The sequence below is a fragment of the Paenibacillus sp. 8b26 genome (assembly GCF_050626875.1).
Classification (GTDB): Bacteria; Bacillota; Bacilli; order Paenibacillales; family Paenibacillaceae; genus Paenibacillus.
Genome location: NZ_CP192445.1, coordinates 4,242,542 through 4,300,212, shown reverse-complemented (window position 1 = coordinate 4,300,212; position 57,671 = coordinate 4,242,542). Strand labels below are relative to the sequence as shown.

At 47.9% G+C, this 57,671-nt stretch carries 51 protein-coding genes, 1 pseudogene and 1 riboswitch (2 of these 53 running past the window's edge); of the genes and pseudogenes, 13 read left to right on the top strand and 39 right to left on the bottom strand.

Features of this window, described 5'->3' with window-relative positions:
- Both ACQ4MX_RS19900 and isdG read left to right on the top strand, forming a co-directional pair.
- On the top strand, positions 1-467 hold the 3' portion of the coding sequence (locus tag ACQ4MX_RS19900; RefSeq protein ID WP_431086930.1) for an ABC transporter ATP-binding protein. Its footprint begins 325 nt before the window's first position; the window shows 467 of its 792 coding nt (coding positions 326-792); its start codon lies off the left edge, out of view; the stop codon is at positions 465-467.
- 1 nt (position 468) lies between these two features.
- Positions 469-825, top strand: coding sequence for a heme oxygenase (gene isdG, locus ACQ4MX_RS19895; protein ID WP_431086928.1), 357 nt, complete (start codon positions 469-471; stop codon positions 823-825).
- Positions 826-937: 112 nt separating this feature from the next.
- Here isdG and ACQ4MX_RS19890 read toward each other — a convergent pair whose 3' ends face one another.
- From ACQ4MX_RS19890 to ACQ4MX_RS19875, 4 genes are all read right to left on the bottom strand, one after another.
- On the bottom strand, positions 938-1,948 hold the full coding sequence (locus tag ACQ4MX_RS19890) for an MBL fold metallo-hydrolase (protein ID WP_431086926.1): 1,011 nt from the start codon (positions 1,946-1,948) through the stop codon (positions 938-940).
- A gap of 193 nt (positions 1,949-2,141) precedes the next feature.
- Complete coding sequence (gene cydS, locus ACQ4MX_RS19885) at positions 2,142-2,252, bottom strand: cytochrome bd oxidase small subunit CydS (protein ID WP_007432143.1); 111 nt, start codon at positions 2,250-2,252, stop codon at positions 2,142-2,144.
- Between the two features lie 6 nt (positions 2,253-2,258).
- A complete protein-coding gene (locus ACQ4MX_RS19880) occupies positions 2,259-3,290 on the bottom strand; it encodes a cytochrome d ubiquinol oxidase subunit II (RefSeq protein WP_431086924.1) in 1,032 nt (343 codons plus the stop codon).
- Positions 3,287-4,633: a cytochrome ubiquinol oxidase subunit I gene (locus ACQ4MX_RS19875; RefSeq protein ID WP_431086921.1), complete on the bottom strand. Its 1,347-nt coding sequence runs from the start codon at positions 4,631-4,633 to the stop codon at positions 3,287-3,289. Before ACQ4MX_RS19875 ends, ACQ4MX_RS19880 begins: the two co-directional genes overlap by 4 nt.
- Before the next feature lie 465 nt (positions 4,634-5,098).
- Between ACQ4MX_RS19875 and ACQ4MX_RS19870 the strand changes: the two genes are divergently transcribed.
- Complete coding sequence (locus ACQ4MX_RS19870; RefSeq protein ID WP_431086919.1) at positions 5,099-6,232, top strand: virulence factor; 1,134 nt, start codon at positions 5,099-5,101, stop codon at positions 6,230-6,232.
- A 122-nt stretch (positions 6,233-6,354) separates the two neighbouring features.
- Positions 6,355-6,557: riboswitch (Lysine riboswitch) on the top strand.
- Between the two features lie 134 nt (positions 6,558-6,691).
- Positions 6,692-8,158 carry an amino acid permease gene (locus tag ACQ4MX_RS19865; protein ID WP_431086917.1) on the top strand — a complete coding sequence of 489 codons (1,467 nt, stop codon included), beginning with the start codon at positions 6,692-6,694 and terminating at the stop codon, positions 8,156-8,158.
- 123 nt (positions 8,159-8,281) lie between these two features.
- Here the strand turns inward: ACQ4MX_RS19865 and ACQ4MX_RS19860 are convergent, their stop codons facing one another.
- Together ACQ4MX_RS19860 and ACQ4MX_RS19855 are read right to left on the bottom strand one after the other, a co-directional pair.
- Positions 8,282-9,622, bottom strand: coding sequence for an MFS transporter (locus tag ACQ4MX_RS19860; RefSeq protein WP_431086915.1), 1,341 nt, complete (start codon positions 9,620-9,622; stop codon positions 8,282-8,284).
- Between the two features lie 52 nt (positions 9,623-9,674).
- On the bottom strand, positions 9,675-10,802 hold the full coding sequence (locus ACQ4MX_RS19855; protein WP_431086912.1) for a transglutaminase domain-containing protein: 1,128 nt from the start codon (positions 10,800-10,802) through the stop codon (positions 9,675-9,677).
- Between the two features lie 280 nt (positions 10,803-11,082).
- Here ACQ4MX_RS19855 and ACQ4MX_RS19850 point away from each other — a divergent pair, with 280 nt between their 5' ends.
- From ACQ4MX_RS19850 to ACQ4MX_RS19840, 3 genes are read left to right on the top strand one after another with little or no spacing between them, the layout of a single operon-like run.
- Entirely contained in the window at positions 11,083-11,328 is a 246-nt protein-coding gene (locus tag ACQ4MX_RS19850) for a FeoA family protein (protein WP_431086910.1), read from the top strand.
- Complete coding sequence (gene feoB / locus ACQ4MX_RS19845) at positions 11,319-13,328, top strand: ferrous iron transport protein B (protein ID WP_431086907.1); 2,010 nt, start codon at positions 11,319-11,321, stop codon at positions 13,326-13,328. The genes ACQ4MX_RS19850 and feoB overlap by 10 nt, the downstream gene beginning before the upstream one ends.
- Positions 13,329-13,364: 36 nt before the next feature.
- Positions 13,365-13,547 (top strand): FeoB-associated Cys-rich membrane protein, encoded by a 183-nt coding sequence (locus ACQ4MX_RS19840; RefSeq protein ID WP_431086905.1) that lies wholly within the window; start codon positions 13,365-13,367, stop codon positions 13,545-13,547.
- A 138-nt stretch (positions 13,548-13,685) separates the two neighbouring features.
- Here ACQ4MX_RS19840 and ACQ4MX_RS19835 read toward each other — a convergent pair whose 3' ends face one another.
- The 7 genes from ACQ4MX_RS19835 to xylA form a co-directional block, all read right to left on the bottom strand.
- Complete coding sequence (locus ACQ4MX_RS19835; protein WP_431086903.1) at positions 13,686-14,390, bottom strand: GntR family transcriptional regulator; 705 nt, start codon at positions 14,388-14,390, stop codon at positions 13,686-13,688.
- Positions 14,391-14,559: 169 nt separating this feature from the next.
- The gene (locus tag ACQ4MX_RS19830) at positions 14,560-15,876 is read right to left on the bottom strand and encodes a PTS sugar transporter subunit IIC (RefSeq protein WP_431086902.1); all 1,317 of its coding nucleotides are present in this window, start codon (positions 15,874-15,876) and stop codon (positions 14,560-14,562) included.
- Between the two features lie 164 nt (positions 15,877-16,040).
- Positions 16,041-17,450 carry a GH1 family beta-glucosidase gene (locus ACQ4MX_RS19825; protein WP_431086900.1) on the bottom strand — a complete coding sequence of 470 codons (1,410 nt, stop codon included), beginning with the start codon at positions 17,448-17,450 and terminating at the stop codon, positions 16,041-16,043.
- A gap of 17 nt (positions 17,451-17,467) precedes the next feature.
- A complete protein-coding gene (locus ACQ4MX_RS19820) occupies positions 17,468-17,776 on the bottom strand; it encodes a PTS sugar transporter subunit IIB (protein ID WP_431086898.1) in 309 nt (102 codons plus the stop codon).
- Positions 17,769-18,128, bottom strand: coding sequence for a PTS lactose/cellobiose transporter subunit IIA (locus tag ACQ4MX_RS19815; protein ID WP_431086896.1), 360 nt, complete (start codon positions 18,126-18,128; stop codon positions 17,769-17,771). The genes ACQ4MX_RS19820 and ACQ4MX_RS19815 overlap by 8 nt, the downstream gene beginning before the upstream one ends.
- 303 nt (positions 18,129-18,431) lie before the next feature.
- Positions 18,432-19,955 (bottom strand): xylulokinase, encoded by a 1,524-nt coding sequence (gene xylB / locus ACQ4MX_RS19810; protein WP_431086893.1) that lies wholly within the window; start codon positions 19,953-19,955, stop codon positions 18,432-18,434.
- Positions 19,956-20,012: 57 nt separating this feature from the next.
- Positions 20,013-21,329 carry a xylose isomerase gene (gene xylA / locus ACQ4MX_RS19805; RefSeq protein ID WP_431086890.1) on the bottom strand — a complete coding sequence of 439 codons (1,317 nt, stop codon included), beginning with the start codon at positions 21,327-21,329 and terminating at the stop codon, positions 20,013-20,015.
- Between the two features lie 159 nt (positions 21,330-21,488).
- Between xylA and ACQ4MX_RS19800 the strand changes: the two genes are divergently transcribed.
- Positions 21,489-22,667 (top strand): ROK family protein, encoded by a 1,179-nt coding sequence (locus tag ACQ4MX_RS19800; protein WP_431086887.1) that lies wholly within the window; start codon positions 21,489-21,491, stop codon positions 22,665-22,667.
- Positions 22,668-22,715: 48 nt separating this feature from the next.
- Here the strand turns inward: ACQ4MX_RS19800 and ACQ4MX_RS19795 are convergent, their stop codons facing one another.
- From ACQ4MX_RS19795 to trxB, 5 genes are all read right to left on the bottom strand, one after another.
- Positions 22,716-24,173: a glycoside hydrolase family 1 protein gene (locus tag ACQ4MX_RS19795; protein WP_431086885.1), complete on the bottom strand. Its 1,458-nt coding sequence runs from the start codon at positions 24,171-24,173 to the stop codon at positions 22,716-22,718.
- A 16-nt stretch (positions 24,174-24,189) separates the two neighbouring features.
- Complete coding sequence (gene licT / locus ACQ4MX_RS19790) at positions 24,190-25,026, bottom strand: BglG family transcription antiterminator LicT (RefSeq protein ID WP_431086883.1); 837 nt, start codon at positions 25,024-25,026, stop codon at positions 24,190-24,192.
- A 50-nt stretch (positions 25,027-25,076) separates the two neighbouring features.
- On the bottom strand, positions 25,077-26,960 hold the full coding sequence (locus tag ACQ4MX_RS19785) for a beta-glucoside-specific PTS transporter subunit IIABC (RefSeq protein WP_431086881.1): 1,884 nt from the start codon (positions 26,958-26,960) through the stop codon (positions 25,077-25,079).
- Between the two features lie 423 nt (positions 26,961-27,383).
- A complete protein-coding gene (locus ACQ4MX_RS19780) occupies positions 27,384-27,614 on the bottom strand; it encodes a glutaredoxin family protein (protein WP_431086878.1) in 231 nt (76 codons plus the stop codon).
- Positions 27,615-27,675: 61 nt separating this feature from the next.
- On the bottom strand, positions 27,676-28,617 hold the full coding sequence (gene trxB / locus ACQ4MX_RS19775; RefSeq protein WP_431086876.1) for a thioredoxin-disulfide reductase: 942 nt from the start codon (positions 28,615-28,617) through the stop codon (positions 27,676-27,678).
- Positions 28,618-28,898: 281 nt separating this feature from the next.
- Here trxB and ACQ4MX_RS19770 point away from each other — a divergent pair, with 281 nt between their 5' ends.
- A complete protein-coding gene (locus ACQ4MX_RS19770) occupies positions 28,899-29,630 on the top strand; it encodes a ZIP family metal transporter (protein WP_431086874.1) in 732 nt (243 codons plus the stop codon).
- 77 nt (positions 29,631-29,707) lie between these two features.
- Here ACQ4MX_RS19770 and ACQ4MX_RS19765 read toward each other — a convergent pair whose 3' ends face one another.
- Together ACQ4MX_RS19765 and ACQ4MX_RS19760 are read right to left on the bottom strand one after the other, a co-directional pair.
- The gene (locus ACQ4MX_RS19765; RefSeq protein ID WP_431086873.1) at positions 29,708-30,157 is read right to left on the bottom strand and encodes a hypothetical protein; all 450 of its coding nucleotides are present in this window, start codon (positions 30,155-30,157) and stop codon (positions 29,708-29,710) included.
- Positions 30,158-30,167: 10 nt separating this feature from the next.
- Positions 30,168-30,722 carry an NAD(P)H-dependent oxidoreductase gene (locus ACQ4MX_RS19760; RefSeq protein ID WP_431086870.1) on the bottom strand — a complete coding sequence of 185 codons (555 nt, stop codon included), beginning with the start codon at positions 30,720-30,722 and terminating at the stop codon, positions 30,168-30,170.
- 132 nt (positions 30,723-30,854) lie between these two features.
- Between ACQ4MX_RS19760 and ACQ4MX_RS19755 the strand changes: the two genes are divergently transcribed.
- The 3 genes and pseudogenes from ACQ4MX_RS19755 to ACQ4MX_RS19745 form a co-directional block, all read left to right on the top strand.
- A complete protein-coding gene (locus tag ACQ4MX_RS19755) occupies positions 30,855-31,490 on the top strand; it encodes an HlyD family efflux transporter periplasmic adaptor subunit (RefSeq protein WP_431086868.1) in 636 nt (211 codons plus the stop codon).
- Between the two features lie 9 nt (positions 31,491-31,499).
- Positions 31,500-33,023, top strand: a complete 1,524-nt coding sequence (locus ACQ4MX_RS19750) for a DHA2 family efflux MFS transporter permease subunit (protein WP_431086866.1) — start codon at positions 31,500-31,502, stop codon at positions 33,021-33,023.
- Between the two features lie 393 nt (positions 33,024-33,416).
- Positions 33,417-33,611: pseudogene (locus ACQ4MX_RS19745) on the top strand (winged helix-turn-helix domain-containing protein); the annotation flags it as partial.
- On the opposite strand, the gene ACQ4MX_RS19740 reads toward ACQ4MX_RS19745, so the two are convergent.
- Together ACQ4MX_RS19740 and ACQ4MX_RS19735 are read right to left on the bottom strand one after the other, a co-directional pair.
- Positions 33,605-33,814, bottom strand: a complete 210-nt coding sequence (locus ACQ4MX_RS19740; RefSeq protein WP_431091370.1) for a pentapeptide repeat-containing protein — start codon at positions 33,812-33,814, stop codon at positions 33,605-33,607. The pseudogene ACQ4MX_RS19745 and the gene ACQ4MX_RS19740 overlap by 7 nt on opposite strands.
- A 79-nt stretch (positions 33,815-33,893) precedes the next feature.
- Entirely contained in the window at positions 33,894-34,316 is a 423-nt protein-coding gene (locus ACQ4MX_RS19735; RefSeq protein WP_431086863.1) for a MerR family transcriptional regulator, read from the bottom strand.
- A gap of 171 nt (positions 34,317-34,487) precedes the next feature.
- Here ACQ4MX_RS19735 and ACQ4MX_RS19730 point away from each other — a divergent pair, with 171 nt between their 5' ends.
- Positions 34,488-35,609 (top strand): NADH-dependent flavin oxidoreductase, encoded by a 1,122-nt coding sequence (locus ACQ4MX_RS19730; protein WP_431086861.1) that lies wholly within the window; start codon positions 34,488-34,490, stop codon positions 35,607-35,609.
- 256 nt (positions 35,610-35,865) lie between these two features.
- Here ACQ4MX_RS19730 and ACQ4MX_RS19725 read toward each other — a convergent pair whose 3' ends face one another.
- The 17 genes from ACQ4MX_RS19725 to cydC all read right to left on the bottom strand — a co-directional run.
- On the bottom strand, positions 35,866-37,848 hold the full coding sequence (locus ACQ4MX_RS19725; RefSeq protein ID WP_431091369.1) for a heavy metal translocating P-type ATPase: 1,983 nt from the start codon (positions 37,846-37,848) through the stop codon (positions 35,866-35,868).
- Between the two features lie 321 nt (positions 37,849-38,169).
- The gene (locus tag ACQ4MX_RS19720; RefSeq protein WP_431086859.1) at positions 38,170-39,627 is read right to left on the bottom strand and encodes a PEP-utilizing protein; all 1,458 of its coding nucleotides are present in this window, start codon (positions 39,625-39,627) and stop codon (positions 38,170-38,172) included.
- Positions 39,628-39,900: 273 nt separating this feature from the next.
- Positions 39,901-42,315, bottom strand: a complete 2,415-nt coding sequence (locus ACQ4MX_RS19715) for a heavy metal translocating P-type ATPase (protein WP_431086857.1) — start codon at positions 42,313-42,315, stop codon at positions 39,901-39,903.
- Between the two features lie 188 nt (positions 42,316-42,503).
- On the bottom strand, positions 42,504-42,872 hold the full coding sequence (locus ACQ4MX_RS19710) for an ArsR/SmtB family transcription factor (RefSeq protein WP_014278144.1): 369 nt from the start codon (positions 42,870-42,872) through the stop codon (positions 42,504-42,506).
- Between the two features lie 160 nt (positions 42,873-43,032).
- The gene (locus ACQ4MX_RS19705; protein WP_431086854.1) at positions 43,033-44,157 is read right to left on the bottom strand and encodes an NADH:flavin oxidoreductase; all 1,125 of its coding nucleotides are present in this window, start codon (positions 44,155-44,157) and stop codon (positions 43,033-43,035) included.
- A 178-nt stretch (positions 44,158-44,335) separates the two neighbouring features.
- Entirely contained in the window at positions 44,336-44,671 is a 336-nt protein-coding gene (gene cyoD, locus ACQ4MX_RS19700) for a cytochrome o ubiquinol oxidase subunit IV (protein ID WP_134912595.1), read from the bottom strand.
- A complete protein-coding gene (gene cyoC / locus ACQ4MX_RS19695) occupies positions 44,672-45,280 on the bottom strand; it encodes a cytochrome o ubiquinol oxidase subunit III (protein ID WP_044644505.1) in 609 nt (202 codons plus the stop codon).
- Positions 45,280-47,256 (bottom strand): cbb3-type cytochrome c oxidase subunit I, encoded by a 1,977-nt coding sequence (locus ACQ4MX_RS19690; protein WP_431086850.1) that lies wholly within the window; start codon positions 47,254-47,256, stop codon positions 45,280-45,282. The genes cyoC and ACQ4MX_RS19690 overlap by 1 nt, the downstream gene beginning before the upstream one ends.
- A gap of 25 nt (positions 47,257-47,281) precedes the next feature.
- On the bottom strand, positions 47,282-48,265 hold the full coding sequence (gene cyoA, locus ACQ4MX_RS19685; RefSeq protein WP_134912589.1) for a ubiquinol oxidase subunit II: 984 nt from the start codon (positions 48,263-48,265) through the stop codon (positions 47,282-47,284).
- 344 nt (positions 48,266-48,609) lie between these two features.
- The gene (locus ACQ4MX_RS19680) at positions 48,610-48,858 is read right to left on the bottom strand and encodes a hypothetical protein (protein WP_134912587.1); all 249 of its coding nucleotides are present in this window, start codon (positions 48,856-48,858) and stop codon (positions 48,610-48,612) included.
- A 217-nt stretch (positions 48,859-49,075) separates the two neighbouring features.
- Complete coding sequence (locus tag ACQ4MX_RS19675) at positions 49,076-50,422, bottom strand: GH1 family beta-glucosidase (RefSeq protein WP_431086847.1); 1,347 nt, start codon at positions 50,420-50,422, stop codon at positions 49,076-49,078.
- Positions 50,419-52,908 carry a glycoside hydrolase family 95 protein gene (locus ACQ4MX_RS19670; protein WP_431086845.1) on the bottom strand — a complete coding sequence of 830 codons (2,490 nt, stop codon included), beginning with the start codon at positions 52,906-52,908 and terminating at the stop codon, positions 50,419-50,421. Before ACQ4MX_RS19670 ends, ACQ4MX_RS19675 begins: the two co-directional genes overlap by 4 nt.
- 116 nt (positions 52,909-53,024) lie before the next feature.
- Positions 53,025-54,719 carry an ABC transporter substrate-binding protein gene (locus ACQ4MX_RS19665; protein ID WP_431086842.1) on the bottom strand — a complete coding sequence of 565 codons (1,695 nt, stop codon included), beginning with the start codon at positions 54,717-54,719 and terminating at the stop codon, positions 53,025-53,027.
- A gap of 74 nt (positions 54,720-54,793) precedes the next feature.
- Positions 54,794-55,696 carry a carbohydrate ABC transporter permease gene (locus ACQ4MX_RS19660; RefSeq protein ID WP_025721946.1) on the bottom strand — a complete coding sequence of 301 codons (903 nt, stop codon included), beginning with the start codon at positions 55,694-55,696 and terminating at the stop codon, positions 54,794-54,796.
- 15 nt (positions 55,697-55,711) lie between these two features.
- A complete protein-coding gene (locus ACQ4MX_RS19655) occupies positions 55,712-56,725 on the bottom strand; it encodes an ABC transporter permease (protein ID WP_431086839.1) in 1,014 nt (337 codons plus the stop codon).
- Positions 56,726-57,120: 395 nt separating this feature from the next.
- Positions 57,121-57,537, bottom strand: a complete 417-nt coding sequence (locus ACQ4MX_RS19650) for a cupredoxin domain-containing protein (RefSeq protein WP_431086838.1) — start codon at positions 57,535-57,537, stop codon at positions 57,121-57,123.
- A 129-nt stretch (positions 57,538-57,666) separates the two neighbouring features.
- A protein-coding gene (gene cydC, locus ACQ4MX_RS19645) for a thiol reductant ABC exporter subunit CydC (RefSeq protein WP_431086836.1) crosses the window boundary here: on the bottom strand, positions 57,667-57,671 show its 3' portion. It continues 1,816 nt past the right edge of the window; the window shows 5 of its 1,821 coding nt (coding positions 1,817-1,821); its start codon lies beyond the right edge, outside the window; its stop codon occupies positions 57,667-57,669.

Sequence of the window (57,671 nt, the reverse complement as noted above, 5' to 3'; positions counted from 1 at the left end):
GGACACGGCATACCGGACAGGATCAGTATATTGTGGACCATGTCATAGAAATCACAGGCATGAAGCCCTATGCGGATCGGATGTTCCATACTCTATCGGGAGGTGAACAACAAAAAGCGCGAATTGCAATGGCTTTGGCCCAACAAACGGGTATTCTTTTGCTCGATGAACCTACCACTTTTCTGGATATCGCTCATCAATTTGAGGTTATGGATATGCTGAGGCGTATCAATCACGAGTCCGGCTTGACGATTGTTATGGTACTGCATGATTTGCAGCAAGCTGCGGCCTATTGTCATCATATGATTGCGCTTAAAAGGGGACGAATCGCCATTGCCGGCGAACCCCGTCAGATTTTGACGTCTGCTTTTCTTCGCGACATTTATGAAATGAACGCTACGATCAAATTTGAGGATGGCTATCCGGTCATTATACCGACCATACCACATCATTCAGGAGGAATTTAATATGGTTATCGTTACAAATACATCTAAAATCACCCCGGGCAATGCCCATTTGCTCATCGAACGCTTTAACAAAGAAGGTAAAGTGGAGAAAATGGAAGGCTTCCTCGGTCTGGAAGTACTGCTCACTGAAAACACAAAAGATTATGATGAAGTAACGATCAGCACACGCTGGAAGGAAAAAGAGAACTTCCAAGGCTGGACCAAAAGCGAAGCTTTCCGTGAATCACACAGCCACCGCCAAATTCCGGACTATATTTTAGATAATAAAATCACGTTCTATGAAGTCAAAATCGTGCGTCATCCCATTAGCAACGCCGACTCCGATTCCTTTCTGGAGAACGATACCGAAGCGGTTTAATCCTGTAACACAGCGACAGACTTGTCTGCCTGCACCTTTTCACCCATTCAAAACAACCATAAAAAGCGACTCCGCAGACCATTGTCCGCAGAGTCGCTTTTTATGTGAAGCCTCAGATTGTAGTTGAACAGCGGCTTTGAATTTTCAGCGTCTCACCGTGTCCCAGTATATGAATGCGCTCCTTGGCGATGCCCAAGCGTTCACGCTCCGCTTCGAGACGATCCAGCGCCTCTCTCGGCGTATCATCCGCCAGCTTAAAAGCTCCGTAATGCATCGGGATCATCTGATCCGCACCACAATCCACAAACCCTTGCAATGCCTCCTCCGGTGTCACATGCTGCGAGGTCATGAACCATTCTGGCTCATACGCACCAATTGGCATAAAGGTCAGGTCAATGTCAAAGCGCTCGCCAACCTCCTTAAAGCCGCGGAAATACCCGGTATCTCCTACAAAGTACAACGTCGGTGCAACTGCTGTATCTGAATTAGAATGAGTATGCGATTCTGTGACAGACGTGGCAGAGCCAATCACCTGCTGCTCACTTTGCAGCACGTATCCACCCCAATGCGAAGTATTCGTATCAAACGGCGTACGCCGCGTCCAATGCTGGGCCGGAACAAATGTGAATCGCACCCCGCCTACCGTAAAGTGATCCCACCATTTCAGCTCATGGCAGTTACGGAAGCCTTTGCGGACCATTTTCGACTTTAACCCCGAAGGTACGAGCATCAGCGTATCTGCACGGTACAATTTGCGCAACGATTCCATATGCAAATGATCATAATGCGAATGAGACAGCAGAATGATGTCCAACGGCGGTACATCCTGAATGCGGATGCCGGGCGGAGCCAGTCTTTTGTCGAAAGCCATACGCTCAGCCCACACCGGATCCGTAACGATGTTCAGTCCGAGATACTGAATGAAAAAGGTAGAATGCCCTACCCAGGTCGCCGTCGTCGTTTCCCGGTTACTGTGCAGAAACTCCAGCTCCGGGGGATGGTTCGGAACAACGAACGTATAATCCTTCGTTTTGCTGCGGCGCTCCTGCCGCCACTGTCTGAATTGCTTGAGTGTTTTATCGGTGTTGACATGATCCATGTTGTTAAAACGAACTTTGGGCATGATGTAACTCCTCCCCTGACGGACCCGTTCTCCAAAGAGATCGAAACGGATTAATTCATTTATATATTACACGCGAGTGTGAACATCAAATGATGCAACATGCTGGTGTATGTAAAGTATAATTCAATCCGCCTTTTACATGCAAAAATGGACCCTCCCCATCAATCAGGAAGGGCCATCTCAGATGTTGCTGTCAGTCCTGTGGATTTTTAAAGCGTGCCGAGTATATAAACAGAAACACAATCGCCACCACAATAATAATAGGCGACTCATACATGATCGTAAAATGCTCGAAAGCAGCCATTTGTACTCACCCTTTCTTCCCCGCTTGTCCTCGCACATAATCCGCATCGAACAGGAACAGTCTCAAGATCAGGATCAGTGACGGGATCAGCACCAGCAGCCCCGCACTAAACGCCGTAATCAATGCATATGCCATAACGGAGTTCGTAAAGCTGTGATGCACATTAATGTAGGGATACAAAACATACGGCAGATGCGAGCGACCATAGCCATACCAGGCAAATGCAAATTGCAGCATAACCAGAATAAATGAGGTTCCGAGATGACGACGACGCCATACCAGATAAACAGCTCCGACAAAGCAGACGAAGGAGGCGACAAACATCCAGGCCATGTTCAGCATATTGGCAAAGTGGTCTGGATTTTGTTTGTTAATCTGAAAAAATGCGAGCAGACTCGCCACAATCGTAGGACCACTCCAGAATAGCGCGTACCCGCGCACGATTTCAAAAGCGACCTTGTCCCCTGCCCTTTTGGCATAAAAGGACAAAAACATCGCCGAGATATACAGCACACTCACCAGCGCCAGGAGAATAACCGCCCACGTATAGGAGTTGCTTATTAACTCACCCCATCGCAGATGAACACCTGTGCTGTCTTCCACAATAATGCCGCCTTCCGAAATGGCGAGAACCGTCGACAGCGCCGCCGGGATCAGCAGCCCTGTCGCACCGTACAATGCCATGTAGACGATATTATTTGTACCGGAATGTCCATACGTATTGTACGCATAATACACCCCGCGGATCGCGAGAAGCACAATTGCAATACTGCCGGGAACGAGCAGCGCTGTGCCGTAGTAATAAGCCGCATCCGGGAAGAAACCATTCAGTCCTACCACGAAAAAAATGAGAAATACGTTCGTTACCTCCCACACCGGCGATAAATACCGTTGAATAATGTTGTGGATTTTGTTCTGGTGACCTGTCAGCACACTGTAAAAGCTGAAAAAGCCTGCGCCAAAATCAATAGATGCCACAATCAAATAACCGAACAGGAAGGTCCACAAAATGGCGATACCGACAATTTCATAGCTCACTTCCCTTCAGCCCCTTCCATACCCAGCTGCCTTATCTCTTCCACCGCATCCTTATTGCGGAATAGCTTGCTGAGTACCTTAATGGCCGAGAAACACAGCACCAGATACAAAATAACAAACAACACCAGCATCCACCCGACACTCGTAGAAGTGGTTGCTGCTTCGGACACCTTCATATATCCGCGTAAAATCCACGGCTGTCTACCGACCTCTGCAAACATCCATCCGAGCTCAATAGCTACCATCGCCATCGGCCCTACCAGAATGAGCGCCAACAGTAGCCATCTGGGGTACGGTTTGCGACCTGGCAAACGCTTGCGGATCAGATATAACAGCGGAATGACGAGAATCAGCACCCCTGTGGTGATTTTGAGGTCAAACATATAATGGATAGACAGTGGCGGACGCTGATCTACGGGATAATCATTTAAGCCCTTGACCTCCGTACTGGGCAGGTTCCCTGCCAACACACTAAGTGCATAAGGCACTTTCAGCGCATATTTGATTTCACCGTTCTTATCCATATATCCGCCATATACGAAGGGCGCGTGCGTCATCGTATCAAAATGCCATTCGGCGGCTGCCAGCTTCTCTGGCTGATATTTGGCCAGAAATTTACCGGATGCGTCTCCAATCATCACTGTACTGATGGCAAACACAATGGTACAGGTGGCAGTCAGCTTCAGTGCCTTTTTGAAATAAGGGTGATTGCGTCCCCGCAGCATGCTGTAAGCAGCCAGTCCCATCAGCACCCCAGCGCTCAATGTATACGAAGAAGCCAGTACATGAGAAACTTTGGTCGGGGTGGCCGGATTTAGCATGGCCTGGATGGGATGAATATCAGTCATGACTCCATTTTTGAGTGTAAAACCTTGAGGTTGGTTCATGAACGAGTTCACAGTCGTAATAAAAACCGCTGATGCAGATGAGGCAATCGCTACCGGGATGAGCAGCATCAGGTGAAAATATTTGCTTTTAAACCGATCCCAGGTATACAAGTAGATGCCCAGGAATATAGCTTCGATGAAAAAAGCAAACGTCTCCAAAAACAGGGGCAGCGCAATCGCTTGTCCAGCCACCCGCATAAAGGTGGGCCAAAGCAAGCTGAGCTGCAGACCAATCGCAGTGCCTGTAACGACACCTACGGCAACAGTGATGACAAACCCTCGCGCCCACCGTCGGGCCAGCAGTGTATAATGCGGATCACCAGTTCGCAGCCCGCGCCATTCCGCGAGTGCAATCATCAAAGGTACACCAACACCGATAGATGCAAATACAATATGAACAAACAGGGTAATTCCGGTCAACATCCGGCTTAGCAATACGGGGTCCAGTGAAGACAAATGGTACTCACTCCTTCATTTCACATTTTAAATAGAAAGCACCTGCATGCATTCCTTCGGATTACGATCTAGGGGGTCAGGCGGGCTATGCTTTTAATGACTGCGTACAGCATAATAGCCGCTATCACAATACACACAATAATGAGCGTCCTTTCCTGCTTGCGGAACATGGGAACGCCTCCTTTACTCGTCGTTTGGAGCATGGGGAGAACATATCTCTTAGTCTAGCTAAATTTTGTTATTTTTAACCATTCTGCCGCTATAAATTTGGCAGGATTCCATTTGGATATTGCCATGTGCAGTCGAATCGTTCTGGGTAGCTACTTTTTAGCCTCATTAGTGTGAGATTTATCATTGTGTTTTCATCAAAATGACGAACTCCCTCTTTGGAGACATTCATAGAATGAGGTACAATACAGATAAGCTATATATGGAGAACTTTTGAATAGGAGGCTGTACCGCGCTATGAAAATAACATCTATCGAGCCAACTCCCAGTCCGAACACCATGATGCTGCATCTGGATGAGCGGCTGGAAGCGGGCATTCGCAGAACATATACACGGGCTAATGAACGCTCCGCTCCCCCCTTTATCCGGCGTATGCTGGGCATTGAAGGAGTTAAAAGCGTGTTTCACACGACGGATTTTGTAGCCCTTGATCGCAAAGGAAACGCAGATTGGTCCACCATTCTGGGTCAGGTTCGCGACCAGCTAGGCGAGGAAGGTGCAGACGCCAATTGGGACTTGCCAGAGGAAACCTCCGGGGAAGCATTTGGTGAGGCACAGGTATTTGTGCAATTTTTCCGGGGCATTCCGATGCAAATCCGGGTCAAAGCGGGCCAGCAGGAGGAACGGATTTCCTTGTCCGACCGTTTCGTGCAGGCCGTAACCCGGGTAGCCAGTGCGACGCTGATCAAGGAGCGCAAGCTGAGCGATTACGGCGTCCGCTATGGAGAACTGCCGGATATCGCGCGCGAGGTGGAGCAGGAGCTGGAGGCAGCCTTCCCGCAGGAGCGGCTGGAGCAGATTATCCAGCAGGCGATTGCCCACGGCGCGGACAACAGCGAATTCGTGGAGGAACGCCGCGAATGGAGCGATGCCGAGCTGGAGCAGGCCCTACAGCACAAGGATTGGCGTACCCGCTACGCCGCGCTGGATCGGCTGGAGCCGACGCCCGAGCATTTGCCACTCATCCGCCAAGCGCTGCATGACGACAAAATGCAGCTACGGCGGCTGGGGATCGTCTATTTGGGTGATCTGCGCACACCGGAGGCGATGGAGCTGCTGTCCGAGGCGCTACGCGATCCTTCAGCGGCCGTACGCCGTACGGCGGGCGATACGCTGTCGGATATCGGCGACCCGGCAGCTACCGGAGCTATGATCGGAGCCTTGTCAGATAACAGCAAGCTGGTTCGCTGGCGGGCTGCCCGTTTTTTGTACGAGGTCGGCACCGAGGACGCGCGTGACGCGCTGGAGAAAGCTGTAGATGACCCCGAATTCGAGGTCAGTCTACAGGCCAAAATGGCGCTGGAGCGCATTGAATCAGGCGAACAAGCCGCAGGGACGGTTTGGCAGCAGATGGCCAAGCGCAACTCTTGATTTATGATTTTACGAATGGACCTTCAAAAAATTGTCGATTGTCAGAAGATGTACAGGTACGCTATACTTTAGTTTGCTATACAATAACATATCATGTCATACACCTCATCAAACCTGTTTTATGATGAGGTAGAGGTCGCGGATGTAATCAGTACACCGGAGGAGACGCCAAGAGCCGTCTGTGATTCCTGTGGAAAGGTGCACCCGCCGAAGTATGCGGAGCTGACTCTTTGTAAATACTCCGAATGCTGGGGCTGCTAACCGAAAGGAGCAGAACTGTCACGCGATGTCCTAACACAGACACGTGTGTTGAGCTATCTTGTTATAGAAGAAGGTATGGTGCGGAATGCATAGACAAGGCCGCAGGCGTATTCCCTGCGGTCTTTTGACGTTTGTAATCCCCCTCCTTCTGGCTCTTGCCCTGACATGAAATACCATTTCATGAAGGAGTGTTTGAACGTGCAACACAAAGCATCACCTGCCGCAACCTTGCGGAAAAGTCTCAAAGCCCGACATATGACGATGATCGCCCTCGGGGGTTCCATCGGAACGGGCCTGTTCCTCGCCAGTGGAGGCGCGGTTGCAGAAGCCGGTCCCGGAGGCGCCCTGTTGGCTTATGCAGCGGTCGGCCTCATGGTTTACTTCCTGATGACCAGCCTCGGCGAACTGGCTACGTTTATGCCTGAATCCGGCTCTTTTAATACCTACGCAGGTCGCTTCGTCGATCCGGCTTTTGGTTTCGCCATGGGCTGGAACTTCTGGTACAACTGGGCCGTGACAATTGCCGCCGAATTGGCAGCAGCGACCGTACTGATCAAATACTGGTTTCCCGAAAGTCACTCCGCCTGGTGGAGTTTGTTATTTCTAGCCGTGATCTTCGCGCTGAACGCGCTGACGGTCAAAGGTTACGGTGAATCCGAATACTGGTTCGCGATGATTAAAATTGTGACCGTGGTTATCTTTCTCGCCGTTGGTGTGCTGATGATCTTCGGCATTATGGGAGGTCCAGCGATTGGCTTCGCTAACTTCACTGTGGGGGATGCCCCGTTCCACGGCGGATTTTTCGCCGTATTGGGCGTGTTCATGGCCGCAGGCTTTTCCTTTCAGGGAACGGAGCTGATCGGGGTAGCCGCCGGAGAGAGTGAAAATCCGCGTGAAAATGTGCCGCGCGCCATCCGTCAAATCTTTTGGCGCATCCTGTTCTTTTATATTCTGGCGATTCTCGTCATTGGATTGATTATTCCGTACACCAATCCGAATTTGCTGCGGGGAGATATCAGTGACATCGGGGTCAGCCCGTTCACACTGGTATTTGAAAAAGCGGGGCTTGCGATTGCCGCCTCCGTTATGAACGCCGTCATTTTGACTTCCGTATTGTCGGCAGGTAATTCCGGGATGTACGCGGCAACACGTGTACTGTACGCTTTGGCACGGGAAGGTAAAGCCCCCCGTTTCCTCGGACATATCAATCGACGCGGCATTCCTATGAATGCACTGCTGATCACAACCGCTGTCGGTATGCTGGCATTCCTCGCCTCCCTGTATGGGGACGGTGTGGTCTACAACTGGCTCCTGAATGCTTCCGGGATGTGCGGATTTATTACATGGGTTGGTATTGCTGTCAGCCATTATCGTTTCCGCCGTGCCTTTACAGCACAGGGTCGCAGTCTGAGTGAGCTTCCGTACAAAGCCCGCTGGTTCCCGTTTGGTCCCTTGTTTGCCTTCGCACTGTGTATCATCGTGATTATCGGGCAAGGTGCCGATGCCTTTACCGGGCAAGCCATTGACTGGAAAACAATGATCGCTACGTACATGAGTGTGCCGCTGTTCCTTCTTCTGTGGCTCGGCTACAAATGGATCAAGCGTACCAAAATCGTTCCACTAAACGAGTGTGATTTGGACCCGGATGCGTCTTCCGGTAAATAAACAATAGCAAAAAAGCCCGTCTCCGGGCATATACAGGTGGAAATGCGGATGAACGGTCCTATGGATCAGATCAGGTTCATCCGCATCTTCTCCCTGATATGTGGAGACGGGCTTTTTTTTCTGTTATTCGGAAGAAGAAGCAACCGGAGCTGTCAAAGACATAGACAAGGCACGACGGCTAAAGATGCCATAAATCACAGCAATCAGCGTCAGCAGTGCAGAAAACAAGTACAAATTAACGATGCCCAGATGATCTGCAATCCAGCCCATCAGCAATAGCGAGATGCAAAACGTCATGCTCGTCAGCGTAGCCTGTGCGGACAGCACCTTGGGTAAATCGTGCACAGATACGCTCATTTGCATCATCGTGCGGCGGGATACGACGGACATTTCCGCAGGCAATCCCATCAACAGCACGATAAGCAGCGTCAACGGCGGTAATGTGTTAAGCGCATACCAAGCGGTCAGCAGTCCGTAGCAAGCCATCCCTGCCAGCATTGCGGGCAGCAATCTGCGCTGCAAATACTTGACACAAGCGAGAACAATGATCCCACCGCCAATCGCGCCTGCAAAATACGCCGCATTAATGTACCCCCACCATGCCTCGCTTTTGTGCAACACCTGCTGAGCGAAGGCAAGCGTGAAAGCTCCTACCCAAACCGAACCACCCAGCAGGTCGATCATATCCATAAAAATAAGAGCCTTGAGCCTTCGGCTGGCTCCGATAAGACTCCAGCCTTCACGCAGTATTTCCTTTTTGCGCTTGGGAGGTAACGCCGGGCTCTCCGACTCCGGGCCATACAGTGTATCTTCCAACTGTGCGGGGGAGGTTGAAGCCAGTACGTCTCCGCTTTGCACCCAAGTTCCGGGTTGCAGTAAATAATGGGCTTTGCCCTCTAGCGGATCACGGATTAAGCTGGTAAAGATCAGGGCCACCAAATATAGCCCACAAGCCACCAGCAGTGTTTTTTCCGAGCCCATCATGGCTACCAGTACACCGCTAAGCCCCCATCCAGCCAATTGCACGGTCTGATCACTGACCGATACGAGACTGTTTGCCCGCATCAGCCCTTCCCCGGACGCAAGGCGCGGAATCAGTGCATTACGTGCAGGTGTGGTCCAGCCGTCCAGAAAGGACATCGCTGCTACCAGTGTAAACACAAGCACCCATACCGGGCTCGTGCCCGCTGACCACAAATGCCCCAGCAGGAGCGCAAAGAAAGCCAGTTGACCAAACTGGGAAACGAACAGAATAAATGGAAGCTGGAACCGGGCCAGGATCAGCGGCGCTAAAAAGCCGCTGATCATCTGTGCGCCCATTCGCAACAACGGAACGAGAACCGAGGAAAAGATCGAGTCTGTTTCATGAAACACCAGAGAAACCAGCGCCATGATATAAAGAATATCTGCCGCATTCGACATCGTCTGCGTGCCGAGCAGATAAGTAAAGGAACGCTTATGCATATGAATAAAATACTCCCTTATGAATGTAGCTTTTTCTATTGCAGCAAAATGATCAGGTCCATTTCAGGGTTACACGGAGATTTCCGGTGCTGCCTAAATCCGTGATCTGATAAGAGATGGTTTTTAACCCGAGTTGATACAACGATTGTAAATCTTCTTTGAGACTTCGCTCTGTCCCCTGATAGCCAAAGGTAAGCGTGGCCCCGCCCTTATTCATCTCTTTGCGAACCTGCTCCTTGATTTCGGAGGATGATTTAACCAGACCCTTGCCGTCTTGCAGCGGATATTCCAGGTTATTGTATAGCTTTTGATACACAGCAGCCTTGGAGCCTCCTGCCGCTATCAACCCCGACAATGTTTGTCGATACGATGCGTTCGCCTGTGGGTACTGTTTAACCCAGGAGTGATCCCTGCGCATTTCGGCATCAGTCAATAGATAATACGAAGTGCTTACCTCGTTGCCACGATCCGGGGTCGGATCATCCCATGTCGTATCCATGTGATACCAATGTCCATCCAGCAAAACAAGATTCCATGCATGCAACTGGCCACCTGCTCTTCCCTCCACAATCCGGTTGGTAATCCCAGAGCGTTCCAGCATTTTGTAGGCCAGCAACGAATAGCCCTGACACACCGTGCTTCCGGTTTTCAGGCCATCGTATGCCGTGTACTTTTGCTGCGTTTCATCATATTTCAAACGAACCACGATCCAGTCATGAATGGCCTTCACCTTCTCATGATCCGTCATCCCCTTCGTAATGATGTCCCCCAACACAGCTTTAACCGTGCTGTCCACATATGCGGTTTGTTCCTTCGTCTCCCGATAACTCAGACGGATCGTAACCTCGGCGGACGTGGTTGTGCCTGTATAGCTGAATGCGTAGCTTTTGATCGTATAATTCACATACGGATCACTCTCCATCGCCTGTTTGATGGCTGTCTGTAGCTGCTGCTTAAGACCGTTCACCCGCCCTTGATATGTAAAGGTCAGCGTTTCACTCCGCGTAGCCATGGCCTGTAATAGCTTATTCTGAAGCTGCTGTGACGATACGGATGGAGCTGGCTTGACCGACGCAGCATATACGTTGTTCCCCCACTCCACAGCATGCGGCAGTAACGCAGCCAGTACTGCACCTGCCACCAGGCATTTTATAAGCCTAACCCCGATTTTTCTGTTCATACAGAGCGTTCCTGCCCTTCTTAGCATAGTTGTAAACAGCTCTATCTTACCATAAAAGCAGCTAACCCAAGCACTCTAGTTTTGTCGGTTACAGACGAGTATGGGCCCAATCAGAGGCAGGTTGCGACACCATACCCGCCTTTATAACAGACGTGACAGCAGGCACATATGTCATTCACAGAGAATTTTATCACAGCAGTCTGACACTCCTTATGATATGTTACTGGCATCGGAACTAAATGATATTGATTCTCATTCTACATTAGAAAGGCTGAGCACCATGCCAGAATGTATCTCGCTCCTTCGTACTCCACCGGGTCAACCCGTGAGGTTGCAATCTCTTGCCTCTCTTCACCCCTCATTGCGCCGACGCTTAACGGACATGGGTATTGACGAAGGTTCCATTATACGGTTAAAAAAAATCAGTCTGTTGGGCGGCCCCATTGTTATTGAATGCAACGGCCAACTGGTCGGCCTCCGTCAAAGTCAAGTAAAACAACTGGAGGTCGTTCCTTCATGGACATGATCGCTCTATTCGGTAATCCCAACACGGGGAAAACCTCATTATTCAACAAGCTGACTCGTACGTATGCAGAGGTAGGGAACTGGTCCGGGGTTACGGTGGAAAAGAAAACAGGCCTGCTGCGCGATAAGTCTGCCGTTTTGGTGGATTTGCCAGGTGCCTATTCCTTGCTTCCACTTTCGCTGGATGAAGGTATCGCTACCCGTTATTTGCTGGAAGAACCGCCTGCGGCTCTGATTAACATCGTGGATGCCTCTCAGCTCCAGCGCAATCTGTACCTGACTGTACAACTGCTGGAATATGGCCGTCCGCTCGTACTTGGCTTAAACATGACCGACGTAGCCGATGCCACAGGCCTTCTAGTGAACAAGGAATTGCTGGCTGATCAATTGAACGTTCCCATCATTCCCATGGTGGCACGCACGGGCAGCGGCAGTAAGCAAATGCTCGCATCACTTCGAGAGGTACGACGTGCGCCAAATTCCTTCCAGTTGGATTACGGCCCTGCCGTCGAGGCTGCTATTACAGATATTTGCAGTTTGCTGACGAATACACTTGTGCCAAGCCCTCGGTGGGCAGCTCTACAGTGTCTGGAAAACAATCCTGTCGTTATGGAATGGATGACGAATAAGGTACAGCGTGAAAAAGTAACTGAACGGATCCAGCGTTGCGAGAAAGAACTTCTCCGTGAAGGCTATTCGGCTACTCCCGCTCAGCATATCCGTTCTGTACGTACAGCGTGGATCGCTGATCTGTGTACAAAGGCGCTCGACACGTCCAAACTCAAGCCGCACAGTCTGACAGACAGGCTGGACGCACTGCTAACACATCGGTATTTGGGGATTCCCATCTTTTTGTTGCTGATGTACGCTACCTTCAAGTTCACCTTCGATTGGGCGGGTACTGTTCTTTCAGATATGCTGGACGGATTTTTTTCAGGGACACTAAGCAGTTGGATTACTGAATTGCTCGTTTACTTGAACGCGTCCGCTTTTACGCAGAGTCTTATCGTGGACGGTATCGTGGCAGGAGTTGGGGGCGTGCTCGTTTTTCTGCCTCAAATCGCTATTTTGTTCCTGATTATTTCGCTGATTGAAGACTCCGGGTATATGGCACGGGTTACGATATTAATGGACCGTCTCATGCAAGCTGTCGGCTTGAACGGGAAAAGCTTCATTCCCTTCATTATCGGCTTTGGCTGTAATGTTCCGGCGATTATGGCGGCACGTACGATTGAACAGCCCAGAGAGCGCCTCATTACGACGTTGCTGGTACCCTTTATGTCATGTTCGGCCCGCCTGCCGGTATATGCATTGTTTGCGGGGGTGTTTTTCCCAACACATGCGGCAAGCATTATTATGCTGATGTACGTGCTAGGAATCACCGTGTCGCTCATACTAGCCAAAATTTTTTCCAAAGTATCCATTCTGTCGGGTGAGCCTTCCCTCTTCATCGTAGAGCTTCCCCCTTATCGTGTGCCGCAAGCTCTTACCCTTTTTCGCAGCACGTGGGAAAAGGTCAAGGGCTTCGTACGCAAAGCTGGAACCATTATTCTCGCAGGGTCCGTTGGTATTTGGCTCTTGTCCAATTTCGGCCCACAGGGGTTCGGCGCAGAAATGAATGACAGCCTGCTTGCCACTGTTGGAGGATGGTTCGCCCCCATACTGGCCCCTCTCGGCTTCGGTACCTGGCAAGCAGGCGCATCCCTGCTCACAGGCTTTATGGCCAAGGAGGTTGTGGTATCGACGATGAATATTATTTACCACGTTCCGGACATGCAGGGACTAGAAATGCAAGTAAGGCATGCCTTTACGCCGTTAGCCTCTTTTAGCTTCATGGTGTTCATTCTGTTGTATGTGCCGTGTCTGGCTACGGTAGCGGTCATTCGTAAAGAAACCCTTTCGTGGCGCTGGACCGCATTTTCGGTGATCTATCCTTTGACCGTTGCGTATATTATAGCCGTTGTGATCTATCAGTGTGGCAGATTATTAGGTTGGGGTTAAGTTAGAGCCTTATGAAAATAGAAGGAAGTGGATTGCATGATCAATATCATCATTTTACTGGTGATTCTCGGTTATAGCGCGTGGGTGTTAGTGCGCTTTTTGCGAAAAAGCCGCCAAGGCGCCTGTGCGGGATGCTCCTCGAGCAAATCGTGCTCGGGCTGTGCCGGAAGTGCTCTGGATGAACAACATAGAAAGACGACTACTATACACAAAGGCTAGTCATAACATTTGGGTAGACAAAAAAACTTGGCAACTACTTCCTACTACATTACAGGGGAAAGTTGCCAAGTTTTTTTCTGGACTTTAGCTTCCATTAAGCTGTCTAGTTTAGTGTTGACAATACAGGTTCCACTTCATTTATTTGGTAGTTAATGACAGCAACTTGATTTTATCATAGCGATATTTTTCCCGTGAAGTGCTGAATACCACACCCGTATTTAAGAACACCTTATTTTCTACGATTAATGTAGGATCACCGGGTTGCAGGTCGAGCAGCGATGCATCATAATCATCTAGTTTCTCACTCGAAATAACCTTATCTGTGAATCCAACGTTAAGCTTCAGATCTTGCGAGATATAATTGTAGATGGAGTGGTTACAAATTTCTTTGTCCAGATACAAGATAATGTCCTTGTTAAAATAAGATTCCTCGATGACAAACGGCATTCCATTAAGGTTCCTTACCCGTTTAACATAGTATACCTTTGTGTTCACGGCACATTTCAATTGCTCCGCGAGCTCGTCATCTGCTTCAAGCAAGTCCAACTGTAGCAGGGTACTGGTTAGCTCATCTTGTGCAAATTCTCTGGTTAAGCCAAGCATATTTTTGATGGATATGCAGCCCGGTCTGGAGAATTCCCTGAGAAAAATTCCGCTGCCCTGAACCTGATAAATGTACCCGTCCTCCGCCAGAATATCGATAGCTCTGCGAATGGTATTGCGACTGACATCGAACTTCTTCATCAGTTCCTCTTCGGTAGGTAATTTGGTATTAGGTGCATATTTGCCGTCCAAAATTTCTTGCTCCATCTGCTCTACAACCATTTTATATTTTAAAATCATATTATGCGTTACCTTCCCTCAGCGCCGATCTTTGATTACAACGATATCTATCTTCATTCATTGAGTTTTAGATGAGGCTATCCCTACATATAGTATAGATTTTAAAAACTATTGTAAAGATAACCCCATCCCTCTATTGAAGTTAGATTAGGAATCCTTATAAATCAAGTTACACAGCTTGCTCCGTCGTAGGTTGTTCTTGCGCCACACTAACCTTATCCAGCATCTTAACAAACGGATAATAGACGACTACGGCAACGATGAGAATAGCGAGTTGTAGTACGACACCTTGCCAGCCAGACAGAATGAATCCGGAAATGAACGGCGGAGTTGTCCATGGGACCTGAACGGCGTTGAACGGTGCGACAAAACCTGTAAGTACGGAGAAATAAGTCATCAGTGTAGCTAACACCGGAACCGTTACAAACGGGATCAGCATCAACGGGTTGAACACAATTGGAAGGCCGAAGATCATGGGTTCATTGATGTTGAAGAGACCCGGTACAAGCGACATCTTGGATAACTGCTTGACCTGTTGCGATCTGGCTACAAATAAAGCTGCAAAAATGAAGCCCAAGGTTATGCCGGCTCCACCGAATTTTGCATAAATATCGACGACTTGCACCGTAACAATCTTGGCATTTTCCCCCACTGTTAGGGCTTGACCTGCATCTAGAACGGCCTGATTAGCCAGAGCATTGGAGGTCAGGATGGGAGCCATAATGCCCATTACGATATTCGGACCATGTAATCCAAACCACCAGAAGATGGAGATGAGCGCCATGATTACAATGATACCTGGTAATGTGTCGGATAGATTTTGCATAGGAATTTGTAGGACTTGATAGATAATCTCGGTCATGGATACACCTTGAAGCTGATCACAAATGATGTACATAATCATAGATAACAGCATAATAGCGAAGCCGGGAATGAGAGCGGAGAATGCATTGGATACACCAGTAGGTACGCTTTCCGGCAGTTTAATGCGAATGTTTCTCTTCATGAACCATGAATAAATGGCTCCTACAGCTAGGCCTACCAGAATGGAAGTAATCATGCCTTGACCGCCTGTCCAAGTCTTCGGAATGACGCCGCCAATCTTATCACCAGCCTCACTGAGTACGAAGGAGTTTGTAACAATCAGGAAAGAGATAATGCCGATGATTCCGGCAGGAACCGCTTCGATATTATTACTCTTCACATAAGAGTAAGCGATACCAAAAACACCAATTAAAGCAATAATGTCGAAGGTAGCTCCTGTGACCTGATTCAGGGGTGCTGCCCAGTCCGGTCCGAAGAATCCGGCCATGATCTCATTCCAGTTGCTGATAGGCAAGTTGGCAATCAACATGAAGATGGAACCGATCAGGGTAAGCGGCATGGTGAGTACGAAGCCGTCTTTAAGTGCAATAATAGCTTTGAAATTTGAAAATTTAGCGAATGCAGGCATTAGCTTCTCGAAAAGTCTTTCGAGTCTGTTCATATAGTATTCCTCCGATATGATGTACTAAGATAAGCTGATCATGCGACCTATAATAAGAATCCTGCATCCATGGTAAGAGCATCTCTCCGAATCCCCAATCCATAGAATACCCTTACATAAAGATGCAAGAACATTGATATGCTTGCATGAGAGGGAAAAGAGCTTTATAGCTCTTCTCCCCGTGTTGCAATGATGTGTTTGTACCAATGAAAGGACAGTTTCTTGCGCCGTTTCAGATTATTCTTATGGTCTACATAGATGAATCCATATTGTTTCTTGTAGCCGTTGAGCCAACTTAGCAGGTCAATTACGGACCATGCATAATAACCTTTGAGGTTAATGCCTTCCTGGATCGCGAGCTTGACGGCTCTTAGATGCTCCTCGATATATTTAATTCGCGGCACATCGACGATCTCACCATCGATGATAGGATCTTCATCACCCAGTCCGTTCTCCGTAATGTAAAGCTTCACATCTCCGTAACGACCCTTGATCATCCGAAGACCCTGCAGAAATCCTTCAGCCGAAATCTCCCAGCCCCATTTGGTATATACCTTGTCATCCATCACGACTGTCCGGTAATAGCCATCGAAGGAAGGGTTACCGGGCCTGCCTGTGGACTTATCGCGATCCATCGCTATGGACTCAGCGGGTTCATCCATCTTGGTTACACGTGCAGGCTGGTAATAGTTAAGTCCGATGAAATCGTTGTTGCCGGCCATTTCTCTGAGCAGAGCAAGTTCCTCTTCATTCCAGTCAGGAGTCAGCCCTTTTTCTCGCAGAGCGTCAATCACGTATGTGGGATATTCCCCCTTCAGAATGGGATCGTAATACCAGAAGGTCTGATAGTTGTTTGCATGAAACGCCGCTTGCTGGTTTTCTTCCTTCTCATCTACACCGTAGGCGGGATTGAACACATGCGTAATGCCGATCTCGCCGTATTGCTTCAAACTTTTATACATCTGTATCGCTCTGGCATGAGCCACGAATACGTGATGTGTCGCCTGAAAATATTTCTTCGCATCATTCACATACCCTGGAGGATGTGCGCCGTTCAAGTATCCCAGAGTACAGAAGACAACCGTCTCATTAAAGGTAATCCAGTGCTTCACCCGGTCCCCGAAAGCCGTGTAACAGATCTCAGCGTACCTTGCGAAAGCGTTCACAATGTCTTTGTTAACCCATCCGCCCTTGTCTTCCAAGGCCTGTGGTAAATCCCAGTGATACAGCGTAACAAAGGGTACAATTCCGTATTTCAGACATTCGTCAATAATGTTGTTGTAGAATTGAATGCCTTTCTCATTAATCGCTCCATCTCCATCTGGAATGATTCGAGCCCAGGAGACAGAGAAGCGATACGATTCCAGTCCCATGTCCGCCATGAGCTTAATATCTTCCGGATATCTGTGATAATGGTCGATCGCAACATCTCCGTTGGTACTCTCGAACGTCTTGCCAGGAATCTTGGAAAAGGCGTCCCAATTGGTTATTCCTTTGCCATCTTCGTTCCAGGCACCTTCGATCTGATAAGCTGCGGATGCCGCGCCGAACAGAAAGTCATGTGGAAATTTCATGTAGTCACTCCTTACTTCTATTTACTCGCTAATGACAGGGCTTGCTCTAATACTTTAGCGCCGTTCATCATACCGTAATCCACGGGGTTGATGACTTCGACAGGGATGGACTTCGGAGCGCATATCGCTTCGGCTTTCTTTAACAGGAATTTGACCTGCGGTCCGAGCAGCGCAACATCAATCGAATCTACAACCTGCTCCAGCTCAGATTCCGGATAGGCGTTGATCTCCGCATCAATTCCCTTAGCCTTTGCTTCGTTCTTCATCTTGCTCACCAACATACTGGTAGACATTCCAGCCGAACAGAACAATCCGATTTTAACCATGCTTCACAACCCCCAATTGTTGTTTAAGTACGTTGATTTCTTTTTGCATCGTAATCAGTTGATCGAGCAATTCCTTCACCAAAATCGTGTTCATCAGATGATCCTGGGCATGCACCATTAAGATTCCGACCTCAGTCTTGGTGCCGCTGGCTTCTTCTGTAATTAAGTCCGTCTGTACTCTATGGGCTTGCTTCAAAGCTTGTTGACCATTCTTCTTGCATTGTTCCGCTTCATCGTATTTACCAAGGCGAGCCATCTCTAGTGCTTCATAAAAGTTAGATTTGGCCTCTCCTGCGCCGGATATCAAGCCGAAGACTCTCATTTGCAATTCTTCCACATCGTTAGTAGGCATTACATAACCTCCATATTTATTATTATAATCTAAATTCATTGGTACGAATTTATTCTATACCGTTATGCTTTTAAAGTAAACGGTTTCTTTTTCAATAAAAATTAAAAAGCCCCCCCATTCTGAAAAGAATAGGAGGTTTTTAAAAGAAAGTTACGTTCAAAATGAAAAAGCGGATTCGGGTCTATCCTGCACCCGAATCCGCTTCTTCATTTCATATTAAAATTAGGAATATTTGTATGAATGATTGTTACACAAGCAGATCGTAATCTTGATTCCCTTCATTTACTCTCAAACTCATCGTATTCAGCGATATTCCGCCAAACGTTCATTTAGCTCCCGCGTGTGCAGGTAAACTTCACGATATAACTCGTATAAGCCTTCATACCGTGCCACACGTTCCGGGTTCGGCGAATATCTGGCTGCTTCACGGAGAAAAGATTCCGCGCACGCTTGCAGCGATGCAAACCAGCCGCTGCCGTATGCAGCCAGCATGGCAGCTCCCAAGGCAGGTCCCTGCTCACTCTCCAGCTTGATGATATCCGCGTTAAAAATATCTGCCTGCATTTGCAGCCACGCCTCGTTACGCGCCCCACCGCCGATGGAGATGACTTCCTTCACCGTCTTGCCTGTTCCTCTGAGAATATCAATGGATTCCTTGAGCGAGAACGTAATTCCCTCCAGCACCGCCCGTGTAAAATGCGCGAGCTTATGTCCCGCATCCATCCCGATAAAGCTGCCTCGAATGGTTGCATCCGGGTGAGGGGTACGTTCACCCACGATATATGGCGTGAACAGCAGCCCACGGCTACCCGGCTCAATCGAGTCCACGCCTTCCAACAGCGCATCAAAGGAATGCTCCGGTGCAAAGGTATCCTTAAACCAAGTCAGGCTGTAGCCGGCTGCGAGTGTAACACCCATGATATAATAAGCGTCCTGCTCACTATGATTAAAAAAATGCGCCCTACCCTGCACATCAATGTCTTTACGTTCCTCATAGGAAAGTACAACACCCGATGTGCCGATGCTGCATAAAGTGCGTCCTTCGCTCAAAATACCAGCGCCAATCGCACCACATGCGTTATCCGCGCCACCTGCATACACCTTCGTTGCAGGAGAAAGTCCGGTCTGCTCCGCAATCTCCGGCAGCAGCGTACCCGTCTGGTCAAAGGATTCCACCAGCGGTGGAAACAGCGACAACGGCAATTCAAACGCAGCGGCGATCTCTTGGCTCCACTGCTTTTGGGCGACATCCAGCAGCAGCGTGCCCGCCGCATCCGAATACTCCGTTGCCAGTTCTCCCGTCAGGCGATACCGCACATAATCCTTCGGCAGCATAAAATGGGCTGCACCAGCCAGCACATCCGGCTCATGCTCCTGCACCCACAGCAGCTTGGGCAGCGTAAAGCCTTCCAGCGCGCGGTTACGCGCGATACTTAGCAGCTCCGGCCCGAGCTGTTCTTCAATACGGCGACATTGTGCCGTTGTGCGCGTGTCATTCCACAGGATGGCCGGACGCAGCACTTGCCCTTCCTTGTCGGTCAGCACAAGCCCATGCATCTGCCCCGAAAAGCTAATGCCGTCCACGGCATCTGCCCCGCCGATTTCGGCTTTTTCCACGAGCTGCTTCAGTGCTGTTAACGTGCCGCCGACCCAATCCTCGGGATGCTGCTCACTATACCCTGCCTTTGGCTGATGGAGCGGATAAGACTGGGAGGTTTCATAAGCTACCTGTCCCTTGCGGTTGACCAGCACCGTTTTGACCGCGCTGGTACCCAGGTCCACGCCGATAACATAGTGCTCCTGCTCCTGTTTCTGCTTATCCTGCATCGAAATTCCTCCTTTCCTGTTACCATTTAGACGCTGTCTCATGTATAGGTTCTGGCATTAATCCGCCAAAATGTATTGATTTAATGTCGCTTTCAGATACTCCTGACGACCGGATACGTTTTTGCGTGGTGCTTCGTTCGCCAGTGCATATTCAGCCAAAGAAGCAAGCGTTGCTTTACCGGATACGATGTCTGCTCCAATGCCTTCTTTAAAGCTGCTATAGCGCTTCTCAATAAAGTCCTCGAACACGCGATCCTCGATCAGTTTAGCAGCTACTTTCAATCCTTTCGCATACGTATCCATACCTGCGATGTGTGCGAGGAACAGATCCTCTGGCTCAAATGATGCTCTACGCACCTTAGCATCAAAGTTGATACCGCCGCGACCCAAGCCGTCATTTTGCAGGACTTCATACATGGTCAGAGTTGCATCATACAGATCAACCGGGAATTCGTCCGTATCCCAGCCCAGCAGCAAGTCTCCCTGGTTTGCATCCAATGATCCCAGCATACCGTTAATCCGCGCCACACGCAGCTCGTGATCAAACGTATGCCCCGCCAAAGTCGCATGGTTAGCCTCCAGATTGAGCTTGAAATGCTGATCCAGATCATATTTTTGTAGGAAAGCAATCGTCGTTGCCGCATCAAAATCATACTGGTGCTTGGTTGGCTCCTTCGGCTTCGGTTCGATCAGGAACTGAGCGTCAAAGCCAATCTCCCGCGCATAGTCTACGGCCAGATGGAACATCCGTCCCAAATTGTCCTGCTCCAGCTTCAAATCTGTATTCAGCAGCGTATCGTAGCCTTCACGGCCTCCCCAGAACACATAGTTGTCCGCGCCCAGACGTTTGCCCACTTCCAACCCTTTTTTAATCTGGGCGGCAGCATGTGCATATACATCTGCATTGCTGGTCGTCGCCGCTCCATGCAAATAACGAGGATGGCTGAACATATTCGCCGTGTTCCACAGCAGCTTTTTACCCGTTGCCTTCATATGCTCTTCAATCAAATCCACGATGGTATCCAGGTTGCTGTAAAATTCCTTGAGCGTCGCGCCTTCCGGAGCAATATCCACATCATGAAAAGCAAAATAAGGCAGGTTCAGCTTATCCAGCAGCTCAAAAGCAGCTTCCACACGAGCCTTCGCCAAATCTAGTCCGGTAAACTTGGACCACGGGCGCTCCGCCGTCTCTACCCCAAATGGATCAGATCCACCTGCAACGAGTGTATGCCAATAAGCCATACTAAAACGCAAATGCTCCTCCATCGTTTTCCCAGCCACAACTTCCTGTGGATTATAAAATTTGAACGCAAAAGGATTATTGGATTGCTTGCCCTCAAAATTAATTTTAGATACCTGCTCGAAATAAGCCATTAATAAGTTCCTCCTTTGTGGTAACCGTTATAGCAATCTTTATAGTAAACGTTTACAAAAAAGATTCTAGCACAGCCAAAAGACTTTGTCTATTGCTTAAACTAAGTTTGTTTTTATGATATACTATTGGGAATTACACCAACAGGAAGTGAAAAGATCATGAATGTCACTGGCGATCAGGCGCTTGTCAAAAAGCTGAATAAATCCATTGTGCTGGAGCGTATTCGCCTCCATGCTCCACTATCCCGGGCACAATTATCCAGTCAAACCGGGTTAAATAAGGCTACCGTTTCCAACCTGGTGGCGGAGCTGATCACCGACGGGCTTGTATATGAAACGGGATTAGGTGAATCCAGTGGCGGTCGTAAGCCTTTAATGCTGCTGTTTAACAGCCGTGCGGGCTTTGTTCTCGGCATCGAGGTCAGCGTGCAGTATATCAAGGGTGCTCTGACCGATTTGGCAGGAACCATTGAAACAGAGCTTACCTTCCCCCTTGCGCAGCATGATCCTGCTTTTGTAATGGAGCAGATTCAAAAGCTGGTTCAGGAGCTTATGCAGACAGCCCCTCCCTCCCCTCACGGTATCGTCGGTATTGGGCTAGGGGTGCCGGGTATGGTGGATGAATCGGGAACTGTTTTATTCGCACCCAATCTGGGCTGGGAAGAGGTCCCGTTGCGGCAACAGCTTGAGGAAGAGCTTGGCCTTCCCGTGCCCGTGGTGGTGGATAACGAGGCCAACGTCGGCGCACAGGGCGAGCTGTACTATGGTATGGACAGCGATCACCGGCAACTGGTACGGGATCTGGTCTACATCAGTGCAGGGTCCGGGATTGGGGCCGGGATTATCATTGACGGCAAGCCGTATCAAGGAGCTTGGGGGTACGCCGGAGAGACAGGTCATATGTCCATTGATTGGAACGGGCGGCTCTGCTCCTGCGGTAGCCGGGGCTGCTGGGAGCTGTATGCTTCGGAGAAGGCGTATGCGGCATCCACTTTCAAGCTGTCCACACACAGTACAGCGGAATTACTGCCGTTTGCCCTGCAAGGTGACACGAATACGTTAAGCGTCTTTCGTGATATCGGGCGATATTTGGGCGTGGGCATTACCAACATTGTGAACAGCCTCAACCCCGGAATGCTTATCATCGGCGGTCCACTGGCGGAAGCCAGACCATGGCTGGAACAGAGTATGCGTGAGGTGATTGATGAACGTGCCTTGCCCTATCACCGTCGGCAGCTGCAAATCCGTTTTTCCACGCTTGGCAGCCGTTCGACCATGTTAGGCGCTGCCTATGCAGCGACAGCCCCTTTTCTCGGGCGTGTACGGGTATCTCTGTAAAAAAAAGGCGTACAGGAACATTAAAGTTCCTATACGCCCATTTATTTCTTACAAACCGTTATTGGAGATAACATCTTTATACCAGTAGAAGCTTTTTTTTCGTTTTCTTTCAAGCGTTCCGTTACCGTCATTGTCTTTGTCCACATATATAAATCCGTATCTTTTTTCCATTTCAGATGAGGAATAGCTGACCAAATCGATAGCCCCCCAACTGGTATAACCCATCAGCTCAACCCCGTCCAGAATGGCTTCATGCATTTGTTCAAAATGAGCACGGAAGTAATCAATCCGGTAATCATCCTGAATGCTGCCGTCTTCCTCCACCTGATCGTACGCTCCCAAACCATTTTCTACAACAAACAGCGGCACTTCATAGCGGCTATACAGCTCATTCAGGGAAAGTCTCAAGCCGACCGGGTCAATCTGCCAGCCCCAATCACTCGTCTCCAGATAAGGATTTTTAACGCCGCCAATCGTATTCCCACTGACTTTTTCCATGCCTTCACTATCTGCACTGGCAACCAGCGACATATAGTAGCTAAAGGAAATGAAATCCACCGGATGCGTTTTTAAAATTTCATCGTCGCCCTCAAGCTTTTCAATCACGATCCCCTTTTCATGGAAGAAGCGTTTCATATAATGCGGATACGCGCCACGAACCTGTACATCTGTGAAAAAATAGTTAAACTGATTCGCTTTAAACGCTGCAAGAATATCCTGCGGATTACAGGTGTGCGGGTACGTCGTCAGCCGGGTTAACATACAGCCGATTTTCGAGCCGGGAACCATTTCGTGACAGTATTTCACAGCCAAAGCACTAGCCACAAATTGATGATGCAACCCCTGATAAACAGCCTGTTCTACATTTTCAAAGCGTTCCGGTATAATCCCACCGCTCGTAAACGGATGTCGAACGATACTATCTATTTCATTAAAAGTGATCCAGTGCTTTACTTTATTTTTGTATCTTGTAAACACGGTTTTACAAAAATGAATAAAGAAATCTACAACCTTCCGTTGGGTCCAGCCCCCGTAATGATTGACAAGATACATCGGCATTTCGTAGTGAGACAGGGTGACAAGCGGCTCAATCCCATTTTTATGCATTTCATCAAACAACCGATCATAAAATTGCAATCCAGCCTCGTTAGGCTTGTCCTCATCTCCGTTTGGAAAAATACGCGTCCATGCAATAGATACCCGCAGCGTTTTAAAGCCCATTTCACCAAACAAGGCTAAATCTTCATGATAGCGGTGATAGAAATCAATTCCTTGGCGTTTGGGATAATCATGATCTGATGTGTCCTGCATCGCCTTTTGGATATGTTCCTCGGTCATTGAATTGTGTTTTTTGTAATCACTTTTGCTAACATTCCTTTTGTAAATAGCCATATCTGCTGTAGATATCCCTTTACCATCAACATTCCAGGCTCCCTCTACCTGATTTGCGGCTACCGCCCCTCCCCATAAAAAGCCCTTCGGAAATGTTCTTTTGATCTCTGTCATCTCTAACTCCTCCTCTTTAATTTCTGCTCATGACTCGTTTTAAGTGAATAATCAGGTACATTAGTTCTTCGTCAGGAATAGAAAGCTCAAATTTGGCCTCAATATACTGTTGAATCGTTAACGCGCATTTCTCTTCTTCTGGATACTTGTTCACAATCTGGCTCATTAATTCCTGGTCTTGAGAATCCAGCATTTTATGTTCAAGTAATCTCTGAACAAAAAATTGAAGGTGCGTTAAAAACCGTGAATAGTTGATGCTGTGGGTATCCAGTTCGATTTGGTAATGAATTTTAATGATGTTCAAAATGTCTTTGACCGTATTGGTCATCAATAAAACCTGGTTCATATTGTTATCGGTCTGTTGAGCGTTAACTAAATGAAAGGCAATATTCGCCGCTTCCTCTTCAGGCAGTTTGAGACCGATTCGCTTTTCAATCAAAGCGAGCGCATACAGGCCAATGCCAAATTCCTCCGGATAAAATTTTTTGACCTCCCACAGCATCCGGTTCTGAATGGTCATGTTATCTTTAAACCGTTTGGTGGCCATATACAGATGGTCTGTCAGGGATACATACAGGTGCTCATTCAAGTGACTGGATAGCGTGTTTTTAGCATAAGATATGATTTCATCTGCCATAATCAAATACTCCTTGGGCGTATCTTTCATTAAGGCTGTTAAATCGGAAGACATACTTTCATTTTCAAGAACATATATCTTTTCAATCTCGTTCTCATCGACGAAATCGCCAGGTTTGCTTTTAAAGCCGATCCCTTTCCCCATCACGATAATCTCTTTGTGATCCTCACGTTTGGCAAGCACAATACTCGTATTGAGAACTTTTATTACTTTCATATCCAACGACCTCTCACTTTCCAGGCTTGATTCCCCCAACAGACACACTGTTAAAGTACAGTAATCAGCGGCTTCTCCGGCCCTGTTTTTTCTGAACTTTCATGACTCATGATTTCCAGATAGTCCGGCGTATTGGTCACAATAATTGGAGTTATCGTATCGTACCCCGCCTTTTGTATGGCTTCAAGCTCGAATTCAATCAGAAGCTGTCCATGCTTAATGACGTCACCTTCTTGCACATGCACCGTAAAATGCTGGCCCTTCAGCTTAACGGTATCCAAACCAATATGAATGAGCAGTTCTACGCCTTCAACCGATTTTAAGCCGATGGAATGCTTGGTGCGGAATACGTTGGCTACCGTGCCGTCAAAAGGTGCAACCACTTTTCCGCTACTTGGTTGAATCGCAATCCCTTTGCCCATGGCTTCCTGAGAGAACGCTTCATCTTGTACCTGCTGCAAGGGAACAACGCTGCCCTCCATAGGTGCAAAAATAACGATTTTGGACTTGATGCTCTTACCTTGTGCTTGAGCAGGCTCGGGACGTGATTCTGTTTTAACCGGTTCGGTAACCGTATCTTGAAATCCGATCACATATACTGCTATAAACGTCACAACGATCGAAATGGCCATCGTAATGAGCGCATACACCAGGTTGGAGTGATCTTCACTGATAAACATCGGCAGGGATGCAAAACCAGGACCGACAGCGGCATAAGCTTTTAGATTCACAAGTCCGGCAAACAATCCGGCAACACCAGCTCCAATCATGCAGGCGAACAGTGTTTTTTTCAGGCGTAAATGCACACCGTACAAGGCAGGCTCCGTAATTCCGAATACCCCTGAAATCCCTGCGGATAAAGCAATTTGTTTGAACTTGGGATCTTTTGTTTTCAGCGAGACGGCAAACGCACCAGCGCCCTGTGCCATATTGGAAGCCAGCATGGCAATCAGTACCAATGTTTCATATCCTGGCGAAGCCAGCGAAGCAAATATAATAGGGTAAAATACTTTGTGCATGCCAAACATGACGATGAGCGGCATCACGATAGACATCAACACTACCGTAAGCCAGCCAATTCTTTCCTGAATCCAGAATACACCGTTTGACATCCCTAAGCCCAGATACGTCCCCAGCGGTCCTAAAGCAATAAGAGCGACAGGCGCAACAATCAGAATAACGATTAATGGTTTTAGAAATATTTTCACAGGTCCAGGAGAGATTTTATCAGCAAATTTCTCAATATAGGACATGAACCATATAGTCAAAATAATGGGAATAACCGAGGTGGCGTACTGTACCGAAGCAACGGGCAAGCCCGCAAATGTGACTGCCTTCTCACCACCTAACAAACTAATTAAGTTAGGATGAAGCAGCACGCCCCCAAGGAGTACGGATACGAATGGATTGGTCTTGAATTTCTGTGCGCTGGAGAAAGCCAGCAGCATAGGCAGAAAATAAAATGCCGCATCCGCGATCACACTTAAAACCGTGTACGTTTGGCTTTCCTTGCTCATGATTCCGGTTACTGTACACAGCAAGAGCAATGCTTTTAGCATCCCGGAAGCGGCAATGGCCGGGATAATGGGCTGGAAAATACCTGCGATCATGCTCGCAAAGGTATTAAACAATCCCTTAAGGCTTCGGTCTGCCTTCACTTTTTCGGCTTCATCCGAGAGCGATTTATCCGGGTCCAGCAATTTGACCAGCTCATTGTAGACATAGCCTACATCATTCCCTATGATGACCTGATATTGTCCACCGCTATTCACGGCTCCCATAACCCCGTCCAAGCCTTTAATTTCATCTGTTTGTGCCAATTCCGGCTTACGAAGCGTCATTCTCAAGCGAGTAGAGCAATGAATGACACTGTTAATATTATCGTTCCCGCCCACTTTATTAAAAATGGCTTGTGCGATATCTTTGTAATTCATGAGTTACACCTTCCTTCTTAAAATAGGGAACAAAAAAAGACCTAAAAAGGGTAGGGAAAAATATCCTACCCAATCTAGGTCTTGCCTGCCGAACAGTAACACGCCTGTATTGGATAATCTACTATTTAATTAATTAAGAGGTACTGATTGATTGTTAATTGTACAGTGATGAACTTTTACATAAAGCAACCCGGGTTTTAAGCGCTTACAATTAAAATATAGCACCGATCATCTACAGATGCAACACTTTTCGACAATGTTCTCCCTAACCGTAGCTCCGCAGGGCAAAGGGCGACGACTGCTTTGCAACTTAATTTTTGTTGTTCGTTTAAAATTAGCAATAAGGCCCCCATCGCAGTCTGTACCTGCGACGAGGGCCTTATTGAAATCATATGACAATTTGTGAATCCGCTGTGAAGCTGATTAAGCGTTCAATACTTTTTCAAACTTGGTTTTGTTCATGCCGGAAATACGTTCTTCTCCGATTAGGGTCAACGGTACGGCGCGAATGCCCATGTCCCAAACTTCTTGAGCGAAGGCATCATTGGTTTCGATGTTGCGTTCCTCGTACTCTACACCTTTCTCATTCAAATAACTTTTCACTTGACGGCAATGCGGGCAGTTTGTGGATGTGTATACAATCGCTTTTTCCATGAAATATCACCTCATCAATTATTGTTATAAAACATATATATATTCATACTTGTACGAAATATTACAGGGCCAGTGCGCTGTGCTCCAGACTTTCGATGTATTTCTCGCTATCCATAGCGGCCATGCAGCCGCTGCCTGCTGCTGTAATCGCTTGTCTGTAGCGTGTATCCTGTACGTCGCCACAAGCGAATACCCCAGGTACGTTCGTTTCGGAAGTACCAGGATTTACGACGATATAACCGTTCGCATCGGTTGTAATTTGGCCCTCGAGGAAGCCTGTGTTCGGATGGTGACCAATTGCCACGAATACGCCGCTAACCGTAATAATTTCCTCTTTACCTGTTTCATTATTCAATACCTTCAAGCCAGTTACCCCGTTGTCGTCAGCAATCACTTCTACAGGAGTACGATTCAGTGCCCATTCGATTTTGGTGTTCGCACGAGCGCGGTCCTGCATAATTTTGGAGGCGCGCATTTCTTCACGACGATGCACCAGCGTTACTTTGGAGGCAAAACGTGTCAGGAAGTTGGCTTCCTCCAACGCCGAGTCTCCACCACCAATAACAACAATTTCTTTGCCACGGAAAAAGAATCCGTCACATGTTGCGCAAGTGCTCACGCCACGTCCAATGTTGTCCTGCTCACCCGGAATACCCAGATATTTCGCAGTCGCACCTGTGGAAATGATCAGCGTATCTGTAACCAGTTCGCCCAAGCCCTCTACATCCAACGTGAACGGACGAGCGGCTGTATCGATCTTGTTCACCCAGCCTGTGCGGAATTCAGCACCGAAACGCTCTGCTTGCTTACGCATATTATCCATCAGATCGGGTCCCATGATTCCTTCAGGAAAGCCAGGGAAGTTTTCAACTTCTGTTGTTGTAGTCAATTGTCCGCCCGGTTGTGGTCCTTCAATCACCAGTGGACTCATATTTGCGCGTGCCAGATAAATAGCAGCTGTCAAACCGGCAGGGCCGGTACCTATAATAATGGACTTGTACATATCTTTGTTCCTCCTAAAATATGATAAGAATGATATAGCGAGTTTTCGGTACCCGGAGATGGGCTAATGCATATACTCTAAAAGTAGTTCTGCCAGACGCTCATTCAAAAATGTGGACACCCGGATCTTGCAAAAACGATTCACATATTTAATGTCTTTTTATGACTTAGACTGATTCTAAATCCTAATTCCATTATGCGGAAAGAGCTGCAAACAGTCAAATGAAGTTTTCATGAAGCGAACCTTAAAGATTAATCAGGTATGGAGGGGTTATCCCGATTATGAGCGACGTGTTTGTAGGCAGCCTTATTTCTGCCCTGTCCACCGGGCTCGGTGCCGTGCCCATACTGTTTATGCGTAAAATTACGCACCGTCTTCGTGATGTACTGTTGGCTTATGCCGCGGGGATCATGACTTCTGCATCTGTGTACAACCTCATTCCCGAGGCCATCCATCATTCCAACTGGTTCGTGCTGTCTGCGGGAATTTTACTCGGCTGTCTTGTGCTGCTGGTGATGGAAATGTATATTCCACATGCCGATCTGGAGGACCCGGATTCCAAAACCTTTCATCTGGAGTCCAAATCTTTTCTCATTATCGCGGCTATTACACTACATAATTTGCCCGAGGGACTTTCCGTTGGAGTCAGCTATGCGAGCGAAACTCAAAATCTTGGCAATCTCATTGCCTTTTCCATCGGCCTGCAAAACGCCCCGGAAGGCTTTATCGTCGCGCTATTCCTCGTGAATCAAAACATTGGTCGCTTCAAGGCACTCGGCATTGCCACCCTCACCGGGGCCGTTGAAATTATTACAAGTCTGATTGGATTTTATTTGAGCAGTTGGGTTCATGGACTGGTTCCTTACGGTCTTGCTTTCGCTGCAGGAGCGATGATGTTTATCGTCTATAAGGAGCTAATTCCCGAAAGCCACGGGGACGGCAACCAGCGTATCGCAACCTTCTCTTTTATCCTTGGTCTGATTACGATGATTGGTCTAACCGAATGGCTATAGCTGTGTATCACAAAAAGGCTGCCCTCTGCCTGTAGTCCAGACAGAAGAGCAGCCTTTAGGCATGTCTCGTTCGCACTTCATTTTTTTCGGTTCATGGAGCGCAGCGCTTCACGATATTGCTCGTCCTCGCTTTTGTGCGTCTCACGTTCTCCATGATTATTTTTATGCGGTTCTTCCTTTTCTTCGCCCTTTCCGGCAAATCCACGCAAAGCCGCCCGATAGTCCTGATCCCCGTAGGAATCTCTGGTGTGTATGCTATCTCTCAGCGGCTTGGTATTCGTATCTACCTCAGGCTCCTCGTGATGAATCCCCGCCTCCGCAGCCTTATGCCGTGTCTCTCGCACAGGATCAGGCAGCTCCCGTGCCTCAGGCTCCACTTCCACCGGATAAGGACGTTTGCTTCTTTGCCGTGAATCCTCATCGGACGGGCTGACCGCTTTGGGAGAGGGTTTACGCGCCATTTTCGTGTTGAATACCAGCAAAAAGATAAAAGCAACCGCAGCTACTACGATAAAAGCAATAGTCATGAGCGGCCTCCTATTCTCTGCCAGCGTTACGGTACCGTCCCGCCGTCTCAGCGACCCGTTGGCCCAAAGACCGACCAAGTGCAAGGTCATCACCCGTTGGGAAATTTGCCGGACCGTTCGGGTCTGTCTCCACCGGACACGTCACCCCTACGCCGTAATAGGAGCCGTAAAGCGCATTTTCCGCAATATTGGCGGGCAGCCCTACGATAATCATGCCTTGATGCAGCATCGGAGTAATCAAATTCAGCAGTGTGGATTCCAAGCCGCCATGAACGGTAGCTGTCGTGCAAAACACCGCGCCGATTTTATCTACCAGCTTGCCCTGCGCCCACAGATACCCGAGCTTATCAATCCAGCTTTTCAAGCCACTGCTGATCGTCCCAAAATGACCCGGGCATCCCCAAATGATCGCGTCCGCGTTCACCAGTTCATTCACATCGGCTTCATCAACATGCTTCAGCAATACTTCCGTGTGCTCATGGCGTGCGCCTTCTGCAATTGAACGGGCAAGACGCTCCGTATGGCCATTTTCACTGTCATATACAATCATGATTCTGGTCGTCATTATGCGCATCATCCTTTGTCAGCAAAATCATCCTTTTCACATGCGCTCTTATCCTTCCCCAAAATCCGTCTGAATATTGTGAAACTTTCGGCGCATACTTTGAAAATCCAAGAACTAGGGAGGCATGTATACATGAATTCACGCGCCATATTGGTCAACCTGCTGGTTATTATCATTATTCTGGCAGGGGGCGGAGCCGCCGCCTACTACTACAATCAATCCGCTAACTACATAAAAACCGACAATGCCCAAGTGAGCGGACAAGCAGTCACCATTGCCTCTCCAAGCGCGGGCAAGCTTACAGGCTGGAACGCTGAAGTCGGCAAAACCTACACGGCTGGAAGCACACTTGGCAGTGTAGAGGGGGGCGGAAGCCGGGTTAGCATTACAATTCCAACCGATGGCACCATTGTGCAGCAATCCGCAGTCAACAACTCGATTGTGGGGGCGGGCACGCCTTTGGCCAAAGCTTTTGATCTGAACAATTTATGGATTACCGCCAATATAGACGAAACGGCTGTGCAGGATCTACAAGTGGGACAGACGGTGGATGTATATATTGATGCATACCCCGACACGTCCCTGAGCGGCAAAATCGAAAAGATCGGTCTGGCGACTGCCTCCATCTTTTCGCTGCTCCCTACCTCCAACACCACTGCCAACTATACCAAGGTGACGCAGGTCGTGCCTGTTAACATTTCCATTCAAGGCTACAAAGGACTGGGCATTATTCCGGGCATGAGTGCAAGCATCAGAGTACACAAGTAGGAGGCTGTCATGGAACAAAAAATGTCCATCGGACGAATCCTGTCCGTACTGCTGCTAGGCGCCTTCATTTCTATTTTGAATCAAACCCTGCTGAATGTGGCGATTCCACATTTGATGAATGACTTCAATGTATCCGCAACTACCATTCAGTGGCTATCCACCGGTTATATGCTGACCAACGGGATTTTGATTCCGATTACCGCCTTCCTGATTGAGTCATTCGGGACACGTGCGCTGTTTATTTCCGCGATGGGGCTGTTCACCGCCGGATCTGTCGTCTGCGCCGTCAGTACCGGCTTTGCGCCTATGCTGGTCGGACGCATCATTCAGGCTAGCGGAGCAGGGATTATCATGCCAGTGGTTATGAATGTGTTCCTGACTGTATTCCCCCCGGAAAAACGGGGAGCAGCCATGGGAACGATGGGCATCGCGATGATGTTTGCCCCAGCGATAGGACCCACTTTATCCGGCTGGATCGTGGAGCATTACAGCTGGCGACTGCTATTTTTACTGGTCATTCCGCTGGCAATCATTGATATCCTGTTTGCGGTACGCTGGCTCAAAAATGTGTCCAAGCTGACGTATCCGCATTTTGACCTGATGGGAACGATCTTTTCAACCCTTGGCTTTGGCTTCCTGCTGTATGGCTTCAGTTCCGCTGGAGACAAGGGCTGGAGCAGCAATACAGTAGTACTCACACTCGCTGCCGGGCTCGTGTTTATTGTATTGTTTGTCGTACGCGAGCTGAATATGAGGCAGCCCATGCTGGAATTCCGTGTGTTTAAGTATGATATTTTTACGGTATCCACATTGGTAGGCGCTACCGTCAATATGACGATGTTCGGCGGGATGCTGCTGTTACCGATCTATCTGCAAAATATACGCGGCTTTACACCGCTGCAATCTGGTTTGCTGCTGTTGCCGGGCGCACTGCTGATGGGTGTCATGTCACCGATATCGGGAGCCATTTTCGACCGTATTGGTGCGAGGCCACTGGCAATTATTGGGTTGATTATTACGGCGATCACGACGTGGGAATTCAGTCTGCTGACGGATGCCACCACCTACGGACACATTATGCTCATCTACACGATTCGCAGCTTCGGGATGTCGCTGTTAATGATGTCCGTACAGACGGAGGGGCTGAACCAGCTACCTCCCCATCTCGGCAGCCACGGTACAGCCATGTCCAATACGGTACGGCAAATCGCCGGGTCGATCGGCACCGCATGGCTCATTACTGTGATGAGCAGCCGGGCTACGGTTCATTTGGCGGACTATGCGAATGTGGCTACCACCGCCAATATACCTTTAAATGAAGGCGTAGCTGAGCTGGGGCAAACCCTCGCGCAAACGGCGGGGGTTTCGACGGAAACTGGCTCGGCGCTTGCGTTACAGCAGGTATATCGAAGTGCCGTCACAGAATCGACGATCCACGGCATTAACGATGCCTTTATCATTGCTACCGGAATCGCACTGGCGGGACTGCTGTTCTCCCTGTTCTTGCGGCGGTCTATACCTCGACGGAGATAATCCTGCAACACGATAGGTGTTCGGTGAAAATAAAGTATTAGACTGATCCATTAAACGAAGCAGCGGCGGACCAAGACTTGATAAATAAAGTCTTAGACTGCCGCTGTTATCATTTAACTAGCGTCTCCCGTTAGCTCAAGGGTCAACCCATTTCAGTATATGATGTGCAAAGTATTGTCCAACCTTGGTAGTTCCAGTCTTATCCGTTACAGGGCTCACTAAGAATGTAATGTCTTTAAAGTCAATCTGATAATTCAGTAAGACTTTTAGAAATGCAGATCCGTACTGTCGTAACCATCTCGATCTTCTTTCCCGATGTAGCCTTACGGTTATACGCATGCTACTCTATAATCACTCAACAGCTTAAACCATTTAACTAAAGGGAGGATGGTTATGATTGATCTGAACAGCAGCGTTAATCTGTTACATGCGTTCAAAGATAATCAGAAGATGCTAAACGCTATTGGTGACGAAACCAGGCAAGCGATTATTATAACTTTAATGCAGAGTGCGGGAACGCCTGGTATGAGGGTTGGGGAAATTACAGAACGAACCAACTTATCCCGTCCAGCAGTTTTGCATCACCTGACTGAGAAATTTGTATCATCTAAAGAGTTACCAGCGAATATCGCATTATTGAGAATACAATTAGTAAAAATGCATGTCTTCAAATTCGAATTAATAAATCTCGTGGCTTCAAATTTAGAGCCTGAAAAGTCAATGGAGAATAGACACTCCTCAAAAGTAAGACCTAACTGATTTTTGACGTGTTCACAGAGACGCAGCGGCACATTTAGACTAGAAAATATAGTCTTAAGTTGCCGCTATAATATTTTAACTAACGTTCTCCGTTAGCGTAAGTACATTACATTAATTCACCGTCTTAATCTCCAGGCCGTGACATTTAAAGTTATAGTTAGGGTTTTTCATAACCTCTTCTTTCTGAAGTCCATACATGGCTATTTTATAGTTTATTTCTTCTAAGTGTTTAAAACTTTCGTCAATTTTCTTCTGCACTTCCAATTTATGCTGCATCAACATTTCTTCTCTTTGCAAAAAGGTATTATTTCCCAATTCATAAAGTTCCTTGTAATCCTTTATTTTTGAAAGCGGCATGCCTGTCTCTTTGAGGCAACGAATAAAAGAAATCCAATCTATTTGTTGTTCGCTATAAACTCTACGGCCTTTTTCGTCACGAGATATATTTGGTAATATCCCTTGCTCTTCATAAAATCGAAGCGTCTTTGCAGATACATTTAAATTCCCCACTACATATGTCATTGAATACAACATCTACTTGTCCCCCTCCTTTAGTTACAGTTACTGTAACTAAAGATATATCATAAAGAGAATGACAACGCAACAAATCTATATTTAATCATATAAAAATAAATACTTGACTTGCCGTAACGACAACCAATTAAACTGAAATAGAAAAGAAAATACGAGAGCGAGGTTAATGAAATGAATCAGAAGTACAGTAGGTTATTTGAATCCTTCACATTCAGAAATGGAATAACAATTAAGAATAGTATCGTTATGGCACCTATGACAACCTGGTCAAGTAATGACGATCTTACCATTTCGGATGACGAAGTAAAGTATTACAAACAAAGAGTGAATGGAGTAGGACTCGTCATTACAGGGTGTACTCATGTTACACCTAATGGGCAGGGTTTTACGAATGAATTCGCTGGGTACAATGATGAATTTACTCCAAGTTTACGAAAATTAGCTGAGGCAGCGAAAAGTGGAGGCGCTCCTGCGCTCCTACAGATTTTCCATGCTGGCAATAAAGCCGTGCCTGGATTGGATGCAGTTAGTGCGAGTGCATTGCAACCCGAAGTTACTAATTTAGGTTCAACTTCAGAAACAAGAGAACTATCACATGAGGAGATCTTGTCGATTATACGTGCTTTTGGAGACACAACAAGACGAGCAATTGAAGCCGGATTTGATGGCGTCGAAATTCATGGGGCTCATGGATTTTTAATTCAGAATTTTTGGTCGCCAGCGACAAATCAACGGACGGACCAATGGGGAGGATCACTTGAAAATCGCTTGCGTTTTCCGCTGGCAATTATTGAAGAAATCAAAAATGTCATTGAAAAACATGCTACAAAACCATTCATTTTAGGATTCCGATTTTCCCCTGAAGAATCCTCCAAAGTGGACGGATTACGTATGAAAGACACGTATGAATTAATTGATTTCCTTGTTGAACAGGATTTAGATTATATACATGCTTCATTAGATAATGTGTCTTCAAAGCCAGTAGATAGTCAAGATGAAAAAACACGGCTTGAATTAATTCTTGAAAGAGCAAACGGTAAGGTACCTGTGATGGCTGCTGGTTCCATAATAACACCGGATGATGCTCTTAAAGCTGTGGAATTAGGATTGCCGCTAGTCGCCATTGGGCATGCGTTAATTATGGATCCTAATTGGGTTGAAAAGGTCGCAAATGGACGTGAAGCCGAGGTAGATTCTGAATTGAACGTTTCGAAACTCGACCAGCTTAATATTCCAGAAAAACTTTGGAATGTATTTCAAGCAATGCCAGGTTGGTTTAATATTAGTAAATAAAGAGTAGTCCTAAAGGCTACTCAGATTGACGAGAAACCCAAGTCTTTTATGAGACTTCGGGTTTCTTTTGCTGATATGTAGATCCTTTTATTTTAATAAGTTTTTTTCAACCAAGGTCTTGATAATTCTCAGTCTAATACTTTATTTTCTTTTCACAATAGGCTGGCACGCAAAAAAGGAGCATCCACCCCCTGTCCTTTAAGGGATGTGAATGCTCCTTTTCGTTTATCATCTTAGGATCATGATCTTATTTGCTTTATGATCGCAGCAAGCGCAAAGCGTTCAAGATCACAAGTAACGTGCTGCCCTCATGCCCGATGACGCCAAATGGCAGAGCTATATCTTGCACAAAGTTGCTAATGACGAGCAATAAAATGACGCTGACGGCGAAGATCATATTTTGCTTGACCACGCGCTGTGCCTTTCGTGCCAGCGCTACTGTCGGAGCAATCTCTTCGATCCCGTCGTTCATCAGCACCACATCCGCGACCTCCAGTGCGGCTCCACTGCCATGCATACCCATGCCCAGTCCGACCGTTGCGGCAGCCAGTGCCGGAGCATCGTTCACACCGTCGCCGACCATGACGACATGCCCATACTGCTCCCGAAGCATGCGAATATGACTGACTTTGTCCTCCGGCATCAGACCAGCAAATACCGCATCGACTCCGGCCTGCGCGGCGATCACAGCGGCGGTTTCCGGGCGGTCTCCGGTCAGCATGACGACCCGGATGCCCTGCGCTTGCAGGCGTCTCACCGCCTCCTGCGCCTGTGGCCGCAGCTCGTCGCGCAGTGCCAGCATCCCGGCAATCCGGTCATCGGCGAGGATAATGGATACAGTTTTGCCCTCGGCTTCTAGTCGAGCTCGTGTTTCCACCCATTCCGGCTCTGCCAGCGGACTAGTGTGATCCAGCACATCCGTGCGCCCGATTTTCCACCTCACCCCGTCTACCATACCCTCCATTCCCCATCCGGTCAGGGATTGCACTTGCTCCACTGTGGGGAGCTCACGCTGCCCCAATTCGGCTTGGGCTTTGGCTACAATCGCTCGTGCCAACGGATGCATGGAGTAGCTTTCTACTGCCGCGACAATATGTAACAGCTCATCAGCATCGTAGCCTGTGGCGATAATCCAATCCGTAACAACAGGTGAACCGATGGTCAGCGTACCTGTTTTGTCAAAGGCGACGACAGATGTCAGCGCCATATTTTCCACATGCGCACCACCTTTGAACAGGATGCCCCGACGGGCACGGTTGGAAATAGCCGACAGCATTACTGGCATAATGGACGACACGAGTGCGCAGGGTGAGGCCACAACGAGAAATACCATTGCCTTGTAAAACGCCGCTGCCCACGTCCAGCCCAATACCATTGGCGCACCTGCAATAACGATCAGCGTGACAGCAACCACAATTCGGGCGTAAATCGACTCGAACCTTTTGATAAACCGTTGGGAATCGGGGACCTCTGTCTGTGCTTCCTCCACCATACGGATGATTTTTGAAAATAAAGTGCCTTCGGAGGATTGGCTTACCTCCACATACAGGACGCCTTCGCCGTTAATGGTGCCCGCATATACCTCGTCACCCGCCGCTTTGTTCACCGGAATGGACTCCCCCGTAATTGATGCCTGATTCACCGCCGAAACGCCCTTGGAAATCCGGCCATCCGCCGGAATCAGTTCGCCCGGCTTCACCAGCAGCAGATCACCCGGTAGCAGTTGCTCAATGCCGACCATCTCCGTCCCCTCGGGGGACAGACGTAAAGCCGTTTCTGGCTTCAACGCCATCAGCTCGGAAATATCCTTGCTGCTGCGCTCGGTGGTATAGCTCTCCAGCGCACCGCTGAGTGCAAAAATGAAGATCAACATTGCTCCTTCATTCCAGTAGCCAATAGCCGCTGCCCCCAATGACGCTGCGATCATAAGCAAATTGACATCCAGATCACGTTCACGAATCAGCGTCTCAATTCCTTCTCTGGCTTTGGACCAGCCACCTAGGGCGTAGGAAACCACATACAGCATGACCGCCAGCCATTGCGACCAATGTGAGACGCCCCATGCCATCAGCATAAGCATTCCACTGCCCAGGGCGGCTTGCATCTCCTTGTTTTTCAGCATGTTTTTGAGTTGGAATTGCGGTTTGCGATTCGGGCCTGGCCGTCCGCTGCCACTGTTTTTTGAAAGTATCTGATTAGAGGTAGACAATGTCTTTTGAAGTTGTTGAACTGCTTGCATCATGTCACGTTCCTTTCCATTTTTTATCTGTTGTACTGCATCTCATTGAGAATGATATCCATTGTTAAGTGCCTTAAAATAGCACATGCTGCTTCGGGAAGCCCGAAGCAGCATGTTTGGAAATGAGAATGATAATCATTTTTGCATTTGTACAATTATTTTGGTTTAGTGAAACTTTTGTTTTATTATAACCCTTTTCTTTTCAGGTTGTAAACCGTCATTCACCCCAAATAAAAAAAGATACCCGCGCAAGCAGCGCAGATATCCTATATTTTTCGAAGCATGCTGTCATATGAATTGCGTGTTACCTTCGGGATTGGTCTACAGCGGAAACCGCTGCGCGGGGTTTTGTAGAGCAACAAAGCCTTGTTGCTGCTCTACATGTTGCAGCAGCCCGAAACGTGCAGCCACAAGGCGTGCAACGGGAGCTGCTTTTTCAGGGCAAATCACGCCCGTTAGCCCGCTTCCCCAGATTGCAGCTTCATCCAGCGAATCGTGAATAGCATCTAACGCCACCCATACGGGCAGTTCGGATTTCACGCCCCGAATGGCGTGCATTATGCATTGTATCGTATCACTGGCGTTCTCAGAACCATCAGCAACGGGTTGGTTTAATCGATGCTCTCCCTCGCCATTATATGATGGAATCGGTGCGATTTCCAAAATCACCGCATCGGCAAAACGTGCCATATCTGCGGCTTGAGCCGCCTGCTTGATCTGTTGCGCTTTCACTTCCGGCATGAGATTGGCACTGGCAGACTCATGAGACGGTTTGGCCTCCCCGTTCCATGTTAGGCTGACATTGAGCTTCGAGGACGCATCGACCGTCAAAAGCACACCTACCCGATATGGAATGCACCGCAGGCGGCCGCATAAGGTTTGCTCCGCAACGCCGTCGATCCAGTCCCGTGTGGCCCGAAATTGGTTCACGTCAGCCGGATTGCGTACCATAATCTCCAGCTGCGGTTCTCCCCCCTGCTGCACACTTCGCAACGCTGCACGCAGCAACGCCTCCAACTGCATATCTTGCAAGCTTCCAATGCCCACCGCGTTGTTCTGTTCAATCAGGGCGATCGTGAGTGGCAATCCGTTCAGAGACTCGAACAACCCTTCATACTCTGTTTCCAGTAGCCCAATAATTCGCCGGGATAGATGCTCACACAATCCGGGCAAGCCAGATGCCTGATTAAAGGCTTTGTACGTGTCTGATGCACGGGAGCCTGGAATAAGGAGGGGGGCTTGCTCCCCGTCAGGACCATGAATCGTATGCCCGGACTCCGCCGCGTCCAGATAGGCACGGCATAATTCAGCCACACGGCTGGACGACTGCGACAAAGGGCCGTGCAGAAGACTATAGCCATCAAGGTTGCCCATACTTACTCCTATCGCTGACTCCTTGCTTGTATAATTCACATGGGCAGGGTCATCGGCATAGATACGTATAAATAAACGCCTGTATTCATCGCTCCATTCCAGCAGTCTGATCATCGCTTCCCTGTCATCGTTGCCCTTATTCAGCAGCGTTTCCCCAATTAGCTCGGAATCCGCAGCCAGCAACGCCTCCTCTTGACTGATTATGCCCTGTTCGGCTAATCCGACCAGCCAGCCCAGCGGGTCTTCCTCCTGAGAGGCAGATCCTTCACTGCACCCTGCGAGCACCGACTCGATAGCCAGTCTCTGTGCAGCAGCAGCCTCACTCCCCGACTCGGGGTCTTCGCAATTCCGGCTGTTTTTTTCACTCAACAGTTCTGCGAATACATGCATCAGTTTAGCCTCCATGCTACAAATCCATCCTTTCTTCCGTCAGCAAGTTGGCACACACGAATTCGAGTATCCCACCTAAAAGAGAACGCTTACTTATTAGACGGCAAACAGAATTCAAATGAGACTTACACGTAAGGTCCCTACCTTAACGTATTAGGCGCACCCCACATTTATACATATCTGTAGAACGACCGGAAAACATAGATTAAACCGCAGCATTTAGCGCAAAAAACCCCCGGATCTCACAGGATGAATACATCCGATGATAACCCGAGGGCACTGATTTTTTTATTCGAAAGAACGTACTTTCAGTACACGCATAACATTTAGTACGGCAAGCAGTGTTACGCCCACATCGGAAAATACAGCCTCCCACATGGTAGCAATACCGAAGGCACCCAACGTGAGAAACACGACTTTGACACCGAGCGCAAATATAATATTCTGCCACACGATGCGACGCGTATGCTTGGCGATATGAATCGCTGTAACCAGTCTCGAAGGCTCGTCGTTCATGATCACGATATCCGCCGCCTCAATCGCGGCATCTGAACCCAAACCGCCCATCGCTACACCTACATCTGCCAGCGCCAGCACAGGGGTATCATTAATCCCGTCGCCCACGAACAAAATCTTGTCGCCCGCTTTTTTACTTGCAGACAGCTGTTCAATCGCTTCGGCTTTATGCTGGGGTAACAGCTCTGCACGTACTTCGTCCAGACCCAACTGTCGTCCTACGGCCTCTGCAACCGTCCGGTTGTCACCTGTCAGCATGATCGTTTTCACTATACCCAGCTTTTTCAGTGAAGCAATCGTTCGTGCCGCGTCCTCTTTGACCTCATCCGAAATCAGGATGCATCCGGCGTACATTCCGTCTACAGCTACATGAACGACCGTTCCCTCATCAAGTGTTCCTGCACGTTGTGCGTCGTTATAAGCGACTTGCTCCCGCTCCATTAGCTTTGAATTCCCGGCCAAAACCAGACGACCATCTATGTGTGCCTGAATTCCATGGCCGGAAATTTCGCTATATTGCTGTACCCGCTCGGCTTGAAGCTCCTTGCCATAGGATTCACGCAGGGACGCCGCAATAGGATGTGTGGAGTGCAGCTCAGCCAAAGCGGCCGTTTCCAGCAAACTTTCCTTCGTAAATTCCCCGGCAGGGTAAATTCCTGTTACACGGAAAACCCCTTTGGTGAGTGTACCTGTTTTATCAAAAACAGCATATTTCACATGGTTCAGTGCTTCAAGATAGTTCCCGCCTTTAATCAGCACACCTGAACGAGAGGCTGCCCCGATTCCGCCAAAGAAGCCCAACGGAATGGATACGACCAGCGCACATGGACAAGAAATGACGAGGAAAACAAGTGCACGATATACCCAATCTGCAAACAGTGCCCCCGGTACGAAGAGCGGTGGAACGACTGCCAGCAGCAACGCAACGATAACCACAACAGGAGTATAGTATCTGGAAAACTTGGTGATAAACTTTTCAGTCGGCGCTTTTTTGGCACTCGCATTTTGCACCAGCTCCAAAATTTTGGAGACCGCCGATTCGCTGAATTCCTTGCTAACCTCTACAGTTAAAAGTCCGTTTGTATTTATAAATCCGCTCATCACACTGCTTCCCGGCTCCACGGTACGAGGCACGGATTCACCCGTCAACGCCGAGGTATCCACATGCGATTTTCCGTCTACAACTTTACCATCCAGCGGAATCTTCTCGCCCGGCTTGATTACAATCAGATCACCTACGCGCACATCCTCGGGTGACACACGACTTACGGAATTAGCTGTCTTCAGGTTGGCATAGTCCGGTCGAATATCCATAAGGTCGCTGATGGATTTGCGCGAACGATTGACCGCAATCCCCTGGAATAGCTCACCGATTTGATAAAAGAACATGACGGCTACGCCTTCCGGATATTGCCCAATTGCAAATGCGCCAACCGTTGCCACCGTCATCAGGAAATACTCGTCAAAAGCCATTCCCCTCACCAGACTGCGAACAGCCTGCAAGACTACATCTCCGCCGACAATGATATATGCCAGTATAAACAGTGCCAGCTTGCCTAGGCCCTCTACAGGCAACCACCAGGCAACTGCCGCAACGACTGCACCGATAGCCAAGCGTGCAATCATCCGGCGCATACCGTCTGTACCGTGGTCATGTGTATGCCCGGCATGGCTGTCATCCTCATGCGAATGTGAATGAGCATGTGTGGAATCACCATGATCATGTGCATGTTCGCCATGGTGGTGGCCATCATGGGCATGAACTTCCTCAGCATGTGCTTCATGACTATGAGTATGACCTGTGTGGCTGTGAACTCCATGTTGTTGGCCGTTCTCATGCGTATGTCCTTCACCATGCTCATGACTATGGGGGCGCTCCCCTGAACTGCCTGCCTGTGCGGCACCCGCCACACTGCGATGGCTCTCACTCGAGCGTCCACGTGCGCTTTTTGCGATCATACGGACGTGAGGCTCCAGTCTGTGAACCTTCTGTTCCGTTTGACGAAGAATCTCCTCTTTTTGATCCGGGCTTGCTGTCATCGTCAATGTTTTCGTCACAAAATTGACCGAGCAATCAAGTACACCTTCTATTTTACTAACGCCATTTTCAATCTTCAGAGCACAGTTGGCGCAATCCAAGCCTTCCAAAATCCATTCGTGCCGTTCCGTTCTTTTCAGAGCATCCATAATCATTGGCCTCCAATTAACTATATATGAGCAACTGTTCATATATTATTTATTAAGGCCATTATATTCAGGATCAGGGTCAAAAGTCAATGACAATAGCCTCTTTTCGCCAAAAAAAGCTCCGATTCCCCAGACAAACACCAAAAGAGCGCCATGCGCTGGCGCTCTGCTGTTTTTTGATCCAAAAATCATTGATGTGAAATGTGCTGGTGGGTTTGTAAAAATATCTGTTCCACATGATTATCATCCAGCGAATAAAACACCGTCTTGCCTTCCTTGCGGCGTTTGACAATCCGCAAATTGCGCAAATAACGAAGCTGGTGAGATACGGCAGACTGCCCCATATTCAATACCTGGGTCAGATCATGTACACACAGCTCCTTCTGAGCCAAAGCGTAGATTAGCTTGATCCGTGTCGGATCACCCAAGGCTTTGAACAACTCCGACATTTTGTATGCGATGGAATCCTCAACAAGGGAAGATTTTATATGCTCGATTTCTTTGTCTGAACCGTGACAAGCCGGCTCGCAATCCAAAGCTTCCGTTTCAGAATTCATCCATTTCACCCCGTGTATTTCGACTTGATGCTCCTATTATAGCAAATTCGTAGAATTTACGAATAGCTTATATTACAGCTTGCCCTGTAACGGAGAATTTTCAAGTCTCAATGCCTGACTATCCGCACTCCGCCCTATATAGCGTTGCGCTAAATAAAGCTTAATTCAATGTTTTTAATGCTTCATCACTGTAAGGGGTAATTTCTTCTATCTGTTGATCACGTAACTTTACCGCAAACGCCGGATCAACCAGCAAAGCACGTCCAACCGCAACCAGATCAGCTTCCTCTCGTTCTACTTGCCCCACGAGTTGTTCTAATCTTGCCTCTACACTACTGGATTGATCGGTTTGACGACTATTATTTTTTTCCAAATCACTCAAAAAGGCCTTTTCCAAACCAATCGAGCCCACAGTAATAACTGGCTTGCCTGTAATCTTTTTGGTCCAAGCTGCTAGGTTTAGATCTGACCCTTCAAATTCCGGTTCCCAAAAACGGCGGCTTGAGCAATGGAATACATCTACCCCGGCCTTCACTAATGGAGCCAGAAACTGTTCCAGTTCCTGTGGTGTCTGTGCCAGTTTTTCTTCATAATGGTACATCTTCCACTGGGAGAATCGCAATACAATTGGGAAATTCGGCCCCACTGCACGACGACAAGCCTCAATGACCTCCACTGCAAACCGAGTACGCTGGGCCAAATTGCCTCCGTATTGATCGGTACGCTTGTTGGTTTTGTCCCAGAAAAACTGATCAATTAAATAGCCGTGGGCACCATGAAGCTCAATGCCATCGAAACCTACCCGCTGAGCATCGGCTGCTGCCTGGGCATAGGCTTCGATAATACTGGTAATCTCGGCCTCCTTCAACGGCTCAACTACCTTTTCACCAGCAGGAGAGATACCGGATGGACCGACAGGCAACGCCTCGGGATTCGGTTGATTATCCGCACCTATTTTACGGGCCGTACCCACATGCCAGAGCTGCGGTATAATCTTGCCACCTACCGCATGAACCTCCTCGACTACCTTGGCCCATCCCTTTAATCCCTCACCATAAAAATTAGGAATGCTTGTGTGCTCCACAGCTGCAGGATGATTAATAGCAGTGCCCTCCGTAATAATCAATCCAACTGCATTTTCCGCACGGCGACGATAATACGCGGCTACATCAGACCCTGGAATACCTTGAGGAGAAAAATTCCGTGTCATAGGCGCCATAACAATCCGATTGGGAAGAGATAAATTACCTGCCTTAAAAGGTTTAAACAGTAATTCTGTGTTCATTACTTTTTCCTCCGCTCTCCACTAGTATTATCGTTTTCACTCTACTGTTATACAATTCCATTTTACACATATGTAAACTTGAGTTCAAGCAGCCACAGTTTATAATTCCAATATGCTACACAAAAAAAGAAGAAGCGGCTCTAAGTCCGCTTCCTCTTATCTAATTAGTTTGTACTTATTAGTGTGCTACCATGTTGTATTCCATAATCCATACAGAACCACCAACGACGGTCAACAGGATAACTACACCGAAAATCAAAGTCATGACATTCCAGCGTGGTCCATTGCTTTCACGGATGTGCATGAAGAAGAAAAGCTGAACCAGAAATTGCAGCACTGCCGCGACTAAAATAACAACCATAGTCGAAGTGCGGCTCAACATGTGATTCATAACCACACCGAGAGGAATGATGGTCAGTACGATGGACAGAATAAACCCGATAACATAGGATTTCACTGAACCGTGAGAATCATCATGACCATGCGAACCCGCTCCTGATTGATGCTGTGCCATCTACATCACCCCCATCAAATAGACGACTGTCAGCAAGAAGATCCAGACAGCGTCCAAAAAGTGCCAGTACAAGCTCAGTGCCGAAACTTTGCCCTTCGTCTCTGGAGTGAGCCCGCGTTTTTTCAACTGAAACATAAGGCCGATCATCCATACCAGACCTAACGAAACGTGAAGTCCGTGCGTACCGACCAATGTGAAGAATGCCGACAGGAACGCGCTCGTTCCAAAATTGGCTCCTTCGTGTACCAATTCAACAAACTCGTAAACCTCAAAACCGATAAAACCAAGACCCAGGATCGCCGTCACGATTAACCAGTTGATTAATCCCTTCATGCTTCCTTTGTTCATGGCCAACACAGCCAGACCGCTTGTGAAGCTGCTTGTGAGCAAGAGGAACGTTTCAATGATAACGCCCGTCATGTTAAACAGCTCTGCGCCCCCCGGTCCTCCAGCTGTGCTGTTCCGAAGGACGACGAAGGTTGCGAACAAGGTACTGAACAGGATTACGTCCGTTACAAGAAAGATCCAGAAACCAAGCATCTTCAATTCTTGTGGATCGTGATGTCCGTGGTCATGATCATGGCTATGATGTGCTGATGCTTGTGCCATTATACAGACCCCCTTATTGCCGCTTCCGTGCGTTTTACTTCATCCGCAGGGATGTAGTAGTCGCCATCATACGAGAAGAAAGAACGACAAATCATACAAATTGCCACACCGATCAGCCCTGGAATATAGAAGAACGACCATCCGAATACGAACCCGAAACCTGCAATGAAAAAGAATACCGACATAATGAATGGAATCGCCGAGTTTTTCGGCATATGAATCGCTTCAATTGGCGGTTGCTTTCTGAAAATACCTTTTGCACGTTTATCTTTTTCTGCCCACCAGTCATCGCGTTCTTCCACTTGCGGAATGGTAGCAAAATTGTATTCAGGTGCAGGTGAAGGAATCGACCATTCCAACGTATGACCACCCCAAGGGTCGCCTGTTGTATCCTTCAGCTTGCGGTAATTCTTGATACCAAGAAGAATTTGAAGAACCTGGAACAAGAAACCAATTCCCATCAGGAATGCCCCAACAGTGGATACGAGGTTAAGCGGCTGCCAGCCGGTATCCCAGCCATAAGTGCTCAGACGACGCGTCATCCCCATCAGACCGAGAGAATATTGCGGAATAAAGCATACATAGAAACCGATATTCCAGAACCAGAAAGCCCATTTACCAGGCGTTTCAGGCAATGTGAAACCAAACATTTTAGGCCACCAATAGTACAGACCTGCCAAGTAACCGAACACTACACCACCAATCAGAGCGGAGTGAAAGTGAGCGATCAGGAAGTAACTGTTATGGAACTGGAAGTCAGCAGGCGCTACAGACAACATTACGCCCGTCAACCCAGCAATCAAGAAGTTCGGAATAAAAGCAATTGACCACATCATAGGGGTCTTAAATGTGATCTTACCCCGATACATCGTGAACAGCCAGTTAAATACTTTAACCCCTGTCGGTATTGCGATAACCATCGTCGAAATCGCAAAGAATGCATTAACATCTGCGCCTGATCCCATCGTGAAGAAGTGATGCGCCCAGGTGAAGAAGGACAAGATCGCAATAATGAACATGGCGTAAACCATGGACTTGTATCCAAACAATTTCTTTTTGGAGAATACGCTGATGACCTCGGAATAAATACCGAAGGCAGGTAAAACTACAATGTATACCTCAGGATGACCCCACATCCAGATCAAGTTGATATACATCATCGGGTTACCACCGAAGTCAAGGGTAAAGAAGTGTCCTCCTCCAAAGCGGTCAAGGAATAGCAAAGCTAAAGTAACCGTCAGAATTGGAAACGCGAAAATGATAATAACACATGATGAAAATACGGACCACGTAAAGATAGGAATTTTCATCCAGGTCATACCAGGTGCACGCATTTTAATAATGGTAACAATAAAGTTGATACCCGTAGCCAATGAACCTATACCAGAAATCTGAATACCCCAGATATAGAAGTTCTGACCGACGCCGGGACTAAATTGCAGTTCTGAAAGCGGTGGATAACTCAACCAGCCTGCGTCTGGCGAACCACCGATAACGAAGGACAGGTTGAACAACATCGCTCCCATAAAGAAAAGCCAGAAGCTCAATGCGTTCAGGAAAGGAAACGCAACGTCACGCGCACCAATTTGAAGTGGTACGGCGATGTTAAACAAACCAAACATCAACGGCATCGCCATAAACAAGATCATGATCGTGCCATGTGTTGTGAAAATCTGGTTGTAATGCTCAGGATGCAAAAGTGTAACATCCGGTGTAGCAAGCTGTAAACGCATCAACAATGCGTCCACGCCTCCGCGGAAAAGCATCAAGATGGCTGCGAGGATATACATAATACCGACTTTTTTATGGTCAACGGTAGTCAACCAGTTTTTCCAAAGCCAGCCCCATTTTTTGAAATAAGTGAGCACAAACACGATCCCGATCATTGCTAGTGCGATGGAAACGTCCGCTCCATAGATCATCGGGTCTCCAGTAACGAAGAAAGTGGATGCAAACTCTTTTATTTTGTCAAGCATTGGGGGCCTCCTTCCCTATAATTATTTAATTGTGTCCGCTCATATTCATATGACTCATGTCCATTGCAGCTTTATCCTCTGTGCCGGACTTGGAAGAACCTTCTGTGGATGCTCCTTCACCATGTCCTGCATGCGGGTTAGAAGCACCGTCTACTACGTACTTGGTTACAATTTCCTGGAACAAGCCGTCGGGAATCGAAGAATACTCATCAGGCTGGGACAAACCTGGTTTTGCAAGCGCCAAATAGCCGTCCTTCGTCAGCGGCTTAGACTGCTTCTTGATGTTAGCGACCCAGTTTTTGTACTCTTCATCCGACTGAACCTCTACATCAAAGCGCATTTGTCCAAAATGCTCACCGCTAAAGTTTGCACCCGAACCAAAATAAGTTCCTTCGTGGTCGGCCTGCAAATGCAGTTTCATAGCCATGCCTGACATGGTGTAGATCTGACCGCCCAATTGCGGAATCCAGAACGAGTTCATCGGGGCGTCGGCAGTCAGTTCAAAACGGACCGGAACACCTTTAGGAATGTGAATTTCATTGACTGTAGCAATACCTTCTTCCGGGTACATGAAGAGCCATTTCCAGTCCAGTGAAGTCACTTGAATGGTTACTGGCTTTTGTGTACTTGCCAACGGCTTGGAAGGCTCCAGCAAGTAGGTATACCTCGCGGTTATAACCGCAAGAATCAAGATCACTACGATTGGAATAGCCCACCATACGGTCTCCAGCTTTTTACTGTCATCCCAGTGGGGTTGGTACTTGGCTTTGTTATCCGGTGCATCGCGATATCGCCAAATGATGAAAAAAGTCAAAATCATGACCGGTACAATCAGAAGTGCAGCCATAGACGTTGAAAGAATGATCAGCTCTTTTTGTGCTTGCCCAATAGGTCCTTTTGGATCGAAAACAACGTATTTTCCGCCAGCATAAAAACACGTCCAAATGAGCAATGCTACCGTGAGCACGGTCAAAACCAACGCAATAATCGCTTTTGGTTTTTTGTTCATGTTGTTCCCCTCTCCTTAAATAATAAATTACTCAAAACTAACGAACTCCTGTAATGTTGCCCCTATATAAGATATCAGAAAAGCGGGGACTTTTTTTATTGTTAACAAAATTGTCGATTATTTGTCCGTTTTTTGTGAAAAATCTCTCTTAAAATAAAATTTCTCTTGCAAATTCAAAATTTCTTATTAATTAAAAGATGACATAATAAAAACGTTATTGTGTATCTTGAAGAAGCTATATTAAAGCAAAAAACGGGACTCCTTACAGTTATCATGCTACACTGCTCGAAGCCCCACGTTGTTGTTTTCATTATATGTTTTCTTAAAATATTTTTTCAATTGTTTTAACGATGTCCGTTTTCCTGGTCTTCCTTCTTGCGGGCAATGACCAACCCTTTTCCGATCATATAAATAAAAAATCCGCCAACGACACATCCAATACCCACCATTAAATATATATTACGATCACTTAGATTACCTAAATTGAACAAAATAAGAATAATGCCCACAATCCAAGCGATCCAGGCGATGACAGACACCGAGCGGCTCATTTGCTTTTCGTTCGATCCTGATTTTCTAAAATTCGAAGCCATATCCTCCACTCCCTTTGGTCTAAAATTGTTGAAACGCCCTCTTCAGGTATTTTTGTCAGTATGCACAATCACTGTGATTTTATTCTTGATAGCCTCACCATACTTTTAGCAACCTGCAATTTCATCCTGGGTATTATTACCCCGGAGGGCTTGTTGTTCAAACAAAAGGGAGCGGAGACAGGCCCATGTACGCTTTATTCTCAAAGTGCATGTTCTTTTAGCGTCTGGTCTCCAGCCAGTTGTTACTTACCACATTTCGATACCAGTAGTAGCTTTCCTTGGGGGTACGGGTCAGAGTGCGAAAATCGACATGAATCATACCGAATCTCATATTATACCCTTCCGCCCATTCAAAATTGTCCATGAGCGACCATGCCATATAGCCTTTCACATGAAGGCCGTCATGAATCGCCCGATGCACCTGCACCAAATGCTGCTGCATATAGGAAATACGGCGGTCATCCTGAACCTTGCCATTCACAATCTCATCGTTAATACAAGCCCCGTTTTCTGTAATATAAATATCGATGTTGCCGTACTTTTGCAAATAATGCAGGACCTCATACAACCCGCGTGATTCCACCGGCCAGCCAATATCTGTCACAGGCAGCCCCATATTAATCTCTTCGGATTGAAGGAACCCAGCTTCGGGATTAAAACGATTGACGGACATAGCGTAGTAGTTTATACCGATCAGATCAATAGGTTCGCTAATAATGCCCATATCTCCTTCCTGAATCGGTACGGTAGCTCCTTGCCCGGCGAACCAGTCTACCAGAAACTGAGGATACGAACCCCGATAGATGGGCTGGAGAAACCAGTCACTATGCAGGGAAACCGTACGCGCACACGCCGCTTTGTCTTCCTCGGAAGTGCTATAGGGTACAGCCCAGGAGACATTCGGCGCTATGCCAATCTGACCACTGGTGCCCAACTCGCGGAAACGGCGTACGGATAGACCATGCGCAACCAGCAGATTATGCCCGACGGTGATGGCTGTCTGAAGATTGGTCAGACCGGGAGCATGAACTCCCAGCATATTGGATAAAAAGGCGATGCACCACGGCTCGTTGAACGTCAGCCAATGGTGTATTTTCCCATGGAACTCACGGAACATCGTCTCTGCATACTGGACGAATGCCTGAATCGTGCGACGGTTTTCCCATCCTCCGGCATCTTGAAGTACCTGTGGCAGATCCCAGTGATACAGCGTACAAAACGGCTCAATTCCATTTTCGTTCAACATATCCACTACACGATGATAATAGTCCAGCCCTTCCTGATTGACTTCACCGTCACCATTGGGGAATATACGCGGCCATGACACCGAAAAACGATATGTACGAATGCCCAGCTCCTTCATCAGCCGAATATCTTCTTCGTAGCGATGATAGCTGTCACAGGCTACATTCCCGTTATCTCCGTTGAACACCTTGCCGGGCGTATGGGCAAAGGTATCCCAGATGGACAAACCTCTTCCATCCTCCTCATAGGCCCCCTCGATTTGATAGGCTGCTGTTGCCGTCCCCCACATAAAGTCCTGCGGAAATTGAAAAATGGTCATATTTGCTCTTCCTCTCCATCAATAATAATCGTTTGTCTGTCCGTTATTTCCTGCTCTTTGGTAAAATTCCATGACAAAATGAATCCTCCATGCTTCGGATCAGGCTGAGCCTGCCGAGCATCTGCGCTAAACGAATGAGCACTGCGAATCGTGCAGCGTCCCGTCGGAGCGGATGCGTTAAGTTCAGCGCGGACGAGCCGGGAACCGGACCATTCCATGCCAACCGTCATCCCGCCATGCCCCCGCAATCCGCTGACCCGCCCCTCCGACCATGCCGAAGGCAGAGCGGGCAGTAAGGTCAGCTCACCCGGACGACTTTGCAGCAGCATTTCCGCAATCCCCGCCGTCGCGCCGAAGTTGCCGTCGATCTGAAAAGGCGGATGAGCGTCGAATAAATTCGGATAGGTCGAACGCGACAGCAATGTGCGCACATACCGATGTGCTGCTTCGCCATCCTCCAACCGAGCGTACAGGTTAATCAACCAGGCACAGCTCCATCCGGTATGACCACCGCCATGATCAAGCCGTCGGCCCAGCGATATGCGGGCCGCTTCTGCCAGCTCCGGGGTATCACGAACATGGATTTCTCGCCCGGGATACAAACCATACAGATGTGAAACATGTCGATGTCCCGGCTCCGCTTCCTCAAAATCGGCAAACCATTCCTGTAGCTGTCCGTGACGACCAATCTGGTAGGGCAGCAGGCGTTGCAGTGTCTCTTCACAGCGGTTGCGGAACTCATCGTCTAATTCCAGCAGGTCCGCAGCCTGAATGCAATTGCTCAGCAACTCCCGAATTAACGTCATATCCATCGTGGAGCCCATGGATATACTGCAATCCTCTCCATCCGGGGTTATAAATTTGTTTTCAGGTGATGTAGAAGGCGAGGTCACAAGCCTGCCGTCCGGGCCTTCCACGAGCCAATCTATACAAAAGGCGGCCGCTCCCTTCATCAGCGGATAAGCTTGTTCCGCCAAATAAGCCGTATCCTGAGTAAACAGATACCGTTCCCATAAATGGGCGGTTAGCCAGACACCCCCGAGCGGCCAAAAGGCCCAACTGGCATGGCCTCCTGACGGTCCGGCATACCTCCACACATCTACATTATGGTGGGCCGTCCAGCCTTGAGCGCCATAATGGATCGAAGCAACCCTGCGTCCCGCACGGCTAACTTCACCAATCATGTGCAGCAAGGGTTCATGGCACTCGGCAAGATTGCATTTCTCCGCTGGCCAATAGTTCATCTGGGTATTAATGTTGGTTGTATAATCACTATTCCACGGCGGCTGCACCCGATCATTCCAGATACCCTGAAGATTGGCGGGCTGACTGCCCGGACGCGAACTGGCTATCAGTAAGTAGCGTCCATACTGAAACAACAGCACCTCCAAATCCGGGTCCGTCTGACCTTCGCGGTACTGCTCCAATCGCAAGCCAGTCGGAATTTGTCTTTTTGTCATTCGATCCGTCCCGGTATCATCCCCAAGCTCTAACTCGACGCGGCCAAATAGTTCCCGATGATCTTGCTCATGCCAATGCTTCACCTGCTCGTATCCAAGCGAGACTGCTCTAGCCAGCGTAGCTTGGCATACGGCTGTCGGTTCCGTTGCATCACTGTCCGGTCGAGTATCAAATCCCCGGAATCCGGTAGCTGCGGCCAAATATACCGTGAGTTTATCTGCACCCGATACACGGATCACTCCGTCAGCGTCCTCTATCAACGTTCCCCCCTCGGGGATAACCCGAGCCTGAATCGCAAAAGCCATCCCCAATTCATCCTCATAAACAACCGACTGTGGATGATCTCCGTGATAATTGGATTCCACATGACTGGGCGCTCGCCCGGTCAACGTAATTAAGTCCCTCGTTGGTTCACCTGAAGAGTCATCTTCCTTATCGCTATCCCATTGGGATGAATCACCAAAATGTGCATCCTCGCCAGCCTCGGTTTCACAAGGATGCGGTGTAGTGATACGCACGATTGCATTGATCTTGCCTGGCGTATCCGCAGTCAGCGATACCATAATAATTCCATCCGGCGCACTGGCAATGACTTCACGGGTATAACGATTACCGCTACTATGAAAAGTGACCGCCGCCGTTCCGGTGGCCAAATCCAGTTCGCGTTCATACTCCGCGATTGCCCCAAGTCCCTCCTGTGTAATCCACAAATCCCCCAAAGGCTGGTAAGCCTCCGTATCGCGCCCCAGCATGTTCGCATTAATCAGATGTTCCGCGTCCTTGTACTTTCCGTCCGCAATCAGCTCCCTGACGGGCTTCAAATATCGCATTGCATCATACTGAACGCCATCCCTAGGAAAACCAGACCAGAGCGTATCCTCGTTTAATTGCAAACGCTCCTCCCCGATCCCGCCAAATACCATCGCGCCCAGCCTCCCATTGCCGACAGGCAATGCTTCCTCCCACACCTCGGCAGGCTGGCGATACCATAAACGCAGGGATTTCTGCTTTTCGCGTTGTCTCACATCAAACCCTCCCCCATTGAGATTAAACAGAGCGCCAATCCCGTATGAACCACAAGGACAAGCGCTCCGTCATTCCGACAACCCATCATTTTGTTGTGCCTCGTTAAGTCAGCTCGCTATTTAGAAGCCTTGCCACTCCATAACTCCACTCTGTCCTTCACCAGTTGTGTGTATTGCTGTTCCATTTGTACCGCTCCGGCGGCATCCAGTTCTTTAATCATGTTGTCGTATACCGTATCAAAATTGGAGGCTGGTGCTAAAATGGCTTCCGGTATACGTTTGCGGATAATGTCTGTCGTTTTTTTGAATGTAACGTTATAGTTGGATTCATTGTCTGTTGTCAGGTTATAGGCTGCACCCCATGGCTTCACATCAAATTCTTTCTTGTCCGGGAACAGTCCTTTCCACGTTTTTACGCCATACGCTTTAAGTGATTCTTTCTCCGGCTCCGAATAAGCCGCGATAATTTGCTCCGGGAATTTGGCAGTATAGTAGTTACCCGTAGGGTCCTTCACTCCGTCGCCATAGTGTCCGCTGAGTAACGTGTACAATTCTATTCCAGTGGATTTATTGAAGTTGGTTGCATTATTCGTTTTTTGCTCCAATACATCAGCCGGGATGACGCGTTTGCCGTCTTTGGTCTCATAATGCTTGCCCTCGATCCCCCAGTTCACTAGCACCTGTCCTTCATCGGAAGCTAAATAATCAAGGAATTTAATAGCCCGCACCGGGTCCTTGCAATTTTCTGTAATACCTACTCCATAACCGGACGTGAAGCCCGTATCCTGAAAGGAACGATCCTTGTATTCCTCCGAAAGTGTAACTGGAAAATGCGCGTAGCTGGCTTCGGATTTACCTGACGCTTTTAACGCATTCTCAGCATCCTGATAACCCCACTCCTGGTCGATCAGACCGAGGACACGACCGCTGGCAATTTTGGATTTGTATTGATCACTTTTTTGCACAAATGAATCTTTATCCAGCAGCCCTTCATTGTACATGTGGTTCAACCAACGGAAATATTCCTTTTCTTCTGGACGTTTATAATGAAGTTGGGCTTCGAATGTTTTGGGATCAATAAAATATTCACCATCATCCGGCGCTCCAGTCGTCTGGAAGGCAGGATTCGTTACGGTAATCATAATTCTCCAGTCGTCTGCATCTAGCGTGAGAGGGATCGTTTTTTTGCCATTGATCGTCGGATGCTTGGCTACATAGGTTTTGAGTACGTTTTCATAATCCTGTAGCGTTTTTACCTTTGGATAACCTAATTCCTTGAGCACTTTATGCTGAATTTCAAATCCCCCCGTCGCGTCAAAATTCTCCTGTCCCACACCTGCATACGTAGGAAGGACATAGATGGATTGATCTTTATTACTGTATTTCAAACGATCCATATAGGGTCCATATAGCTTTTTGAGATTGGGTGCGTGATCGTTGATCAGATCTGTCAGATCAATCATGGCCCCCGCATCCACAAGCTTATTAATATTCGCTTTAGGAGAAACCAAGTCCGGGTATTCTCCACTTGCTGCCATCAAAGCAATTCGGTCATCTCCACCTCCGCCGCTGACATCAAATTCCGCATTCAAGGTTACACCTGTTTTCTTGGTGATTTCCTTGCCTATTTCATCCTTCATTCCATTCCATTGCGGGCTTGTATCTCCTCCGAAGAAGCTAAACGTAATCGGGTCTGTGCCGCTGGATGTGCCTTCCTTCGCTGCTTTATCGCTTCCCCCACAACCTGCGAGTGCGGTAAGTGACACCGCGAGCAAGGGAATCAGTGCAAATCTGGACCAGTGTTTTTTCATGTATAAATCCTCCCATATTCCTATGATGACTTATCCTGCAAATAACTGCTATTTTACTACCGGAATCCCGGCTTTTATGATTTCACTGCGCCCAGTGTCATCCCGCCTACAAAATACTTTTGCAGGAACGGATATACCATCAGGATGGGGAGCGTAACCGTAATTGTAATTGCCATTTTAATCGACTCTGGTGAAATTTGAGCCATTTGCTTAGCCATATCGTTACTATTCGTCATACTGGAGCCACCTTGCTGCGTACTTTGCAGTATCTTCATCAGCTCATACTGCAGCGTCGTCCATTGCGGAGCCCCACCATTATACAAATACGTATCAAACCAAGCATTCCACTGACCTACTGCCAGAAAAAGAGCAATCGTTGCCAATACTGGTTTGCACAGCGGCAAAATAATTTTCCAGTAAATCGTAAAATCATTCGCCCCATCCAGTTTGGCAGACTCCTGTAGCGCATACGGCAAACCGTCCATAAAGGAACGAATGACAAACACGTTAAATGCGCTAATTAAGCCTGGAAAAATGTACACCCAAAATGAACCTAGCAGATGCAGATCCCGCATCAAAATAAAAACGGGCACCATCCCGCCGGAAAAATACATCGTCAACGCCAAAAACGTAGAAATAAACTTACGAGCGCGAAACTCGACCCGACTCAATGTAAAAGCAAGCATAGACGCGCAGATCAATCCGAGTACCGTCCCGACCAAAGTACGAAGAATAGATATTTGCAGTCCCTGAAGAAGGCCATCGTACTGGAAAATCGTTTTGTAATTTTCGAGCGTAAATTGGCGGGGCCATATATAAATACCGCCGCGAACCGTGTCCGTTGAATTGTTCAGGGAAATCGCAAGTACGTTCAGAAACGGGTACAGCGTCAACACTACGATCAGAGCCATGAGGATATAGTTGAACAGGTCAAACAGCTTTTCAGACCGGGTAGCATTAAATGCCTTATTCGTCATTTCGCTTCTCCCTCCCTACATGATGCTTTCTTTGGTGAGTTTTTTGAATATGCCATTTGCCGTAAACAACAGCAGAATGCTGACCAGTGAGTTGAAAATACCAATCGCCGTCCCGTAAGAGAACCGACCCAAATTAATCCCGTAATTGAGCGCGTACAGATCCAGTACCTCGGAATAATCCGTCACCAGACTGTTGCCGAGCAAGAACTGCTTTTCAAAACCGTTGCTCACCAAATGCCCAATCGCCATAATGAACAGAACCGCAATGGTCGAACGGATGCCGGGCAATGTAATATGCCACATCTGTCTCCAGCGACTTGCGCCATCCACACGCGAGGCTTCATACTGCTCCTGGTCGATTCCAGTAATGGCGGCTAAATAAATAATCGTATTCCAACCTGTCTCTTTCCATATGTCGGAAGCGGTTACAATGTACCAGAACCAGCTCCCCTTTGCCATGAACTGAATCGGTTCATCCACAATATGAAGCGCTACCAGTAAATCGTTGACAATGCCTCCGTCAATGGACAGCATCTTGGTGACCAAACCGGCCACAACTACCCAGGATACAAAATGCGGGAGGTAGGATATTGTCTGCACGAAGCGCTTGAACAGCATCCCCCGTAGCTCATTTAGCAGAATGGCAAAAAAGATCGGTACAACAAAGCCAAACACAATGCCCATCAGGCTCATCGCCAGCGTATTGCGTAATACCAGATAAAATCGTTCATCCTGAAAAAGCTCAATAAAGTTGTTCAGCCCTACCCATTTCTGGTCCGAAAAGGATTTCGCCGGCTTATAATTTTGAAACGCCATCGTCCAGCCCCACAGCGGAAGATAACTGAAAACAAACACCCATATGACGAAAGGAATGGACATAAAATAAAGGTACTTTTGTTGCTTTATGCTGTCCCACAACCCTTTTTCTCCACGCCCGCGCTTCGGCCCGCGCACCTTGCGTAGTCTGCCCCGGTTAGACTCAGGAATCGTAGCACCAGCATTGGAAGCGGTTTCAGTTGATGATTCCATAACAAGCTCCTCCTTGTATGTAGTTACTATTATCATACTTGGCTGACTTGAAAGCGGATACCCAACGAATTAGGAGAAAAATCAGTTCAAAATTAGATATATAGGTGAGGGAGTTGAAAATTACATTCGTGCCACTACGCATACGGATGGTGCTTCCCATCGCTGTTGCCCCCGGATTTCTTGAATAAGCACATAATGGTAGAAATCCCGGGGCAGTTTGTGCTTACGATGCGAGCTTTCCTACGGAAAGCTTTCAGGCGACCGCTTCACTTGTCCAGCACCATTCCGCCTGCTCCGTTCTAATGTGAATTTTCTAATTTAAAATCATAGATACCTTGTATTAAGGCAAAAAAATAGCCTCCCCGCACAAAATGTGTTGGAAAGCTGGTATTGATCTATTTCACCGTGATCGTCCCATAGTACATGTACATACCGCAATTATACTCATATACACCCGGTTTCAGGTCTTTGACGGTAAAATAGTTATTTTCATGGTCCATAAAAACGTCCATTCCAAGCTTTAACGATTGTACTTCGTCTATGCAAGTAAAGGATGTTGATCTCTTAAAATTAATTTTAGTCGGGACACCAGCTTTTATTTCAATATTCTTAGGATAAAAACCATCTCCCTCTACATTTACCGTAGCAATTTCATACTTGGCTTTATCCGGCTCTTCTTGAACAGTTTTAGGTTGGCTAGTCGGAAACGACGACACGCTCCCCTGGAAATAAAATAAGACAAAACCGCCCACGATCAGGGCTACAACTCCAATGAGCATCAAGTGCCAATTTTTAGAGATGAATGTTTTCATTCAAGTCAGTCCCCTCCAGTTGATCGTTCACGTGTAACACTTCAACTCTAGCCAGTATATAAAAGTTAATCAAAATTTAAAATACTTTATTCGAGCTATGTTGCACCGAAGCTTGATCTTCTCTATTTCTTACA

Excerpts from the sequence above, each read along its gene's own strand:
- isdG (WP_431086928.1), top strand. The coding sequence starts at position 469 with ATGGTTATCGTTACAAATACATCTAAAATCACCCCGGGCAATGCCCAT.
- ACQ4MX_RS19890 (WP_431086926.1), bottom strand. The coding sequence starts at position 1,948 with ATGCCCAAAGTTCGTTTTAACAACATGGATCATGTCAACACCGATAAA.
- cydS (WP_007432143.1), bottom strand. The coding sequence starts at position 2,252 with ATGGCTGCTTTCGAGCATTTTACGATCATGTATGAGTCGCCTATTATT.
- ACQ4MX_RS19870 (WP_431086919.1), top strand. The coding sequence starts at position 5,099 with ATGAAAATAACATCTATCGAGCCAACTCCCAGTCCGAACACCATGATG.
- ACQ4MX_RS19860 (WP_431086915.1), bottom strand. The coding sequence starts at position 9,622 with ATGCATAAGCGTTCCTTTACTTATCTGCTCGGCACGCAGACGATGTCG.
- ACQ4MX_RS19855 (WP_431086912.1), bottom strand. The coding sequence starts at position 10,802 with ATGAACAGAAAAATCGGGGTTAGGCTTATAAAATGCCTGGTGGCAGGT.
- ACQ4MX_RS19850 (WP_431086910.1), top strand. The coding sequence starts at position 11,083 with ATGCCAGAATGTATCTCGCTCCTTCGTACTCCACCGGGTCAACCCGTG.
- feoB (WP_431086907.1), top strand. The coding sequence starts at position 11,319 with ATGGACATGATCGCTCTATTCGGTAATCCCAACACGGGGAAAACCTCA.
- ACQ4MX_RS19840 (WP_431086905.1), top strand. The coding sequence starts at position 13,365 with ATGATCAATATCATCATTTTACTGGTGATTCTCGGTTATAGCGCGTGG.
- ACQ4MX_RS19835 (WP_431086903.1), bottom strand. The coding sequence starts at position 14,390 with ATGATTTTAAAATATAAAATGGTTGTAGAGCAGATGGAGCAAGAAATT.
- ACQ4MX_RS19830 (WP_431086902.1), bottom strand. The coding sequence starts at position 15,876 with ATGAACAGACTCGAAAGACTTTTCGAGAAGCTAATGCCTGCATTCGCT.
- ACQ4MX_RS19825 (WP_431086900.1), bottom strand. The coding sequence starts at position 17,450 with ATGAAATTTCCACATGACTTTCTGTTCGGCGCGGCATCCGCAGCTTAT.
- ACQ4MX_RS19820 (WP_431086898.1), bottom strand. The coding sequence starts at position 17,776 with ATGGTTAAAATCGGATTGTTCTGTTCGGCTGGAATGTCTACCAGTATG.
- ACQ4MX_RS19815 (WP_431086896.1), bottom strand. The coding sequence starts at position 18,128 with ATGCCTACTAACGATGTGGAAGAATTGCAAATGAGAGTCTTCGGCTTG.
- xylB (WP_431086893.1), bottom strand. The coding sequence starts at position 19,955 with ATGCAGGATAAGCAGAAACAGGAGCAGGAGCACTATGTTATCGGCGTG.
- xylA (WP_431086890.1), bottom strand. The coding sequence starts at position 21,329 with ATGGCTTATTTCGAGCAGGTATCTAAAATTAATTTTGAGGGCAAGCAA.
- ACQ4MX_RS19800 (WP_431086887.1), top strand. The coding sequence starts at position 21,489 with ATGAATGTCACTGGCGATCAGGCGCTTGTCAAAAAGCTGAATAAATCC.
- ACQ4MX_RS19795 (WP_431086885.1), bottom strand. The coding sequence starts at position 24,173 with ATGACAGAGATCAAAAGAACATTTCCGAAGGGCTTTTTATGGGGAGGG.
- licT (WP_431086883.1), bottom strand. The coding sequence starts at position 25,026 with ATGAAAGTAATAAAAGTTCTCAATACGAGTATTGTGCTTGCCAAACGT.
- ACQ4MX_RS19785 (WP_431086881.1), bottom strand. The coding sequence starts at position 26,960 with ATGAATTACAAAGATATCGCACAAGCCATTTTTAATAAAGTGGGCGGG.
- ACQ4MX_RS19780 (WP_431086878.1), bottom strand. The coding sequence starts at position 27,614 with ATGGAAAAAGCGATTGTATACACATCCACAAACTGCCCGCATTGCCGT.
- trxB (WP_431086876.1), bottom strand. The coding sequence starts at position 28,617 with ATGTACAAGTCCATTATTATAGGTACCGGCCCTGCCGGTTTGACAGCT.
- ACQ4MX_RS19770 (WP_431086874.1), top strand. The coding sequence starts at position 28,899 with ATGAGCGACGTGTTTGTAGGCAGCCTTATTTCTGCCCTGTCCACCGGG.
- ACQ4MX_RS19765 (WP_431086873.1), bottom strand. The coding sequence starts at position 30,157 with ATGACTATTGCTTTTATCGTAGTAGCTGCGGTTGCTTTTATCTTTTTG.
- ACQ4MX_RS19760 (WP_431086870.1), bottom strand. The coding sequence starts at position 30,722 with ATGACGACCAGAATCATGATTGTATATGACAGTGAAAATGGCCATACG.
- ACQ4MX_RS19755 (WP_431086868.1), top strand. The coding sequence starts at position 30,855 with ATGAATTCACGCGCCATATTGGTCAACCTGCTGGTTATTATCATTATT.
- ACQ4MX_RS19750 (WP_431086866.1), top strand. The coding sequence starts at position 31,500 with ATGGAACAAAAAATGTCCATCGGACGAATCCTGTCCGTACTGCTGCTA.
- ACQ4MX_RS19735 (WP_431086863.1), bottom strand. The coding sequence starts at position 34,316 with ATGTTGTATTCAATGACATATGTAGTGGGGAATTTAAATGTATCTGCA.
- ACQ4MX_RS19730 (WP_431086861.1), top strand. The coding sequence starts at position 34,488 with ATGAATCAGAAGTACAGTAGGTTATTTGAATCCTTCACATTCAGAAAT.
- ACQ4MX_RS19725 (WP_431091369.1), bottom strand. The coding sequence starts at position 37,848 with ATGCAAGCAGTTCAACAACTTCAAAAGACATTGTCTACCTCTAATCAG.
- ACQ4MX_RS19720 (WP_431086859.1), bottom strand. The coding sequence starts at position 39,627 with ATGGAGGCTAAACTGATGCATGTATTCGCAGAACTGTTGAGTGAAAAA.
- ACQ4MX_RS19715 (WP_431086857.1), bottom strand. The coding sequence starts at position 42,315 with ATGGATGCTCTGAAAAGAACGGAACGGCACGAATGGATTTTGGAAGGC.
- ACQ4MX_RS19710 (WP_014278144.1), bottom strand. The coding sequence starts at position 42,872 with ATGAATTCTGAAACGGAAGCTTTGGATTGCGAGCCGGCTTGTCACGGT.
- ACQ4MX_RS19705 (WP_431086854.1), bottom strand. The coding sequence starts at position 44,157 with ATGAACACAGAATTACTGTTTAAACCTTTTAAGGCAGGTAATTTATCT.
- cyoD (WP_134912595.1), bottom strand. The coding sequence starts at position 44,671 with ATGGCACAGCATCAATCAGGAGCGGGTTCGCATGGTCATGATGATTCT.
- cyoC (WP_044644505.1), bottom strand. The coding sequence starts at position 45,280 with ATGGCACAAGCATCAGCACATCATAGCCATGATCATGACCACGGACAT.
- ACQ4MX_RS19690 (WP_431086850.1), bottom strand. The coding sequence starts at position 47,256 with ATGCTTGACAAAATAAAAGAGTTTGCATCCACTTTCTTCGTTACTGGA.
- cyoA (WP_134912589.1), bottom strand. The coding sequence starts at position 48,265 with ATGAACAAAAAACCAAAAGCGATTATTGCGTTGGTTTTGACCGTGCTC.
- ACQ4MX_RS19680 (WP_134912587.1), bottom strand. The coding sequence starts at position 48,858 with ATGGCTTCGAATTTTAGAAAATCAGGATCGAACGAAAAGCAAATGAGC.
- ACQ4MX_RS19675 (WP_431086847.1), bottom strand. The coding sequence starts at position 50,422 with ATGACCATTTTTCAATTTCCGCAGGACTTTATGTGGGGGACGGCAACA.
- ACQ4MX_RS19665 (WP_431086842.1), bottom strand. The coding sequence starts at position 54,719 with ATGAAAAAACACTGGTCCAGATTTGCACTGATTCCCTTGCTCGCGGTG.
- ACQ4MX_RS19660 (WP_025721946.1), bottom strand. The coding sequence starts at position 55,696 with ATGACGAATAAGGCATTTAATGCTACCCGGTCTGAAAAGCTGTTTGAC.
- ACQ4MX_RS19655 (WP_431086839.1), bottom strand. The coding sequence starts at position 56,725 with ATGGAATCATCAACTGAAACCGCTTCCAATGCTGGTGCTACGATTCCT.
- ACQ4MX_RS19650 (WP_431086838.1), bottom strand. The coding sequence starts at position 57,537 with ATGAAAACATTCATCTCTAAAAATTGGCACTTGATGCTCATTGGAGTT.